Raw genomic sequence first — 57,228 nt, 5'->3', positions numbered from 1 at the left:
GTGGTGTTTGTTGCGCCGCGTGACGTGCGCGAACGCACCTGGCAGCTCGACACGTTGATGTTCACGGTGCGCCTGTTTGCTCCACAGGAAGGGATTGTGGGGGTGCGCATCGAGCACTTCCAGGGCGCGCTTAACAACGGCCCGCACTATCCGCTGAACGTTCTGAAAGACGTGAAGGTAGAGATTGAAAACAACGCCGATTTTGCTGAGCTGAAAAGCGGCAGCGTCAGCGTGCGCGTCACCAAAGGCGAGTTTTGGGCGCTGGATTTCCTGCGCAACGGCCAGCGCATTACCGGCAGCCAGCTGAAAAACAACGGCTACGTGCAGGACAGCAATACCCACCGCAATTACGTGTTCGAACGTCTGGATCTGGGCGTGGGGGAAACGGTCTACGGCCTGGGCGAGCGCTTTACCGCCCTGGTGCGCAACGGCCAGACGGTCGAGACCTGGAACCGCGACGGCGGCACCAGCACCGAGCAGTCCTATAAAAACATCCCGTTCTACCTGACCAACCGCGGCTACGGCGTGCTGGTGAATCACCCGGAAAACGTCTCGTTTGAAGTGGGCTCCGAGAAAGTCTCTAAGGTGCAGTTCAGCGTGGAAGGCGAATATCTTGAGTACTTCGTTATCGACGGCCCGACGCCGAAAGAAGTGCTGAACCGCTATACCCGCTTCACCGGGCGTCCGGCGCTGCCGCCTGCCTGGTCGTTCGGCCTGTGGCTCACCACCTCGTTCACCACCAACTACGACGAAGCCACGGTGAACAGCTTTATCGACGGTATGGCCGAGCGCGACCTGCCGCTGCACGTCTTCCACTTCGACTGCTTCTGGATGAAGGCCTTCCAGTGGTGCGACTTCGAGTGGGATCCGGTGACCTTCCCGGACCCTGAAGGGATGATCCGCCGCCTGAAGGAGAAAGGGCTGAAGGTCTGCGTGTGGATTAACCCGTATATCGGCCAGAAATCCCCGATCTTCCGGGAGCTGAAAGAGAGGGGCTATTTGCTCAAGCGTCCGGACGGCTCCCTGTGGCAGTGGGACAAATGGCAGCCGGGGCTGGCGATTTACGACTTCACCAACCCGGATGCGTGCCGGTGGTATGCCGACAAGCTGAAAGGGCTGGTGGATATCGGCGTTGACTGCTTCAAGACCGACTTCGGCGAGCGCATCCCGACCGACGTCCAGTGGTTCGACGGTTCCGATCCGCAGAAGATGCACAACCATTACGCCTACATCTACAACGAGCTGGTGTGGAACGTGCTGAAAGAGACGGTGGGTGAAGAAGAGGCGGTGCTGTTTGCCCGCTCGGCGTCCGTGGGTGCGCAACAGTTCCCGGTACACTGGGGCGGCGACTGCTACGCCAACTATGAGTCGATGGCCGAAAGCCTGCGCGGTGGGCTGTCGATTGGCCTGTCCGGCTTCGGGTTCTGGAGCCACGATATCGGCGGGTTCGAAAACACCGCCCCGGCGCACGTCTACAAGCGCTGGTGCGCGTTCGGGCTGTTTTCCAGCCACAGCCGCCTGCACGGCAGCAAATCCTACCGCGTGCCGTGGGCGTACGATGACGAGTCCTGCGACGTGGTGCGCCACTTCACCCAGCTGAAGTGTCAGCTGATGCCGTACTTGTACCGTCAGGCGGCGCTGGCCCGCGAGTTCGGCACGCCGATGCTGCGGGCGATGATGCTGGAGTTCCCGGACGATCCGGCCTGCGATTACCTTGACCGTCAGTACATGCTGGGGGATTCAATGATGGTGGCACCGGTATTCTCCGAGGCGGGTGACGTGCAGTTTTATCTGCCGGAAGGGCGCTGGACGCACCTGTGGCACAACGACGAAATTCAGGGCAGCCGCTGGCATAAGCAGCAGCACGATTTCATGAGCCTGCCGGTCTACGTGCGCGACAACACGCTGCTGGCGCTGGGCAACAATAACCAGAAGCCGAACTACGCGTGGCACGAGGGGACAGCCTTTCAGCTGTTTAACCTGGACGATGGCGCAACGGCGGTAAGCGAAGTGCCTGCGGCGAACGGCGCGGTGGCGTTTACGCTGAAGGCGTCACGTCGGGGCGACATCGTGACCTTTACCGGCGCGGGAGACGCGCAAAACTGGTCGGTGTGTTTGCGCAACGTGCAGAAAGTGCGCGGCGTGAAGGGCGGCTCGCACGCGGGCAGCGAGTGGGGCGTGGTGGTGAAAGCCGAAGGGAATGAGGTGGTGGTTCAGCTCTGAGGTGGAAAATGCCCGGTGGCGCTTCGCTTACCGGGCCTACGGTAATTATGCGGTCTGATGCCCTCTCCCACAGGGAGAGGTAACCAAAACCTCGTAGGCCGGGTAAGGCGAAGCCGCCAACCGGCTTTTTACTGTGCCGGCGCCATCGCCGACACCACGCCGCCCGTCATCGTCTGCTCTACCTGCTGCTTATCCATATTCACCGCGCTCAGCTTCCCATTCACCGTTGGCTTCAGCGGCGCACTGGCCTGCACGCTGCCGCTGGCGGTGAGCTGAATATTGCCGTCGCCCGTGATCGGCAAAGCAGGCCAGCCCCACTGCTGCAGCACGCTGAGCGGAACGCCGCGCCCGTTCAGGCTCACCGCGGTCTGCCGCTGCGGCAGCTGGGAAACGGTCGCCGTGGCTTCCAGAATACCTTTCTCGGTAAACGCGCTCAGGTCGGTAATGTTCACCGTCGCGGCGTTAGCATTCAGCGCCAGCGACGGACGGCGCACGTCCACGCGGTTAAAGGTCGCCGCCGCGCCGTTCAGGGTTGCGCTGCCGCCCCAGACGCCCCACTGGCGATCTTTCACCAGCTGCAGGTTTGCGCCATAGCCGTCCAGCGAGGTGATCTGCCACGGGAAGGCGGGATCGATGTCGATCACCAGGTTGCGGCTCAGGCCAAATTTTTGCAGCGTGACGCTGTTCAGCCATTCCGGCAGAGGCGCCATCCACAGCGTTTTCCAGTTCTGCGGCAGGGTATACTCCAGCCCGGCAATGGCGACATCGTCCAGCACCAGCGCTTTACCGTCGCGCAGCCAGTTACCGGACGTGCGCACCATGCCGCCTTCCCAGCGGGAGGTGAACTGGCGCAGCGCCATGCCCTGCGGGGAAAACTCCGCATTCAGGATCGGATCAAAAAGATGCAGCGAGCCGTAGATAAACTCGCTGGCGTTCATCGACAGGCGGCCTTCCTGGCTCTGCCAGTCACCTTTGCTCAGCGTCAGGTTGCGCAGGCTTAAATCGAGGTCGGTCACCGCCCAGTCCGGGCCCTGAAGCCGGGCGTCGGTCACGTCCAGACGACCAATCTGCAGAGAGGGGATAGTGGCGAGCGGTGCGAAGAACGCCGTCAGCGTTTTATCGCTCTGCAGGCGGATCTCGTTCAGGCGCATCGTGTCGATAATCCAGCTCCCGTCGGCGTTGCGCAGGGCCGAGCCGGTGAGCGAGCCCCGGGCCATATCGGCGCCAATCGTATTCAGCACCACTTCCTTGCCGTTAAGCTGGCCCTCGATCAGCACGTTGGTGGCCGGTACGCCGTTGAGGGTCAGCGAGCCTGCGCTCATCTGGATCTGCGCGTGATTACCCAGCACGTTGCCCGCTTCCGGCTGCCATGGGCTGACGCCGCCCGTCACCTTCTGCGCGCTCAGATCCCATTCGGTATTCGGGCTGTTAAAGGCCATATTGTTCAGCTGCAGGCGATCCGCCTGGAAGGGCAGCGGCGCGGTCTGCGGGGAGAGATTCAACGTGCCGTCGAACAGGGTGATGGTGTCCACGTGCAGCGGATCGGTTATCTGGCGGCTGCTGAGGCCGATATCCACTTTTTTGGCCACCAGCGTGGCGGGTTTACCGTCCCGGCCGAAGGTGACGTTTTCCAGAATGATGTGGGATGGTGACGAAAAGCGGTGATTCATCTTGTCGAAACTGAGCTCGTAGTCGGTATTCACCGTTACCCAGCTGCTGACCTGAGTCGCGCCCCAGCGGGTCTGGAGCAGAATATAGAGCGCCAGTATCACAATGAGCAGGGCTACCAGAAGATAGACGAGTAGCTTTCCAATAAATTTCATGGTCTTCCATCCCGCAAAACGCACATAAGGGAGTTATGCACGATTTATGCGCAATCCTCAAGGCGGGAATGGTGTAAATAGATGTCACGGCAGACATTGACTGCCTGCCGTGAAGGGGATCAGTTCTTTTCAGGCGGGAAAACGAGGTTCAGCACGATAGCGGTGATACCGCCCGCGGCAATGCCGGAAGAGAGCAGGTTTTTCACCCAGTCCGGGGCAAACTGCAGGATCAGCGGCTGCTGAGAAACGCCCAGACCGACGGCCAGCGACAGCGCAATAATCATGATTGCGCGGCGGTTCAGCGGCTCGCGGGAGACGATACGCACGCCGGAGGCCGCGATCGTCCCGAACATCACCAGCGTTGCACCGCCCAGCACCGGCTCAGGGATGTGCTGCACAAAGCCGCTCACCGCCGGGAACAGGCCGAGGACGATCAGCATCAGCGCCACCACGAAGCCGACATAGCGGCTGGCCACGCCGGTCAGCTGGATCACGCCGTTGTTCTGACCGAAGCAGGAGTTCGGGAAGGTATTGAAGACCGCAGAGACAAACGAATTCAGACCGTTCGCCAGCACGCCGCCTTTCAGGCGCTTCATGTACAGCGGGCCGGAAACGGGCTGCTCGGAGACGTCGGAGGTGGCGGTGATGTCGCCGATGGTCTCCAGAGAGGTGATCATAAAGACCAGCATCAGCGGCAGGAGCAGGCCCCAGTCAATGCCCAGACCGTAATACAGCGGCGTAGGGACAGTGATCAGCGCGCTGTTGGCTGGCGCGGTGTTCTCCGGCAGCATGCCCAGCGCCCACGCCAGCAGGTAGCCTGCCGCCATGGCGATCACCAGCGAGGCGACGCGCAGGTATGGGTTACGCTGGCGGTTAAGCAGAATAATGATGGCCAGCACCACGCCCGCCAGCAGCAGGTTTTTTGGCGCGCCGAAGGTGTGGTCGCTCATCGCGGCATAGCCGCCGCCGATGGAGGTGAGGCCCACCTGAATCAGCGACAGGCCGATAATCATCACGACGACGCCGGAAACCAGCGGGGTGATAACGCGGCGAGCCAGATGCAGAACGCGGGAGATCACCATCTCCGTACAGCTGGCCAGCATCAGCGTGCCGAACAGCGCCGCCATCATGGTCGGGACATCCGCACCGCCGGTTTTCAGGGCCGTACCGCCCATGATCAGCGGCGCCACAAAGTTAAAGCTGGTGCCCTGAATCGACAGTAAACCCGACCCCACCGGACCCCACGCTTTAATCTGGATAATCGAGGCCACGCCGGAGGCGAAGAGAGACATGCTGATAATGTGCTGCGTGTCCTGCGCCGGTAAACCGAGCGCCTGACAGATCAGCAGCGCCGGGGTGATCACCGCAACAAACATCGCCAGAAGATGCTGGCAGGCGGCGAAAAGCGTCTGCGGCAGCGGCGGGCGGTCTTCAAGGCGGTAAATCAGTTCGCTATTTTGCTTCTGCGCAATCGGTTGCGCATCAGGCGACTCTATGGTGTTAACGGACATCGGCGGCAATCCCACGGTGGAAAAGCGGGCATTTTATCTGACCACCTGGTAAAAGCAAACGATTGCCAGCAAAAAAAGACAAGAAAATCTGCCGCTGTGAGCAGGTTTTCTACATCCGATGAGGAAAAAAAATTACACTTTTTGCGCCGGAAGCTCATGAAGAGCGCTAACCGGCCCAGGATAACGCCGCGTGTGTATGGAACACGCGCAAAAAAGGAGCCTTCTATGATTCATCTCGATACGTTGTCGACCCTTGTTGCCGCAACGCTGGTGTTACTGCTTGGCCGTAAGCTGGTACATAGCGTTTCCCTTCTGAAAAAATACACCATTCCTGAACCTGTCGCTGGCGGCCTGCTGGTGGCACTGGCCCTGCTGGTGCTCAAAAAAAGCATGGGCTGGGAAATCGATTTTGACATGTCCCTGAAAGACCCGCTGATGCTGGCCTTCTTTGCCACCATCGGCCTGAACGCCAACCTGGCAAGCCTGCGGGCGGGCGGTAAGGTGCTCGGCGTATTTTTGATTGTGGTGGTGGGGCTGCTGCTGATGCAAAACGCGATTGGCATCGGCATGGCGACCTTGCTGGGGCTGGACCCGCTGATGGGGCTGCTGGCGGGGTCGATTACGCTGTCAGGCGGTCACGGTACCGGGGCGGCGTGGAGTAAATTGTTCGTTGAGCGCTACGGTTTTGAAAATGCAACGGAAGTGGCGATGGCCTGTGCCACCTTTGGCCTGGTGCTGGGTGGCCTGATTGGCGGCCCGGTGGCGCGCTATCTGGTGAAGCACTCCACCACGCCGGACGGCAGGCCGGACGACGAGCTGGTACCGACCGCCTTTGAAAAGCCTGACGTTGGGCGCAGTATTACCTCGCTGGTGCTGATTGAAACCATCGCGATGATCGCCATCTGCCTCACCGTGGGCAAAGTGGTTGCGCAATGGCTGGCGGGCTCCGCGTTTGAGCTGCCGACGTTTGTCTGCGTGCTGTTTATCGGGGTGATTCTGAGCAACGGCCTGGCGCTGATGGGCTTCTACCGCGTGTTTGAACGGGCGGTGTCGGTGCTTGGCAACGTCTGCCTGTCGCTGTTCCTGGCGATGGCGCTGATGAGCCTCAAGCTGTGGGAGCTGGCCTCCCTGGCGCTGCCGATGGTGGCGATTCTGGCGGTGCAGGCCCTGTTTATGGCGCTGTACGCCATGTTTGTCACCTGGCGCATGATGGGCAAAAACTACGATGCGGCGGTGCTGGCGGCGGGTCACTGCGGTTTTGGTCTGGGGGCAACCCCAACGGCTATCGCCAACATGCAGGCGATCACCGAACGGTTTGGGCCATCGCACATGGCGTTTCTGGTGGTGCCGATGGTCGGGGCGTTCTTTATTGATATCGTCAACGCGCTGGTGATTAAGCTGTACCTGATGCTGCCGATGTTCGCCTGAAATCAGGCGTTGGAATAGCGTTCGGTTTCCGGCATCCAGCGCTCAATTAACGCTGCCGCCTGCTCGGGGTAGCGTTCATGAATGTGGCGGGCGAGGCGCTGAACCTCGGGGATCATGGCCTGATCGCGCAGTAAATCCGCGACTTTGAATTCCGCATTCCCCGTCTGACGCGTGCCCAGCAGTTCACCGGGTCCGCGGATCTCCAGGTCTTTTTGCGCAATCACAAAACCGTCGTTGCTGTCGCGCAGCACCTGCAAACGCATCTGGGCGGTTTTCGAGAGCGGCGCTTTGTAGAGCAGGACGCAGTGGGACGCTACCGCGCCACGGCCGACGCGCCCGCGAAGCTGGTGGAGCTGGGCAAGGCCAAGGCGCTCCGGGTTTTCGATAATCATCAGGCTGGAGTTCGGCACATCCACGCCCACTTCGATGACCGTGGTCGCGACCAGCAAATGCAGCTCGCCCTGTTTGAACGACTGCATCACCGCCTGCTTTTCAGCGGGCTTCATGCGTCCGTGAACCAGACCCACGTTTAGCTCCGGCAGGGCGAGCTTTAACTCTTCCCACGTGGCTTCGGCAGCCTGCGCTTCCAGCAGTTCCGACTCTTCAATCAGGGTACAAACCCAGTAGGCCTGACGCCCTTCGTGGGTGCAGGCGTTGCGCACGCGGTCGATGATATCGCTGCGACGCGTGTCAGGAATGGCAACCGTCGTGACTGGCGTACGGCCCGGGGGGAGTTCGTCGATGGTGGAGGTATCCAGATCGGCGTAAGCCGTCATCGCGAGCGTGCGCGGGATCGGCGTGGCGGTCATGATCAGCTGATGCGGGTGGAAGCCCTGCTGCAGTCCCTTTTCCCACAGCGCCAGACGCTGATGCACGCCGAAGCGGTGCTGTTCATCGATAATCACCAGCGCAAGGCCGTTGAACTGCACCTGCTCCTGGAAGATAGCGTGCGTGCCGACAATCATCTGCACCTGCCCGCTGGCGATGGCTTCCTGCTGCGCAAGGCGCGCTTTGCCCTTTTGTTTTCCTGCCAGCCAGCCTACTTCAATCCCCAGCGGCGCGAACCAGGCGCGGAAATTGTTGGCGTGTTGTTCCGCCAGCAGCTCGGTCGGCGCCATTAACGCGACCTGTTTACCGTGGGCAATGGCGCGCAGGGCTGCAAGGGCGGCAACCAGCGTTTTACCGGAGCCTACATCGCCCTGTACCAGGCGCATCATCGGCACGTCGAGCGCCATATCGCGTTCAATCTCGGCGGTGACGCGCGCCTGCGCGCCGGTGGGTTTAAACGGCAGAGAGGCCAGCAGCTTATCTTTGAGTGCATCATTCTGGCTTAAAGGCTGAGCGTGGAAACGCTGCGCGCCCGCACGAAGCGCCAGCATGCTCAGGTTATGCGCCAGCAATTCCTCAAGGATAAGACGCTGTTGGGCGGGGTGTTTGCCGCTTTCTAAATCGCTGAGCTGCAGCGTGGGCGGCGGACGGTGCAGGGTTCGCAGCGCCTCGGGCAGGCTCATCATGCCCTGCGCCAGCTCGGGTGGCAGCAGCTCGGTAATGGCGCAGGTATCCAGCAGCTCCAGCGCCTGATCGGTGAGCTTACGCAGCGTCGCCTGCTTGATGCCTTCGGTCGTCGGGTAAACCGGGGTGAGCGTCTCCTGCAGTTCCGGCGTGCTGAGATCGCCCTGCACGCGGTACTCGGGGTGGATCATCTCTGCGCCGTACTTCCCGCGTTTGGCTTCGCCATAGGCCAGCACCCTGCGGCCTGTCGCCAGGCTGTTTTTCATCGCCGCGCTGAAGTTGAAGAAACGCATGGTGAGAATGCCGGTGCCGTCGCTGATCTGGCAGGTCATCATCCGGCGTCCGCCGAAGGTGATGTTGCAGTTCAGGACTTCGCCTTCAACGGTGGCGTAAATGGCAGGAAGGAGATCGCCAATCTTATAAAGCTGGGTGCGGTCTTCATAACGCAGGGGGAGGTGAAGCAGGAGATCCTGCACGGTGTGCAGGCCAATTTTGGCCAACTTACTGCTTTGCGCCGCGCCCACGCCCGTCAGGCTGTTGAGCGGGATAGCATCCAGCAGGCGGCCTTTCATCGCTTACCCGGCGTACTGCATGGTGGCCCACCACTCGGCATCGGCTTCAATTTCGCCCTGCGCGTTGACGTGGGGGTAAGGCAATTTTTTCTGCTTCGCAACGCGAGCCAGCACCGGATAACCACCTTCAAACAGCAGGCGCTGCTGTTCATCTTCCGGCAGCATGCTGTTGCTACGCTCGTACATGCCGGCGTTCTGACGCTGGCGCTGCGCTTCATACAGAATGAGCGCGGACGCCACGGAGACATTGAGAGACTGGACCATGCCGATCATCGGAATGATGATGTCCCGATCCGCCAGATCCAGCGCTTCCTGTGAGATCCCGGTTTTCTCCTGACCCATCAAAATGCAGGTCGGGCGAGTGTAGTCGATCTCGCGAAAATCCACGGCTTTAGCGGACAGGTTAGTGGCAAGGATTTGCATCCCGCGCCCTTTCAGGTGCGAAACGGCATCGCCAATTGTCTGGTGAGATTTGACGGAAACCCAGCTGTTACTGCCTGCCGCCGCCGAGACCATGGTGCGCATCCGGTGACCCGGCCAGACGGCGTGCACTTCATGCACACCGACGGCATCGGCGGTACGGACGATAGCAGAGACGTTATGCGGTTTATGGACCTGCTCCATGCAGACCGTCAGGTCAGGCTGACGCCTGGCTAGCATTTCGCATATCCGCGCGTAACGTTGTGAATTCATACCACTAGTTTCGGTTACGGGTGACTTTAATCACGTCCGGCATGACGCGGATCTTGCGCATGATATTCGCCAGATGCACGCGGTCGCGGGCGGTCAGACGAATAAAGGCGCTGTACACGCGGCCATCTTTTTCTTCCGTATTCAGGCTTTGAATATTGGAAGAGGCCGTGTTGATCGCTGCCGTCAGGTTCGCCAGGGCACCCTGGTGGTTGAACATATCCACCTTAATCTCGGTGATAAATTCCTGCGCCGTCTCTTTATCCCACTCGACCGCCATAAACTTCTCGGCTTCTTTCTGGTAGCCGCGAATGTTACGACAGGATTCGTGGTGGATAACCAGCCCTTTACCTGGGCTGACGTGCGCAATAATCGGGTCGCCTGGAATTGGACGGCAACATTTTGCGAAGGTGATCAGCACCCCGTCCGCGCCTTTGATTGGCAGATGAGCATGGCCGGATGCGCCTGGCGCAGAAGGTATTGCTTCGCCCTGCTGCAGGTTTTTCGCCACCACGACGCTCATGGCGTTGCCCAGACCAATTTCCGCCAGCAGATCGTCAAGAGACGTGAGCTTCATACGGTCGAGCTCGCGCTGGATATGCTCCGGTGGGATCTCAGCCAGCTTACGGCTGCCGCCCAACGCGTGGTTGAGCAGACGACGCCCCAGGCTGACGGAATCATCACGCTTGAGGTTTTTCAGCAGCTGGCGGATTTTAGCGCGCGCTTTGGAGCTCACGACAAAGTTCAGCCAGGCCGCGTTCGGACGTGCGCCCGGCGCGGTAATAATTTCCACCGTCTGGCCGCTGGCGAGCGGCTGAGACAGCGGGTAAGGTTGTCTGTCGACGCGCGCGCCCACGCAGGCATGGCCGATATCGGTATGCACGGCGTAAGCGAAGTCGACCGGCGTTGCACCCGCAGGGAGTTCGACAATGCGACCTTCGGGGGTGAAAACGTAAATCTCATCCGGGAAGAGATCGGATTTCACGCTCTCGATAAATTCAAACGAGCTGCCCGCACTCTGCTGAAGTTCCAGCAGGCTCTGCATCCAGCGCTGGGCGCGGATTTGTGCGGTCGTACTGCTTTCGCCACCGTGCTCTTTATAGGCCCAGTGCGCGGCAACACCCATCTCTGCCATCTGGTCCATGTCTTCGGTGCGAATTTGCACCTCAACAGGCACGCCGTGCGGCCCGATCATCGAGGTGTGCAAAGATTGATAGCCGTTCGCTTTTGGAATGGCGATGTAATCTTTCATCCGCCCCGGACGCGGTTTGTAGAGGCTGTGCATCTGCCCCAGCACGCGATAGCAGGTGTCCGAGTCATGGACAATGACGCGGAAGGCGTAGATATCCATGATCGAGTGAAAACGCTGCTCCTTGAGCACCATTTTGCAGTAGATGGAGTACAGGTGTTTCTCGCGACCGCTGACGCGGCACGGAATTCCCGCTTCCTGCAAGCGCCCTTCGATTTCAGAGAGGATCTTTTGAATCATCTCCTTACGGTTGCCGCGTGCGGCTTTCACCACCTCTTTAATCACGCGATAGCGGTTCGGGTACAACGCTTCAAAACCCAGCTCTTCCAGCTCGGTTTTAATGTGGTGAATACCTAAACGGTGCGCCAGCGGACTGTAGATTTCGAGGGTTTCACGGGCAATGCGGCGACGTTTATCCGGGCGAAGTGAGCCCAGCGTGCGCATGTTGTGGGTGCGGTCAGCGAGTTTGATGAGAATGACGCGGATATCCTGCACCATCGCCATAATCATCTTGCGGAAGTTTTCGGCTTGCGCCTCTTTCTTGTCGCGGAAATTCAGCTTATCAAGCTTAGAGACCCCTTCCACCAGTTCGGCAACGCTTTTGCCAAACAGCTGTTCCATGTCCTGGTAAGTGGCAGGGGTATCTTCAATCACGTCGTGCAGCAGCGCGGCCATCAGCGTTTCGTAGTCGAGTTTCATCTCGGCCAGAATACAGGCCACCGCTACCGGGTGCGTGATGTAGGGTTCACCGCTTGAACGTGTCTGGCCCTCGTGAGCGTCACGTGCAACGAGATACGCCTGCTGAAGACGCTTAATCTGGTCTTCAGGCAGGTAGATTTGAATCAGTTGATTCAGGCTTTCAAACAGATACAAGGGCGACCCGCAGGTTTAATTAACGACGACCTTCAGCAATAGCGGTTACGGCCTGCAGTTCTGCGGCTTCCTGCTCTTGCTGCTCCTGGCGCTCACGCACGTCGAGGATCTGGTTGTTGATCAGACCTTCTTCGATTTCGCGAAGTGCAATAACGGTGGTTTTATCGTTTTCTTCCGGTACCAGCGGATCTTTACCGCCTACCTGCATCTGACGAGCGCGACGCGCGGCGACCAGCACCAGGTCAAAACGGTTACCAATTTTCTCTACAGCGTCCTGAACAGTTACGCGTGCCATACTTAAAATGCTCCACAGGTGAAGAAATGACTGGGCATGATACTGAAAGTGGGTTCAGTCTGCCAACAGTTTGGTGATTAATGCGTCATGTCGCTGCTTCTGGCGGCTCATACGCAGACGTTCTGCACGAAGAATGGTTTTGAGATCGCTCAGTGCGGCATCAAAATCATCATTCACAATAAGGTAATCATATTCCGCGTAATGGCTCATTTCTGCAACAGCCTGTTCCATACGCTTTGCGATGACTTCTTCGCTGTCCTGACCGCGGCCACGCAGGCGGCGATCCAGCTCATCTTTCGATGGCGGTAAAATAAAGATACTGCGCGAGTCAGGCATTTTCTTGCGAATTTGCTGTGCACCCTGCCAGTCGATATCCAGGAACACATTCACGCCCGTGGCCAGAACCTGCTCAATGGTTTCACGCGAGGTACCGTAGTAATTACCGAATACTTCCGCGTGTTCAAGAAACGCGTCTCTGCCGATCATCGCTCTGAACTCGTCGTGATCCACAAAGAAATAGTGTTCGCCGTGCACTTCACCCGGACGCGGTTGACGCGTGGTGTGAGAAACAGAAACCTGTGTGTCGTACAACGGTTGGGTTTTTAACAGTGCCTGAATAAGGCTGGATTTACCCGCGCCACTAGGGGCAGAAACAATATAAAGCGTGCCTTGAGCCATGAGAGTCTTTTGTATGTGTTAACGAAGAAGTCCTACATACGGGCTTATTATACACGTCACTGCCGTGTGACGTAGCCTTTGTCACACTTTTTCCCCTGGATTATTGAATTTTGCGTGCCGTTTTCAGGTTTTATCTGGGGTTTTCAGCAATCCAAAGAAATACCGGATAGCGTCTCGCATTGTGAATCGTTGCCGTTAGCGTTTTTTCAGGCATCGGGATATACCTCCAGCAACACAAAGGAGGAGTAGCAATGTGGCGATGGATAAGCGGATTAATGCTCTTGTGGAGTGGCTATGGCGCGGCGGTGTGCCCGGTCTGGTCGCAGGCAAAAGCTGAGAAAGAGATGGCGTCGTTAAGCGCGCAAATCAAACGCTGGGATGACGCTTACTGGAAGCAGGGCGTGAGTGAGGTCAACGACGAAGTTTACGACCAGCTTAACGGGCGCTTAATGCAGTGGCAGCACTGTTTTGGCAGTGAGCCTTCAGAGGAGAAACTCCCTGCGCTGGTGGGAAGCGTAAAACATCCTGTTGCCCATACGGGCGTACATAAAGTGGCCAGCAAAGAGGAGTTGAGACAGTGGATGCGTGCGCGACAGCATCTGTGGATGCAGCCCAAAGTTGACGGTGTGGCGGTAACGCTGGTCTATCGTGACGGAACGTTAACCCAGGCCATCAGTCGTGGTGATGGCCTGAAAGGGGAAGACTGGACCGGGAAGGTGCGTTTGATCCCGACTATTCCGCAAAAGCTTACCGGCAAGCTCGCGAACAGCGTCTTACAGGGCGAGCTTTTCTGGCTAAGCGACAATCACATTCAGCGGCAGATGGGCGGGATGAACGCTCGCGCAAAGGTGGCGGGGGCGATGATGCGGCAAAAGGATAACTCAGTTTTGAGCAAGATCGGCGTGTTCATCTGGGCCTGGCCGGATGGGCCGAAAGATATGCAGACATCTTTAGCTGAACTGTCTCAGGCCGGTTTTACGCTGTCGGCACGGTATACGCTACCCGCCGATTCTGTTGATGCCGTTGAGAAACAGCGCGCCGCCTGGCACGTAACCGGATTACCCTTTGCCACGGATGGCATTGTGGTGCGTTCGGAGGATGCGCCCGCAGGGGAAGGCTGGTTACCGGGCGAAGGCAACTGGCTGGTTGCGTGGAAATATGCGCCTGCAGCCCAGGTGACCGAGGTGAGTGATATTCATTTTTCCGTGGGTCGAACGGGCAAAATGTCCGTTGTAGCCGCACTGGAACCTGTGCAATTGGACGATAAACAGGTACGGCGGGTGAGTCTGGGCTCGGTGGAGCGCTGGCAGAGGCTGGATATTGCCTCAGGGGATCAGATCCAGGTCAGCCTGGCCGGGCAGGGTATTCCCCGGTTTGATAAGGTGGTCTGGCGCGGGACGGACAGACATAAACCCGAGCCTCCAGCCTCGCGTTATCATGCGCTGAGCTGTTTCTATGCTTCTCCGGAATGTATGGAACAGTTCTTTGCCCGACTGACCTGGCTCAGCTCAAAGCAGGTGCTTGATATTGAAGGATTAGGCGAGTCAGGCTGGCGCACCCTCTGGCAGGCACATCATTTTGAACACCTCTTTTCGTGGCTGTTATTAACGCAGGCGCAAATGCAGGCTACGCCTGGGTTTTCCTCCGCGCGCGGGCTGGCGCTCTGGCATCGATTTAATCTGGTGCGCGAGAAGCCATTTATTCGCTGGCTCATGGCATTGGGTGTTCCGCTGACACAGGCTTCGCTGAAGGCGATGGGGAACGTAACGTGGCAAACGCTGAGTGGACATAACGTAAAGAACTGGCAAAGCCTGCCGGGAACGGGAGAGAGGAAGGCGCGACAAATTGTTGCATTCATCCATGACCCTGGCGTTGCCGGGCTGGCATCCTGGTTAGGCAAGCAGGGCCTGCCTGGATTTTAGAGCGAGCTTGCTTTAGCTTTGCGCCAGGGGGTATGTCTGTCTGGTGAACTGAAGGTTTCGCGGAGCTGATCGTAGTCATAGATGTGGCGGCCGCCATCAATTACCGGGATAAGTGTGGGAGCCTGATAGCACGCCGCAAGCACCGAGCTGCATTGATCAACACCCGTTGTGATTCCAAGCCACGTCAACATCAACTCATAATTGCTTGCTGTGGGCCACGCTTCATGCACCCACCCCACCGATCTTTTTTGAGCATTCAGGGCTTGCTGGCTATACCAGATAAACTGGGGGACCTGGTAAGCCTCTTTGCTTGGGTTGCGTGAGCCATGCATATAGATGGAGTTCAGCTGCGGGTTTTTTTCCAGCCCATGGTCTGAAAAATAGAGCAGAGAGGATGCGCTGCCCTGCAGACGTTTAGCTACTTCGCCAATGAAGTAGTCGGTAAACAGAATCGCATTATTGTAGCAATCTTCATACTTGTTGCCGGTATGCAGAATATTTGCGGATGGCGGATACCGATCGCAGGCCATCTCATGACTACCGTTGATATGCAGGAAAATTAACTTCCTGCCGGGTGCTTTAAGCGCCTCATCCAGGGCAGGTAAAAGTTCGGTGTCATAACGGGTGTCAATCCACTGGGCTTTATGGCTAATAGAAGCAATCGCCACAATATAGTTATTGCTCTTGCCTGTATTACCCTGGGCGCTAATCCATTCGGTATGATAGCCCGTTTTTTTAGCGACGCTAACGATATTGTCTGCAAGCTTATCGGTGGTGAAGTGGTCTGGATCAGCTTTACTTAATATCATCGGCACGGAAAGCACGGTGGCTGACGCAGGGGCAATAGCATTGCTAAAAATGAGGGAGTCCTTCGCCAGCAAGGATTCCACTGGCGTGGTATCCTGGTGAAAACCGTAGAGCTTCATATTGCTGCGACGTGCGGATTCACCCACGATAACAACATAGTTTTCGATGCCCGTTTCATGATACTGCAACGCAGGATAATTGACGCTGTGCTGGCTAATTTTCTCCGCCAGCGCGTTATCGCGATGGGCAATAATGAACTCTGCGCCGGTGTAAAATGGCGTATTGGTTAAAATCCGGGAGCTTAGCGGATAATAAACTTCAAGGTCATGGCGTTTTTTTAGCCAATTTGCCGTCGAATACCAGCCAAAATAAACGGCAAGCAGAACGAAGCCGATAGTTTTGACGCGGAAAGAAACATGCTCGCTAGCTGCTTTGATTGCGAACCAGGTGACAATAAAGTAAGCAAACGCGGCTGGTAAACAGTGTAGGTATAAACCTGACATGCTTTTCGCTTCGGCAACGTGAGTGCCGAGAATACTCATCGCGAATACCGTGTTAAATTCGCTCTGGTAGACGCTCCAGGTACTGTAAGCAATCGCAAAATTTAACGTGAGCAGGGCGGTTAAAAAAAATGCGAGGATCTTGCCGGGAAGCGAGCGAAAGATTGCTGCGGCGCAAACCAGTAAAAGCGCATTACAAATCGCAATGCGCACTGCGAATCGTGCAGGTTGCGTTAAAAATACTGGCCATAACTGAATCAGCACGGAAACGAGCAGCAAAATTAAAAAATGGCTGCTGAGTTTTTTATTAATAATCAGGGCTGACGTTTTGGCAAAGGACATTGTTTTAACGCAAGTTTATGGGGACAAAGATGCGACAGTTTATCGCGTTTGGCCCGGTTATATGAGATAACAAAAAGTGCTTTTTACTACTTTGTTGTGGTTTTGTTGAGAATTCAATGTGTGTCCTGCGTGTAATGAAAAACAGGCAATCCCAGTTTTAAGCGCAGTGCCAGCAAGCGAGCCGTAAAGCCAAATAATAACGTGGCAATGACCACAACATCATGGCTCGAAACATAATGTTGTAAAGCAATATACAGAACGGCAGACGCAAAGGATATTCCGGCGTAAAGCTCTTTCTGGAAAACCAGTGGAATACGCTTGCAGAACATATCGCGCAGCACACCGCCGAATACGCCCGTGACCACGGCGGCAATGGTAGCGATAACAGGTCCTTCCCCCATATCCAGCGCGATTTGCGCCCCGATAATCGAGAAAACCACCAGACCTAAAGCGTCAAGGACTAAAAACAGGCGGCGAAGATGGGGCATGACGGGCGCCACTATGGTTGTTAACACGGCAGCTGTCGCCACGATAATGACGTACTCAGGGTGTTTGACCCAGCCAAGCGGATAATGTCCCAGCAGAATATCGCGTACCGAGCCGCCGCCCAGCGCGGTTGCTGTAGCAATAATGATCACGCCGAAGGTGTCCATACGGCGACGTCCGGCAGCAAGTGCGCCGGTCATGGCTTCTGCGGTGATGCCAATGAGATAAAGGATGTGAAGCAGCATATTTCCTCCGGTTTGAACGCGGGGGAGGTTAGCGATTTGTGCGCAAGATCACGATTGAGTTTTTCTAAGGCGACTGCGTTTGCCCTATAAATTTTTATCAAATGATGTTGAATAAGCTTGATGAAAGGCGGTGAACTGCAAAATCAGGTGCCGGAATGGATTAGAAATAATAATGGGTGGTGCTGTCGACACCACCCGATAAGGCATTACTCAATATTCTGAATCTGCTCGCGCATTTGCTCAATCAGTACTTTCAACTCAATCGCTGAATTCGTCACTTCCGCATTGATCGACTTAGACGCAAGAGTGTTCGACTCGCGGTTGAACTCCTGCATCATAAAGTCCAGACGGCGGCCTACCGCTTCTTTTTTCTTAAGAATGTTGTAGGTCTCTTTAACGTGCGCTTCCAGACGGTCCAGCTCTTCAGCGACATCAATACGTTGCGCCATCAGCACCAGCTCTTGTTCCAGACGGGTGTTTTCCAGCTGAACTTCTGCCTCTTCCAGTTTGGCGACCAGGCGCTCGCGCTGCCACTGCAGCACTTCCGGCATATGGGTGCGAACCTTAGCCACTTCCGCACTCACGCCTTCAAGGCGCTGCTCAATCATCGCTTTAAGCGCCTGACCTTCGGTTTCGCGGGCAACGATAAAGTCATCCAGCGTGCCGTCGAGGGCGGCCAGAATTTCAGCAGCAATCGCGTCCAGATCCTGCTCGCCGGCGGCCATGACGCCAGGCCAGCGCAGAATATCAACCGGGTTGATTTCGCCTTCATCGCTCTGCATTTTGACCCAGTTCGCCGCATTCACGAGCTGTTTCGCCAGTTTTTCGTTGAGGATCAGCTCGCCCTGTGCGCTGGCATCAGGCTCAAAGCGCAGGTTACATTCCACTTTACCGCGCGTCAGACGCGTACGGATACGCTCGCGAACAACAGGCTCAAGGCTGCGGAACTGCTCCGGCATACGGAAATACGTTTCCAGGTAACGCTGGTTTACCGAGCGCATTTCCCATGTAGCGCTACCCCAGCTACCCTTGATTTCACGCCGGGCGTAGGCGGTCATACTGCGGATCATAGACATTCCCGTTTTTAAAGGAGAGATGGGGGGATTATAGCTTTCGGGGGCTTCTCAGGATAGGAATAAGCGTCCTTTATCCGTATAATGCGCAGCCACATTCGTTTCAAGCCGGAGAATCCATCATGCGTCCATCAGGTCGTAGCGCCAATCAGGTGCGTCCCGTCACCCTGACCCGTAACTATACAAAACACGCTGAAGGCTCCGTGCTGGTTGAGTTTGGTGACACCAAAGTGCTGTGTACCGCATCCATCGAAGAAGGCGTTCCGCGCTTCCTGAAAGGTCAGGGCCAGGGCTGGATCACCGCCGAGTACGGCATGCTGCCGCGCGCGACCCATACCCGTAACGCTCGTGAAGCGGCAAAGGGTAAGCAGGGCGGTCGTACCATGGAAATTCAGCGTCTGATCGCGCGTGCGCTGCGCGCCGCCGTTGATCTGAAAACCCTCGGCGAATTCACGATTACCCTGGATTGCGACGTGATTCAGGCCGATGGTGGCACGCGTACGGCCTCTATTACCGGCGCCTGTGTAGCGCTGGCCGATGCCCTGAACAAGCTGGTTGCAGCCGGTAAGCTGAAAACCAATCCAATGAAAGGCATGGTTGCGGCGGTCTCCGTAGGCATCGTTAACGGTGAAGCGCTTTGCGATCTGGAATACGTTGAAGATTCCGCTGCAGAGACAGACATGAACGTGGTGATGACCGAAGACGGTCGCATCATTGAGGTGCAGGGCACGGCAGAAGGCGAGCCGTTCACCCACGAAGAGCTTCTCTCCCTGCTGGCGTTGGCCCGAGGGGGAATCGAATCCATTGTCACGACGCAGAAAGCGGCGTTAGAAAATTGATTTTAAAGGCGACCAATGAGTCGCCTTTTTTTTGCCTGTAAGACAGAAAAACCAAAGGAGCTAATCCATGAAATCGTATCAGCGCCAGTTTATTGAGTTTGCGCTTAACAAGCAGGTACTTAAGTTTGGCGAATTTACGCTGAAATCCGGGCGTAAAAGTCCTTATTTCTTCAACGCCGGGCTGTTTAATACCGGGCGCGATCTGGCACTGTTAGGCCGTTTCTATGCCGAAGCGCTGGTGGATTCCGGGATTGATTTTGACCTGCTATTTGGCCCGGCCTATAAAGGCATTCCGATTGCGACCACTACCGCGGTGGCGTTGGCGGAACATCATGATCGCGACGTGCCGTACTGCTTTAACCGCAAAGAAGCCAAAACCCACGGTGAAGGCGGGAATCTGGTCGGCAGCGCGCTGCAGGGCCGCGTCATGCTGGTGGACGATGTGATCACCGCGGGCACGGCGATCCGCGAATCAATGGAGATTATCCAGGCCAACGGTGCAACGCTGGCTGGCGTGTTGATTTCGCTGGATCGTCAGGAGCGTGGTCGCGGAGAAATTTCCGCCATTCAGGAAGTGGAGCGGGATTACAGCTGCACTGTGACGTCAATAATCACCCTGAAAGATCTGATTGCGTATCTGGAAGAGAAGCCTGAGATGGCGGACCATCTGGCAGCGGTAAAAGCGTATCGCGAAGCGTTCGGGGTTTAAGTGCATTGCTCGGTGGCGTTGTGCTTACCGGGCCTACCCGTTCGTAGGCCGGATAAGGCGACGCCGCCATCCGGCGATGGCGTTACTGTAATTGTGCCGCCACTAACGGCCAGCGGGCGTCAAAATCGTCCGTTGGACGGTATTTAAACTCGCTGCGCACAAAGCGGGAAAGCATCCCTTCACAAAACGCCAGAATCTGGCTCGCCAGCAGCGTTTCATCAATGCTGTATCCTTCACCCTCACGCATTTTCTTCTCGCGCAGCACCTGGCGCAGCTGCGCTTCAATGCGTTCGAAAAGCTGGTTAATGCGGCCCTGGAGTCTGTCCTGCTCAAACATCAGCGCGTGGCCGGTCAGGATACGGGTTAAGCCCGGATTGCGTTCACCGAAGCCCAGGATTAACAGCACTATCAGACGCAGACGCGCGGTAGTGTCTTTTTCGTCTTTCAGAATCAGGTTGATGCGTGTGATCAGGCTGTCTTCAATAAACTCGATCAGACTGTCGAACATCCGGGTTTTGCTCGGAAAATGACGGTACAGCGCCGCCTCAGACACGCCTACGGAGGCGGCCAGTTTAGCGGTGGTGATGCGTTGACTGCCATCGCTGGATTCAAGCATCAGAGCCAGAGATTGAAGTATTTCTTCGCGACGATTCCTTTTCGCGGTTTGTTTTTCTGCCATGTTACAAAATACCCCTGAAAATAAGCACTTGCCAGGCTGGCATCCACACAGCGACCGCAAACGGACGTTTGCGGTTTGTTATTGCATTATGACGCTGTGAGATACGTGTTTGTCGGGCCGTTATTTGCGCCCGGAATGGCCGAAGCCGCCTTCGCCACGGTCGGTGGCGTCAAAGTCTGCCACCAGGTTAAATTCTGCCTGTACCACCGGTACAAAGACCATCTGTGCGATACGCTCGCCCGGTTCAATGGTGAAGCTGTCCTGACCACGGTTCCAGACGGAGACCATCAGTTGACCCTGATAGTCGGAGTCGATCAGGCCCACCAGGTTACCCAGCACAACGCCGTGCTTATGGCCCAGGCCAGAACGCGGCAGGATAACCGCTGCCAGCGACGGGTCAGCAATGTGAATCGCCAGGCCAGTCGGAACCAGGGTCGTGGCACCCGGAGCCAGTTCTACGGCGTCATCGAGACAGGCGCGCAGGTCAAGACCGGCAGAGCCGGAGGTGGCATAGGTTGGCAGCGGGAATTGCTCGCCAACACGCGGGTCCAGAATCTTAACGTCGATTTTTTTCATCATAACGGGTAACGATCTCGTCGAGTAAATGTTGGCCCAGGAGTTCCTTGCGCTCAAGCGGTAAGACTTTATCTCCATCCTGCCAGAAAAGGTGCAGTGCGTTGCTGTCGCTGTTAAATCCTTGTGTGGCCAGCGATACGTCGTTCGCGCAAATCAAATCGAGGTTTTTGCGGGTACGTTTTTGCCGGGCATATTCTTCCACATTATTCGTTTCTGCGGCAAACCCAACAACGTATGGCCGGTGGCTTTTTAGTGCGGCGACACCGGCAACAATGTCCGGGTTTTTCACCATTTTTAGTGTTAATTCATCGCCTTGCTTTTTAATTTTAGCCTCGGCGATCGTCTCAGCACGATAGTCTGCAACGGCCGCACAGCCAATAAAAATCTGCTGGCTTTGCGCATGTGCCTGCACGGCGGCTTCCATCTCCAGCGCGGTGGTAACGTCAATTCGCTTCACACACGCAGGGGTAGGCAGAGAGACCGGGCCGCTCACCAGCGTGACGTTCGCACCACGCTTCGCGGCGGCGGCGGCAATCGCAAAGCCCATTTTGCCGGAACTGTGGTTGGTGATGTAGCGCACCGGATCCAGCGGCTCGCGCGTGGGGCCCGCGGTAATCATGATGTTGAGATGTTGCAGATCGTTGACAGGCGAGAAGTGGGCTGCGGCCATATCAACAATCGTCAGCGGATCAAGCATGCGGCCCGGGCCAACATCGCCGCAGGCCTGGCTACCGCTGTCCGGACCCCAGATAAGCAGGCCGCGTGAGGCCAGGGTCTCAAGATTGTGCTGCGTAGCCGCGTTACGGTACATCTGCTGGTTCATGGCAGGCACGACGGCAACAGGCGCAGGTGTGGCCAGACAAATGGTGGAGACCAGGTCGTTTGCCATACCGGCCGCTACCCGGGCGATTAAATCAGCCGTGGCGGGGGCGAGGATAACCAGGTCTGCCCATTTCCCAAGCTCAATATGGCCCATCGCGGCTTCGGCGGCCGGATCGAGCAGGCTGTCAGATACCGGGTATCCTGAAACGGCCTGCAGGCTCAGAGGAGTGATAAAGGCTTTACCGCCTTCGGTTATCGCGACCCGTACATCTGCCCCGCGCTCGCGCAGACGACGCACCAGCTCCGGCGCTTTGTAGGCAGCAATACCGCCGCTCACGCCAAGAACGATTTTTTTACCGGCCAGGCTCATCATGATTCTTTCCTGTTGGGGTTCACCAGAGAGCGGGCATTTTATCACAATCCCCAAAACGGGGTGATTTTGTCCTTCGACCAGTTAGCGAGGCGCTACGCAAGAACGCAACGTGGTCGTCGAGTGCCTGACTGGCCTGTGGCAGCATGCGGTTAAAAAAGGGAGAAAGAGCATGGAAGAAGAGGATGAGCCGCTGCTGCCGCGTGAAAAACTGCTGCGCTATGACGTCACCCTGTTAAAAGATGATGAACTGCTGGCGCTCTTTTTACGTACCGGAACGCCCGGTAAAACGGTATTTACGCTGGCAAAAGAGCTGATCGTACATTTCGGTTCTCTGCACGGTTTGCTGACCGCCGAACTGGCGCAGTTTAAGCACGTAGAAGGGATCGGTGTGGCGAAATATGCCCAGTTGCGGGCCATTGCTGAACTTGCCCGCCGTTTTTACAATGTCCGCATGGAGAAGGACGATCCGATCCTGACGCCAGCGATGACGCGTGAATATCTGCAAAGCCAGTTAACCGATATCGAGCGCGAGATCTTTATGGTGATCTTTGTCGATAACAGAAACCGGGTACTGAAACATAGCTGCCTCTTTGCCGGCACGTTAAGCCACGTTGAGGTGCATCCGCGAGAAATTGTGCGGGAAGCGATAAAAGTGAATGCAGCGGGCGTGATCCTCGCGCATAATCACCCCTCAGGCTGTGCAGAACCGAGCAGAGCGGACAAAGAAATCACCGAGCGCATTATCAAATGCTGTCAATTCATGGACATTCGTGTGCTGGACCATCTGATAATTGGCCGCGGAGAGTACATTTCTTTTGCAGAACATGGCTGGATTTAGGCTATTTCTCGCGATCCATCGGGATCTTTGTCTGTTCGGGACTTGAGCACACCGCCGAGTCAGCGTATACTACGCCACCTTTGAGAATCTCGGGTTTGGCATTTGGGCCTGGCAATCGAGAGTTCACTTAGAACTATGCGATGACCGGGCTGTAAAGCCTGACGAGGCGCCGATACCCCATACGAAGCTCGAGCTAATTTGATTTTTGGAGAATAGACATGTCCCGAGTCTGCCAAGTTACTGGCAAGCGTCCGGTGACCGGTAACAACCGTTCCCACGCACTGAACGCGACTAAACGCCGTTTCCTGCCGAACCTGCACTCTCACCGTTTCTGGGTTGAGAGCGAGAAGCGTTTTGTCACCCTGCGCGTATCTGCTAAAGGTATGCGTGTAATCGATAAGAAAGGCATCGATACAGTTCTGTCTGAACTGCGTGCCCGTGGCGAAAAGTACTAAGTACTTAAAGAGGAAATAAATCATGGCTAAAGGTATTCGCGAGAAAATCAAGCTGGTTTCTTCTGCTGGTACAGGTCACTTCTACACCACCACGAAGAACAAACGTACTAAGCCGGAAAAACTGGAACTGAAAAAATTCGATCCAGTTGTACGCCAGCACGTACTGTACAAAGAAGCTAAAATCAAATAATTTTAGTCTCCTTGTATCGAAAAACCCCGCAACTGCGGGGTTTTTTGCATTCTGTATCTCAACGGAGGAACCATGCCTGAATTACCTGAGGTAGAAACCAGCCGTCGCGGCATTGAGCCCCATCTGGTCGGCGCGACGATTCTTCACGCGGTTGTCCGTAACGGGCGTCTGCGCTGGCCGGTGTCCGATGAGATCCATGCCCTGAGCGATAAACCCGTCCTTAGCGTGCGGCGCCGCGCGAAATACCTGCTGCTGGAGCTGCCCGACGGCTGGATCATTATCCACCTGGGGATGTCCGGGAGCCTGCGCGTTCTTACCGAAGAACTGCCTGCGGAAAAGCACGACCACGTGGATCTGGTGATGAGCAACGGCAAAGTGCTCCGTTACACCGATCCACGGCGCTTTGGCGCGTGGCTGTGGACGAAGGAGCTGGAAGGGCATAACGTGCTGGCGCATCTGGGCCCGGAGCCGCTATCAGACGCGTTTAACGCGGAATACCTCAAGGCGAAGTGCGCGAAGAAGAAAAGCCCGATTAAGCCCTGGCTGATGGATAACAAGCTGGTGGTCGGCGTGGGTAATATCTACGCCAGCGAATCGCTGTTTGCGGCCGGGATCCACCCCGATCGGCTGGCCTCGTCGCTGTCGGCGCAGGAGTGCGAGCTGCTGGTTCGGGTGATTAAAGCCGTATTGCTGCGCTCGATTGAGCAGGGGGGGACAACGCTGAAGGACTTCCTGCAAAGTGACGGCAAGCCGGGCTATTTTGCCCAGGAGCTGCAGGTGTATGGCCGTAAGGGCGAACCGTGCAGAGTCTGCGGCACACCCATTATTGCCACGAAGCACGCCCAGCGCGCCACGTTCTACTGCCGTCAGTGCCAGAAATAGGGCTACTTGAGCTTTTCCATCAACGCCTGGTGGACGTTAACCGGCAGGAAATGGGTAACGTCCCCGTGATGTCGCGCCACCTCTTTCACCAGCGTGGACGAGATAAACGACCACTCTTTGGAGGGCATCAGGAATACGCTCTCCAGCTCCGGCATCAGGTGGCGGTTCATGTGCGCCAGCTGCATCTCATATTCGAAGTCTGCCACCGCGCGTAAACCGCGGATCAGAATGTTCGCCTGCTGGGCCCGGGCGAAGTTCGCCATCAGGTCGCTGAATCCGACAACCTCAACATTCGGCAGGTGCGAAATGGCATCGGTGGCAAGCTGCACGCGCTCGTGGAGATCAAACATCGGCTTTTTGCTGGGGCTGGCGGCAATCGCCAGGATCACCTTGTCGAACATGCACGCCGCACGGGTGATGATATCAAGATGACCGTTGGTGATCGGATCGAAGGTACCCGGATAAATCGCTTTTGTGCTCATGGCTCACGTTTTCTCTGAGTAGCCGCGGCAGAGCGCCCACAGCTCGGTGTATTTGTTAAAAGTATACTGGGCATTGACTACCGCGAGTAACCAGCCCTGCTTACCGTCCAGCACGCCACCACGCAGCAGCAGCGTTTTCAGGAACGCGCCCAGCGTGTGGGTGAATATTCCGGTCAGCGAGGCCTTCTTGCCGCGCTGGTGACGCTCCTGCGCCCATGCGGTGGCATAGTTGAGCTGTTTGCGCTGGAAGCTTGCGAAATCGCGGCAGGTCAGGTGCAGCAAATCGCCCGTCAGGGGGATGATCTGGGCGTTGTCGCAGGCCAGAGATTCATGCACCAGATTGTCGTTGTACTGATACCGCTCGCGCTCGTAGAGGCGCGTCACGCGGTCAGGATACCAACCGCTGTGGCGCATAAAACGGCCAAGGAAGTAGTTGCGGCGGGCAATGCTGTATACAGCATCAGGTTGAGGTGAGGAAAGCACCGCCTGAATGGCCTGCTGAAGCTCCGGCGTGATGCGCTCGTCAGTATCGAGCATCAGGACATAATCTCCGGTGGCAAACCCCTGCGCGCGCTGGCGCTGGAGGCCATAGCCTTGCCAGTCAGTATTGATAAAGACTTTTGCGCCCGCTGCCCGGGCAACGTCCACCGTGTTGTCCGTACTTCCGGAATCAAGAATGACTATCTCGTCAGCCCAGGCTACCGACGCCAGGCAGTCCGGAAGCAGGTCGGCGGCGTTTTTGGCGATCATCACGACCGACAGACGCGTTGACATCAGTGGCTCCGCTGGGGCAGGTAAGGTTGCAGAAGTTGCAGCAGACGGGTCAGGGCACCCTGGTTCTGGTGCAGCACTTCGACCGCATGTCGCCCGTACCACAGGCGATAATCTTCGTCAGTCAGAAGGGTTGAGACCTCTTTAACTACGGAGTCCGCATCGGTCACGGTAATTAAACCATCGGCCTGCTGTAATTTCGCGCAGATATCTTTGAAGTTAAACGTATGTGGCCCCATCAGCACCGGAATCGCGTGGGCTGCCGGCTCGAGCGGGTTATGGCCGCCGCGCTCCACCAGGCTGCCGCCGACAAACGCGAGGTCAGCAATGCCGTAGAGCAGCATCAGTTCGCCCATCGTATCGCCAATCACCACCTGGGTGCTGCCAGACGGGATCTCCCCGCTGCTGCGCAGCGTGAAGCTGAAACCGCCTTTTTGCACCATTTCACGGGCATCTTTAAAACGTTCCGGATGGCGGGGCACGAGGATTAGCAGTAAATCAGGGAAGCTTTCCAGCAGCTTGCGGTGCGCCTGCAGGATGATCTCTTCTTCACCGTCATGGGTACTGGTCGCAATCCAGACCTGACGACGCGGGGCCCACTGGCGGCGAAGCGTGATGGCGCGGGCGGCGAGTTCAGGGGTAACCGAAATATCAAATTTCAGGCTACCCGTCACCGCAAGCTGGTTGCGTTTGAGGCCCAGAGAGATAAAGCGTGCCGCATCTTCTTCATTCTGCGCGGCAATCAGGGTGATTTTGCTCAGCAGGCGGCGCATAAATTTACCCAGCTTGCCGTAACCTTTCGCCGAGCGCTCTGACAGGCGCGCGTTGGCAATCACCAGCGGAATTTTACGGGCATGCAGGGCGGAAATCATGTTTGGCCACAGTTCGGTTTCCATCACAATCACCAGCTTCGGGCGAACGGTATTCAGGAAACGATTCATGGCGCAGGGGAGATCGTAAGGGAGATAGACGTGATGAACGTCTTTGCCGAAAGCGGATAACGCGCGCTCCGAGCCGGTTGGCGTCATCGTCGTGACGGTAATCGGCAGCGACGGGTAGCGGTGACGCAGGGCGCGAACCAGCGGGATCGCCGCCAGCGTTTCACCGACAGACACGGAATGCAGCAAAATACCGTCCGGCGCGACTTTATTGCGGCAGAAGCCATAGCGTTCAGCCCAGCGTTTACGATACGCAGGCGCTTTACGGCTACGAAGCAACAGTCTCAGCCACACCAGTGGCTGAATAATGTAGAGCAGGGCGGTATACAACAATTCCAAGCGATTATCCGTTTTTTTAGTTTCGGCGGGCAAATTCTAAGCATTTGAGCCGTCTAAAGCTATCTCTTTGGTGTTTTAAGATACCCATTTGCCTGCGTTACGCTCATTCGCCTGAAAAAAAACGGGCAATTTCTTGCCCGTTTCATGTCTAACCGTTTAGCGCTCCGCTTCGGGGAGGGCATTCAGATGGTAGGTTACGCGCTCCGAAAGCCCGCGAATATCACCGCCAGTGATAAAGAAGCTGTCATCTTTTTGATTCGGATTGCTGACGTCGTAGCCCAGCATCTTGTTGATGAGCGTTGCCACCTGATAATGGTTGAGAGGTATCTGCGGGCTGATCTCCTTCATGGCGTAAGCCGGATCGTTACTGAAGTAGAGGAACGGTACCTGAGCAATTGGCATTTCAACAACCGAGTGGCCAAACAGACCGTTATCGCCCACGCGTTCACCGTGATCGGAGGTGATAAACACCAGCACCGGCAGTTTGGATTTTGCCAGCGCGGTGCGAATCGCGGACGCGAGTTCTTTGTCATACAGGCGGACCGCATCGTCATACTCATTTTTCTTCTGCGCCACATCATCACTCAGACGCGGCGTAGAGAATTTCGCGAAGCCCTGCGGAATATTACGCTCGTACGGGATATGTGGCGCGCGGCTGTTGAGCACCATCAGGAACGGTTTGTTCCAGTCCAGGGTTGCTTTCTCAACGGATGGTGTCAGAACAACGTCTGCGCCGACATCTGGTGCCGGGCGGATCTGGGTATCTTCCCACAGATCGATATCATGGATGCCAATCCAGTTGCTCAGCCCTTCCAGCCCCTGGGCGGAGATAAAGGCGGTCTGATAACCCTGTTTCTTCGCGTTGGCGAAGATATTGGTGGATTTCGATTTATAGGCCCCGTAGTTATCCGGCTCGCGCAGATTATTCACCAGCATCGGGATGGCCACGCGGGTGGACACGGCGTTGGAGACAATCAGGCGGCCCGTACCTTGATACTGCTGGAGCAGCGCTTTCAGCTCAGGCGTGGTATCGCGTTCGTAGCCCAGAGCGCTGACGTGGTGCGGATTAAGGCTTTCACCTATCGCCAGAATAATCGAATATTTACCCGCGCGCGTATCCTTAACAGGTTTGACCTGGTAGGGATCGTAGTGGGTCAGATTCTGGTTTTCGCCTGACATCGCTTCCGGGATCAGGCGTATGGCGCTGAAGCTCATTGCAGACAGGCCGTTACGCAGCAGGGAGTGGCGCAGGTCCGGGTTGAACTTGTACATCTGCCCGTCGATCGCTTTGAAGAACTGACCGACAAACATCACGACAATCGCAAGCAGGCAAGGAAGCGCAATCCATTTGTGCCAAAGCGGCGCCAGACGACGCGCAAAGACCAGCGCAAACACGACCGCCACAATCATGATGGCGAAGTAGATGCCCAGTGAACCCAGGCTGTCGGTGATCCCACTGGCAATGTCTTTCGTTTCCACGAACGCCAGCCAGACTTCGCTCGGGCCATAGAACTGACCGTAGAACTGGTAGTACACCGCTTCCGAAATCTGAACGATAAACGTGACGGCCAGCAGCAGGCGAGTCAGGAAGAAACGCGCGCTGGCTGCGGCAAGCAGGGAAATGATCAGATACAGCGAGATATCACCGGACTTCGGCTGGTAGACGTGATCTTTCAGCAGAATGATGATTTCTGAAAGCGAGAACAGCAGCAGGAATGCCAGCGTCAACCCCAGGGTGCGCAACAGATTGCTGCGCGGGGTGAACGAAGAGTGTGTCGTTGTTTTGAACATGGAAGGACTCTATTCCGATCAGAACTTTTTAGTCAGCGGGCGAATGGCTTTACCAAAACCAAAGCGCAGTGCGCGAACTACCGTAGGACGATTGTGCAATCCTTTTCGCCAAATATCCTCAAACAGGGCATACCAGCGTGCAGCGACCGCTTCGCGGGAATAGACCTGTAGGCGTTTTTCACCCTGTTCGCGCATCTGACGATACAGTTCAGGGGAGTTTTTCAGACGCATGATGGCATTGAAGGCTTCATCAGGGTTTTTGGCGATCAGGTAGTCCAGCTCGCTTTCGCGGATCGCGCGATAAGACGGCTCGTCATCGCAGACCATCACCGTTTTCCCCAGCCAGTTGTTAATGAGCTTACTGGCAGGCTTACGCGCCAGTTTATGATCGTGTGATTTGCGGAAGCTGATGCACACGTCCACGTCCTGGTAGTTTGTCCAGTTATCGAACGAGATGCGGAGCTCAATACCTTGTTCGGCAAGACGTTGCTTAAAATTCCCTTCGCGGTATTCGTCCGGGAAACTGTCTACACGGCCGAAGAATGCGACGGTTTTGATTGTCTCGTCGGTGCGTTCGCGTGGTTTTACGCCCGGCTGTGGCCAGTAGGGGACGAAAATACGATTGCTATGGTTGTCTACTTCCGGATTCTGGTCGACGACAACATCGGCGCCAATCACGGGAGGGCGGTCCGCACGCGCGACCACGGTGAAGCCACGCCACGGCTTCACGCGGGAACCAAAGTCGTCGTTATGCATCAGGTTAATGGCATCTGGCCTGCATTCAGAGCCAAACGAACACTCGATTGCGTCACCATAATAGTGCTTTAGCGCCAGGGTAGTCTGGAACGTCCAGCCACCGCGGCCGCCACAATAAAATCGCTCCGGAATATCGTCAGGATTGACCTGGTTATCCAGGAGAGTCTGAAAATCTGCGTAGTTTTTAGCGATGAAATCCGCGCGGGAAACCGCGTGTAATTTTAGTTTGCTCATAATTTCCGTTAGCCAAGAATTTTTTTAAGACGGAAGTAGCGACGTCCCAGACGCCACCGTTGGCGGAAGCCGCGCGCATTTTGCCAAATCAGAGTCCAGATACCACGATCGAAAAGCTCACGGGTGATCTCGCGTTTTTTGGCCATATCTTCAATGTTATTAATGCTATGCAGGATCCCCAGACCCTCTTTGGCGATTTGCCAGCGGCAGGCGGGCACGCGTTTCACCTGTTCCGGATAGCGTTTGTTGATGGCGTCCAGCATCTCCAGAATCTTCATATAATGGCGCGAAGAGCGCATGCGCGTGTCGTCCGTGCCAGGCGTATGGGAAACGGAAGCGGAGTGGATCAGGTAGTCGTAATAGGTCTCATCAATATACTGCACGCGTCTGGCGGTGAGCAGCACTTCCGTAGTCCAGGGGATGTCCTGATGGCGCAGACCCTGTTCAAAGCTGAAGCCCTGCTCTTTGATAAAGGCATGGCGATAGATGTTCAGCCACGTCACGTGCAGGAACTTGCGCGATTCGAGCGCCATCTGCAGCCAGGTCGGGCCGTCCAGCACGTCGGTTGACGCAAGTTTATCTGAAGGGAAAATCTTCTTCGACGGGCGTCCGTCGTCATAAATGTAGGTACCGTTGCAGGTCGCGACGTCCAACTGCCCGGCGAGTGCAATCTCCAGCAGGCGCGGATACATGCCCGGATAGATGACATCATCAATATCCGGGAACGCGATGTAATCGCCCGTTGCTGCGGCCAGACCGGTATTACGGGCCGCAGAGACACCCCCATTAGGCTGGTCGATGACGTTAAAATGACTGAATTCACTGGCGTAGCGGGCGATGATATCTGCAGAGCCGTCAGTAGAGCCGTCATTAACAATAACAAGTTCCAGGCTGTGCAGATTCTGTTTCTTTATGCTGTCAAAAAAAGCGCTCAGGAAATTCTCGCCATTATAGACGGCGACAACGAGGCTTAATTGAGGCGTTCCAGACATGCTTACTCCGTAATTTAACGCGGTGAGATGCGGCTAACGAGCGATACAGCAACGTGCAATGGCTTTTCGACAGCCGGCAGGCAAAAGAGTTCTGACAGGTAACGTTGCGCCGATGCGTATTGTCAACGGCGCTATGTATACGCAATCAGGAGGTTGTTTCTGTTCGTTTAGCGGGCCGTAACGCGCACATTCCCACAAGCAACCCGGTTAACAGCATATATTGTTCCAGGTAGTGATCTTTCAGGTTGTGGTCAACCATGGTTCGGGAGAAGAAACCAACCGTAAACAGCAGCAGGAACATGCCCGCCATCATATTGCCATGGCGGAACTCGCGCCAGCCGATGTACCAGCAGCCTGCCAGCAGAATCAGCCAGCCTGCAATGCCCGCGATGCCGTTCTGGATACCAAACTCAATCAGGCCGTAGTGGCTGTGCGGAATATCAATGCGATTGTCCTGCGTGTCGCGACGCAGCACATAGCGGAAGGCCTCTTTGCGAGGCCCCATTCCCGCAGGATGTTCGCCCACCAGTTTCCAGCCCTGATGGAAGAAGCTGGCACGACAGCCGTTGGAGTGATCCATTGGACGACCGAGATCGTTAGTCGGTACAGTTCCGTCTGTTCTGTTATAGCAAAAACTGGTGAAAGGCGCGTTCCAGCCTGTTACCGCATCATCTTCCAGATTTTGCCAGCGCGGATCGGTTTTCCAGGAGGCATAGCCCAGAAGCGCAGAAGCGATAATAATGCCCAGAAGGATGCCACCGGTGAGCAGCACCCGGCTGCGACGCATACTGTGCAGGCTGAGCAGTAGGAAGGTGGAGAACAGGCTGCCGACCAGTCCAATCGTTCCCCAGCGGGTATCGACTAACGCCGTGCAGACAAGGTTACACAGCAGCATAAAGGCGAGGAACGGTGTCTTCAGGCGTAAGAAACGCTGATGAAGCAGGCCGCGCGTAAGCAGTTCGGCGAGCAGGAAACCGGTGATCATATTGACCTGGAAGCTCATGCGCGTGCGGTTATAAACAATCCGCGTTTCGCCCCAGTGGATCACGCCGTCTCGCCAGTAAAGCCAGACGGTATCAAGGAGGTGGATACAGACGACGCCCCAGAAAAAAAGGACGACGAGAGTAAAGAAACGGGCTGCCGATAAAGAGGGGAAGCGCTCCTGAATCACCGGTAATAACACCAGGCCCGCACAGAAAAGCAATACCGGACGTAACCACTGTCCATCCCAGGTCGACACCATTTCTTTAATATCTGGCGCGACAAAAAAGCCGTTAATCAGGATAAAGAAGGTTAATGCCCACAGCACAATAAGCACGAACTTAATTTTGTTTAAGTCCAGCGCTTTTCTCGCCACTGAAGAGCTAAAGAAAAGACCGAGCGCCACCACAATATTAGGATAAATCAGTCCATTACGATGAAAAGGTAGCTGATCGTTTGGGATTGGCCAGATAAAACATAAAGCCAGTACAGACAGAACTAAAAGACCTGTCAGGATGTTACGAGTATTTGTCATAATTTTGGTACTGGTAAAGGATCTCGGCGTTAATTCCGGTTAGTTAACAATGCCATATGCAGATTCCACTGATTTTGAGTGGAATAAAAGCCTGAGAAAATTACCACAGAAGCCATTACTACAGAAGGACAATGTTTGTAAGCAAGATTAATCCGCCTGTGCATTATCGTAATACCCACGTATATAATCGGCGGCCTGGACAGCGGTTTCAGCTAAACGACAGGAAATATATGCATATTGTTCACACTGAAGCAGACGGCGGCAAAGGCGGGCAGCCTCTGCGCATTATCAACGAATCGCTTGGGATGATTCAGCGTGGCCATCAGGTGACTCTCCTTTGTCCGGAAACTGCGCCGCTCCACGCGCTGGCACGCAATGCCGGTTTGACGGTAGTCACGATGCCGTTAAAGCGTAAGAACCTTAAAAACCTGCAGGTGCTGCGTCGCTGGATGAAGGATAACCGTCACTCGATTGACGTCATCAACAGCCATAACTCTGCCGATACCTGGCTGGTGGCGCTGGCGAATCTGACGCTGTCCAACCCTGTACCACTGGTGAGAACCCGTCATGCGTCCGGCGTACCGCGCAACAACTGGACGACCCGCTGGCTCTTCCGCACGGCCTGCGCGCATATCGTGACCACCGGCGAGGCGCTGCGCCATCAGGTGGCAGATATTGGCGTGCCGATGTCTCAGAGTACGTCGGTGCCAAGCGGTGTCGATACGCAGCGTTTCCATCCGGGAGATAAGCACCAGGCCCGGGTTCATTGTGGTTTGTCGCAGGACGATTTCTGGCTGGGCGTGGTATCGCATTTACGCCCGAACAAAGGCCATAGCGTACTGCTGCGCGCCCTGGCGAAAATTGACAATCCACACATCAAGCTGGCGATTGTCGGCGAAGGTCCGCACAAAGCGACGCTGGAACAGGAAATCACCGCCCTGGGGTTACAGCAGCGCGTGGTCATGGCGGGACATCAATCCGATCCGGAACGCTGGTTCCCGGCCTTTGATATTGCGCTCAGCCCTTCGCACGATATGGAAGGTGTTCCGCAGGGCGTGCTGCAATCGTTAGCCACCCGTATTGCCACCATTGCGACGGATGCGGGTGGAACGGGAGATGCGGTGATTAACGGGCAGACGGGAGTGCTGGTCGCGCAGCGCGACGAAAACGCGCTGCACGATGCCATAATGAAACTCTATGACGACTCAGCCCTTCGTGAGACGCTCGCGCAACAGGGATATGACTACCTGAGCACGCACTTTACCCGCGAATGTATGCTGGACGCGATGGAGAAAGTCTTCTCCGATGTCGCTCAGCGCAGCAAATCACGATAAAGCGCCTGTAGCTCTTTCGCCATTCTGTCCAGGGTGAAGGGCTCGGCGGTTGCACGCGCAGCGGCGGAGTAATCGACACCCTGTTCACGGCCTTTCAGCCACAGCGAGATGGCCTGCTGGTAGCCTTCGCTGTCCAGCGCGTCCCGCACCCAGCCGTTATGACCCTCGGTTATCCACTCCGCCGCGCCGCAGCCGTGGCTGGTAAGCAGCGGCAAACCACAGGCCAGCGCTTCCACGCAGACGTTCGGGAAGGGATCGTAGAGCGTCGGCAGGATAAGGGCATCCGCCGTGCCATAGACTTCACGCACGTTGGCAACGGGGCCCAGGAACTTCACTCGTGAGGAAATCCCCAGCGCCTGCGCCAGCTTTTCGAACTTCCGCGCATGTTTATCGCGGCCGGCAATCAGCAGCCAGACGTCAGGATGCGACACAATGGCGCGCAGCGCGGTGGCGACGCCTTTACGGCTGAAGCCTGACCCAACATACGCCAGCACCGGTGCGTCAGGAGGAATACCCAGGACATCACGCTGCGAAAGGGCGCGGACCTCAGGGCTAAACTGAACGGTGTCCACGCCGTTGTAGATCACCGTCAGCTTGTCGTCCGGCAGCCCGAAGCGCCGCGCGATATCATCGCGCACCATCTTCGAATTACAGATCACCTTGCGCAGCTGCGGATGGGTAAACATCTGCGCCTCGGCCTGCAGAATGTAGCGGTGATAGCGGCTCAGAGATTGCGCCCAGCGCGCCAGCGGCGACAGAATGCGGCCATATTGCTCAAGCCAGGTGGCGTGAACACCGTCGCCCGCCCGGAAGATGGTGGCTCCCGGTATGCGTTCGTGGCTTTGCACAATATCAAACTGCGCAAAATGCGCGGCGGCTTCGAGGGCAAAACCGGATTCACGCGCGATGCGATTACGAAACGGCGGATTGACCGTCAGCGTTTTCCAGCCTGCGGCATCCTCCCACTGGCGGGCAATCAGCGTGACATCAAGCGACGTATCCTGCGCCAGCACGTTCAGCGCACGTGAGACAAAACGCTCTGCGCCACCGTTGGGGTTGTAGGTCTGTCGGACAATAGCCAGCTTCATGCAGGTGTTTCCGTTTCCAGAAGCATCGTATCAATGGCGCTCAGCACCTGCTGTGGGGTGATGGCCGTGATGCAGTCAGAGACACCGCTGTCTCCGCAGCCCGCTTTGCCGCACGGCTGGCAGGTAAACCCGGCAACGATTACACGATAATTTACCCCCCACGGCGCCCATTTGATGGCGCCGGTAGGGCCAAAGATGGCGACGGTTGGCGTACCGACGGCGCTCGCAAGATGCATTGGCATGGAATCCACGCCGAAGTACACCCGGGCGTGCTTCATGAGCGCACCCAGCTCTTTCAGGTTCAGCTGACCGCTTAAATCAAAGACCGGCTGGGTGAGGGCTGCGCGCAGCGCATCCATATAGGCCTTCTCTTCTTTTGACGGCGCGGCGGAGAGGACGATCGGCAGGCCGCGCGCCGCCAGGTTATCAATGGTCGCTGCCAGCTTTTTGATATCCCAGGCCTTAAACATCCAGCGCGAGGTCGGGTGAACCAGAATGTAGGATTTACTCGTGAGCCCAAACCCGGCCAGTTTTTCGGCCACAGAGGCTTCTGCCGCGTCACCGGGCACAAAAAGCGTATGTTTGTCTTCATCGGACTGCGGATGAATGCCGATCCGGCGCAGGGCATCCAGATTAACCTCCACCATATGACGGCTGTTGTCCTGAATCGCCGGATAGAGCGTGGTGAACGATTTCACCCAACGGCGACGCGCCAGGCCCCCGCGCTTATCCGGCTTAAAGCCGACGGAGACGCGCGGTTTCAGGCGACGCGCCAGACGCGCGCCGTGCCAGTGTTCGGTCAGGTTAATCAGCACGTCATACTGACGGCCTTTCAGGGTGTTCAGCAGGGCGCGGTAGAGGCGGAATTGTTCAAACCAGCCCTTCTTGCGCCAGTTGCGCCCAATAGTGTGCACCTGGTCGATATGCGGGTGGCTGGTCAGCATCGCCTGGGTATCGTCATAAACCAGCGCATCGACTTCCACGTTCGGCCAGTTCTTTTTCAGCACGGTAAAAACCGGCGAGGTAAGCAAAACGTCACCGTGGTGACGAAGCTTAATAATCAGCACGCGCTTTGGCGGGCGCTCCGCTGAGAAAAAATCAGACATAGGCTCTCTCTGCTGCCAGCAAAGGCTCTAATTGCGCAAATACCGCAGCGGCGCTGAGATCGCTCAGCTGCGATGAGTGTTCCGGGCGGCAGATATATTGATTTTTTCCATAGCCGCCGATCAGGCCCGGGTCCGTTGGGCCGTAAAGCGTAATATTAGGACGGTCCAGCGCCGCCGTCAGGTGGCTGAGTCCCGTATCCACGGAGACCACAGCCGTAGCGCCTGCCAGCGCCTGAGCGACGCCATCCAGCTTCATGCGCGGCAGAACGTCCACATAATCAAACCCTGCCGCCAGGCGTTTGGCGCGCGCTTCTTCATGGGGAGCGCCCCACGGGAGTTTGATACGTAGCCCCGCGCTCCCCAGCAGGCCGATCAGTTCGCGCCAGTGCGCTTCCGGCCAGTGCTTGTCGTCGCGGGTCGTTGCATGAAGGAAAATCAGGTAGGGTGCGTCTGTTTGTTGCGAACCGTGCAAAAAATGCTGCGAAATGGCGTAATCGCCCTGCGTTTCCGGCTTTGCATAGCCAAGACTCTTTGCAAAAAGCTCGCGGGTACGTTCCACCGCGTGCTGCTGCTTCGCGATGTGATGGCGGCGGTTATAAAACAGGCTCGCCAGCGGTTCTCGGGCGCTGTGCCAGTCCATCCCGTGCTTTACGCCGTGTGCCAGACGCGTTACCAGTGCGGCGCTTTTGACCAGTCCCTGCGCGTCGATGATGGCATCATAACGCTGCACCTGTACCGCCTCGCGGAAGGCTTTGCGTTCGGCTTTAATCGGCGCGGAGAACCACGCTTTCCGCCAGCGGCGAATCGCCACCGGGATCACGCGGTCGACCGCTTCATGCCAGGTGGGAATCTGCGCGAAGCCCTCTTCCACCACCCAGTCAAAACGAATGCCTGGGATGGCCTGCATGGCATCCGTCAGTGACGGCAGCGTGTGCAGAACATCGCCCATCGACGAGGTTTTAACGATCAGTACCCGCATCCGTTATCCTTCTTCGCTCAACAGCAGTTCGTTAAGCTCTTCAAGAACGCGCTGCGGGGTAATGTCGATCAGACTCTGATGATAACCTTCAGCGGCATCGCCTTTGCGCACCTTGTGGTAGCCAGTGATCAGGCGAATAACGCGCGCTTTATGGGAAAGCGGAGGCGTAAAGTCCGGGCTGCTTGGCCCATAAAGCGCCACCAGCGGACGGTTGAGCGCAGCGGCGACGTGCATCAGGCCTGAATCGTTGGTAACCACAGCGTGGCAGGCAGCAATCAGGATAACCGCCTGCTCAAGCTGCGTTTCTCCCGCCAGGTTGCGGCACCAGGCCTGCTGTTCATTACTGAGCGTCGCGAGAATTTCGTTGCCCGCCTCGTGGTCTTTTGCCGAACCGAACAGGACAATCTGGTAGCCTTCGTCGATCAGCTGTTTCGCCAGCTCTGCATAGTGGTAGTGCGGCCAGCGTTTTGCCGGGCCGAACTCGGCGCCAGGGCAGAAGCCAATCATCGGACGTTCAGCCGAAAGGCCAAACGCGCTGCAGGTCTGGGATTTTTCACCGTCGTTAACCTGAAGCTGGGGCCAGAGCAGCGGCTGCGGCAGGTCTTTCGCGCTGCGCATCACGCCTTTGTCATAGGCCAGCGCCACGTAGCGCTCCACCATTAATGGCCAGGCCGCTTTATCCAGCACGCGCGCATCGTTCAGCAGGCCGTAGCGCATTTCGCCGCGCCAGCCGGTGCGATGCGGAATGCCCGCAAAGAAGGGCACCAGGGCAGATTTAAAGGAGTTGGGCAGAACATACGCGCGGTCATACCGCTTCTCGCGCAGGCTATGGCCGAGCTTGCGGCGTTCGCCAATTTCCAGCGCCCCGTGGCCGAGCGGCATCGGGATCGCTTCATTCACTTCCGGCATACGCGATAACAGCGGACGGCACCACGCGGGTGCCATCACGTCGATTATCGCCTGGGGATAGCGCGCCTTGAGCGTGCGATAGAGACTTTGCGACATCATCATGTCGCCCACCCATGACGGGCCGATCACCAGAATCTTCATACTTACGCGTCGCGGTTCAGCCAGGCCATATACTCCGTTACGCCTTCGGCAACGGTTTTGAACGGCTTGTCATAACCCGCTGCGCGCAGGTTAGTCAGGTCAGCCTGGGTGAACGCCTGATAGCGGCCTTTCAGCTTGTCCGGGAACGGAATGTACTCGATGCTGCCTTTTTTGTGGTACGCCAGCGTGGCGTCAGCCACCGCCTGGAAGGACTCTGCGCGGCCGGTACCCAGGTTGAAGATGCCGGACACGCCGTTTTCCCAGAACCACAGGTTTACGGCCGCCACGTCGCCCACGTAAACGAAGTCACGCTTAAAGCCGTCGCTGCCTTCGAACAGTTTTGGACTTTCACCGTTATTCAACTGGGTGTTCAGGTGGAACGCCACGCTTGCCATGCTGCCTTTGTGGCCTTCGCGCGGTCCGTAGACGTTGAAGTAGCGGAAGCCGACGATCTGCGAGTTCGCTTCTGGCAGTACCTGACGCACGTACTCGTCGAACAGGAATTTGGAGTAGCCGTAGACGTTCAGCGGCTGCTCATATTCGCGGGACTCGATGAAGTCCGAGGTGCGCCCGCCGTAGGTGGCAGCAGAAGAGGCATACAGGAACGGAATTTCACGCTCCAGGCAGTAGTGCAGGATCTCTTTGGAGTACTGATAGTTGTTGTCCATCATGTACTTGCCGTCCCACTCTGTGGTGGAAGAACACGCACCTTCGTGGAAGATGGCTTCGATCTCGCCGAACTCTTCACCCGCCATAATCTGGATAAGGAAGTCTTCTTTATCCATGTAGTCAGCGATGTTCAGATCCACCAGGTTAACGAACTTGGTGCCGTCTTTCAGGTTGTCAACCACCAGGATGTCGGTGATGCCTTTGTCATTGAGAGCCTTAACAATATTGCTGCCGATAAAGCCTGCGCCGCCGGTAACGATGATCATAACTGTAACCTTTGAAGTGTGGAGCCCGGGGACAATCCCGGACGCTAATGTTTCTATCATATCATTAGTATGGCTGCCCTTCAGCCATTCACCGACATAGCGCAAGGGTACACGTGATTTATGCTGCAAAAACGACAAGAGATGACGTGTCATCTCGTCATGAACTATAGGTTTGGGTAATATGTCCCGAAATTTGCCGAGTCTGGAGAATTGCAATGCGTGGTGATTTTTACAAACAGTTAAACAGCGACCTTGAGACCGCACGTGCGGAAGGGTTGTTCAAGGAAGAGCGTATTATCACGTCTGCACAGCAGGCGGACATCACCGTTGCCGACGGCAGCCATGTGATCAACTTTTGTGCGAACAACTACTTAGGTCTTGCGAATCACCCTGAGCTGATTGCCGCGGCAAAAAACGGCATGGATACCCACGGTTTTGGTATGGCCTCCGTACGCTTTATCTGCGGTACCCAGGACAGCCACAAGCAGCTTGAGCAAAAGCTGGCGAACTTCCTCGGAATGGAAGACGCCATTCTCTACTCCTCCTGCTTCGACGCCAACGGCGGCCTGTTCGAGACCCTGCTCGGCGCAGAAGATGCGATTATCTCCGACGCCCTGAACCACGCCTCCATCATCGACGGCGTGCGCTTGTGTAAAGCGAAGCGTTTTCGCTACGCCAACAACGATATGGTTGAGCTGGAAGCGCGCCTGAAAGAGGCCCGTGAAGCGGGCGCTCGCCATGTGCTGATCGCCACCGACGGCGTATTCTCCATGGACGGCGTGATCGCCAACCTGAAGGGCGTGTGTGACCTGGCGGATAAATACGACGCGCTGGTGATGGTCGATGACTCTCACGCGGTCGGTTTTGTCGGCGAAAATGGTCGCGGCTCCCACGAATACTGCGACGTAATGGGCCGCGTGGACATCATCACCGGCACGCTGGGCAAAGCGCTCGGCGGCGCATCCGGCGGCTATACCGCTGCGCGTAAAGAGGTAGTGGAGTGGCTGCGCCAGCGCTCGCGTCCGTATCTGTTCTCCAACTCCCTGGCACCGGCGATTGTTGCCGCCTCCATCAAAGTGCTGGAGATGGTGGAGTCCGGCGCTGAACTGCGCGACCGCCTGTGGTCCAACGCGCGTCTGTTCCGTGAAAAAATGAGCGCAGCAGGGTTCACCCTTGCCGGTGCTGACCACGCGATCATTCCGGTGATGCTGGGTGATGCGGTCGTGGCGCAGAACTTTGCCCGCGAACTGCAGAAAGAAGGGATTTACGTCACCGGGTTCTTCTTCCCGGTGGTGCCAAAAGGTCAGGCGCGTATCCGCACCCAGATGTCTGCGGCGCATACGCCTGAACAAATTGAACGTGCGGTGGAAGCCTTTACCCGCATCGGTAAACAGCTGGGCGTCATTGCCTGAGGACGTGTGATGAAAGCGTTATCCAAACTGAAAGCGGAAGAAGGGATTTGGATGACCGACGTGCCGGAACCGGAAGTCGGTCATAACGATCTGCTGATCAAAATTCGTAAAACGGCTATCTGCGGTACTGACGTTCACATCTACAACTGGGACCAGTGGTCGCAGAAGACCATTCCTGTACCGATGGTTGTCGGTCACGAATATGTCGGTGAAGTGGTGGGTATCGGCCAGGAAGTGAAAGGCTTCAAAATCGGCGACCGCGTCTCCGGTGAAGGTCACATTACCTGCGGCCACTGCCGTAACTGCCGCGGTGGGCGTACGCACCTGTGCCGCAATACCATCGGCGTGGGCGTGAACCGTCCGGGCTGCTTTGCGGAATATCTGGTGATCCCGGCCTTTAACGCCTTCAAAATCCCGGACAATATTTCTGACGATCTGGCCTCCATTTTCGATCCGTTCGGTAACGCCGTGCACACGGCGCTCTCCTTCGATCTGGTCGGCGAAGACGTGCTGGTCTCCGGCGCGGGCCCCATCGGCATTATGGCGGCAGCCGTGGCGAAGCATGTAGGTGCGCGCAACGTCGTGATCACCGACGTGAACGAATACCGCCTGTCGCTGGCGCGCAAAATGGGCGTCACCCGCGCGGTGGATGTCTCGAAAGAGAGCCTGACCGACGTGATGGATGAGCTGGGCATGACCGAGGGCTTTGACGTGGGTCTGGAGATGTCCGGTGCGCCACCGGCGTTCCGCACCATGCTCGACACCATGAACCACGGTGGCCGTATCGCGATGCTGGGTATCCCGCCGTCAGATATGTCCATCGACTGGAACAAAGTGATTTTCAAGGGGCTGTTCATCAAGGGTATCTATGGTCGTGAGATGTTTGAGACCTGGTACAAGATGGCGGCGTTGATTCAGTCCGGTCTGGATCTGTCCCCGATTATTACTCACCGTTTCTCCATCGATGAGTTCCAGCAGGGCTTTGACGCGATGCGTTCCGGCCAGTCAGGGAAAGTGATTCTGAGCTGGGATTAACCGCGAAAGCGCCTTCGGGCGCTTTTTTTACGGCCTCTTCACGTTTCTTACATCCGCAATCAGATTATTTCGATTTTTCCTTCGCTTTTTTACCCGCACACTTATAAAGTTTGTTGACGATCCGTTTACTTTACAGAGCCTATGTTCAAGCTTACCGTTTGTTTATTGACCTGTAATTCTGCGCGTTTGCTTCGCGAGGTGATTCCTCCGCTGCTGACGGTGGCAGATGAAATTGTCGTTCTGGATTCCGGCAGTACGGATGCCACCCTTTCTATTTGCCGCGAGTACGGCCTCTCCCTTCATCATCACCCCTATGCTATGCATGGCGTGCAGATGAACCATGCGATCGATCTGGCGAGCAATGACTGGGTGCTATGTATGGATAGCGACGAGATCCTGGACGCGGAAACGGTCGACTTTATTCTGACCCTGAAAGCCGGGGATGAACCTTCCGCCGATCGCGCCTGGCGTATCGCCCGCTACTGGCACGTGCTGGGCGAGGAGGTGCGTACAATCTATCCTGTTTCCTCGCCTGATTTCCCGGTGCGGCTGTTTAATCGTACCCAGGCTCGCTTCAACCAACGACCCGTAGATGACAAAGTTGAAGGTAAGATTGTCGCCGTGAAAATGCCGGGGCGGGTGCGTCACGACACGTTTTATAACCTGCATGAAGTGTTCAACAAGCTCAACAGCTACACCACCCGGCTGGTGAAGTACCAGCCGGCTCGGCCTTCGATCGGACGCGGCATCATCAGCGCCATCGGGGCGTTCTTCAAATGGTATCTGTTCAGCGGAGCCTGGCGTCAGGGCAAGGTTGGGGTCGTGACGGGTCTGTATGCCACAGCCTACAGCTTTTTGAAATATTTCAAATCCTGGTATCAGCATCAGGAGAAAAAAGAGCCCGTTGCGAATGAGCAGACGGACTCTCAGATTGCGAAATAAGCGTCAGGCTTTCTTACCCCATCCCTGCCACTGCTGCTGGACGTATTTCACCAGCGTACTGTTACTGATGCTGTCTCCGATGACGGAGAAGAAGCGGGTCGCGTAGACCGGTTCTAGCGGCTTCTTCGGTACGCAGCGCTTCACGCCGCGGAACGGATTACGCGGCGCCGTCGGGGTGGGCTGCGCAGAATTCGGCGTAGAGGTATCCACCTGCGGCTCATTCAGCAGATCGCTCGGGCGCACCAGCGTGATATCGGAAGGTAAGGTCGGCAGCATTTGCTGCAGGACGCGGACGGTAGACGGGTGGGGGTGACCGATGGCAATGGCCGAACCATTGCGGCGGGCCAGCTGTACCGCGCGATTAAACTGCACGCGAATATCGGCTTCGTTCTGGGTATCATCCAGGAACACCTTGCGCTTAATCACCTTTACGCCCGTTCCCTGAGCGGCGCGCATTGCCTGGCTGTTGCCGATGGTCATGCTGTCGAGGAAGTAGAGGTTATAGCGCTCCAGCGCCTGCATCACTTTGAGCATCCCGTACAGGCTCGACGTCATCGCGCTGCCCATATGGTTGTTCAGCCCTACGGCATACGGCACCTTGTTGTAGGCGTCGCGGATGATGCGCTCGATCTCCTCGCTGCTCATATCCGGGCGCAGGGTATCTTTTTCCAGCGGCTGCTTGCTGAGCGGGGCCATAGGCAGGTGGATGAGAACCTGATGCCCGCTGCTGTGGGCTTTGGTCGCCATCTCACGCGCGTGGGGGGCATTCGGCAGGACGGCAACGGAGATGGCCGACGGCATCGCCAGCACCTGGTTTTCATAATGTGGGCGATAACCGAAGTCATCAATCACGATAGCGAGCTTACCGGCGTATACCGGTGCAGCCAGCGCCAGCGCGCTGACGACGGAGAAAACGATTCGACGAAATTGAAGCAAAACTTATCTTCCCAACCACGGCTGTGGATTGACCGCCTGACCCTGACGACGAATTTCGAAATAGAGTGACGGGCGGCCCTGACCGCCACTGCTGCCCACAAGGGCGATGGGTTGGCCAGCGCGCACCTGCGTGCCGACGCTGACCAGCGCGCTCTGGTTGTAGCCGTAAAGACTCATGTCGCCTTTACCGTGCTCGACCACCACCACAAGCCCGTAACCCTGCAGCCAGTCGGCCAGAATCACGCGGCCATCGGCGATGGCTTTCACTTCGCTACCTTCAGACGCACCGATAACGATCCCTTTCCAACGTAGCTCACCCTGCAGCTGTTCGCCATAGCGATGCAGAATTGAACCGCGAACGGGCCAGAAAGCCTGACCGCGAGGAGAGCCGAGGCCGCCGGTACGCGACATCAGGGAACGTTCGCTTTCGCTTGGCTTGTAGGTGGTCCCTTTGCGGGAGGCTTCCTGCTGCTTGTCGCGAACGGCCTGCGCCTCGCGAGCCTCTTTTTCGGCGCGCGCTTTCGCCGCGGCTTCCGCACGGGCGATGCTGTTACGCAGTTTCGATTCGTTGGCGCGCATTTCGCTCAGCTGGCTCTGCCCTTCCTGAATCGAGGACTCGAGACCGGCCAGGGTTTTCTTGCGCTCGTTGCGCGCCTGCTCAAGCTTTGCCTGCTGGGCCTGCTGATCGTAGAGCAGCGTCTGCTGCTGGCTCTGCTTCTCTTCCAGCTCGGCTTTTTGCGTGGAAACCTCTTCGCGCGTCTGCTTCAGCTGCGCGATCGTCTCCTGACGCGCCTGGTTCAGATAGCCAAAGTAGGCCTGCAGGCGCTGGCCGCGCTGGCTCTCTTCGCCGCTGAGGATCAGCTGGAGTCCGGTATGTTCACCCTGGCGGAATGCGGCATCAAGCTGTGCGGCAAGGTTGCGCTCCTGCGCATCGCGCTGGCGCTCCAGTTTGGCAATCGACGCGTTCATCTCGTCGATCTGCTTATTCAACTGGGCAAGGGTGTTTTGCGTTTCACGGAGTTTACGCGTGGCAGCGGAGATGGCCTCTTCCTGCTGCTTAAGCTGGGCGAGCAGGGCGGCGCGCTGCTGCTGCTGTTGGCGTACCGCACGCTCTTTGGCGGCGATATCGGCCTGAATGGATTTCAGCTGGTCGCGGTCATCCGCGTGGGCGGATGCGGCGCACAGCAATACGCCAGCGCTGAGTGCGCTGGCGTAAAACAGAGGTCTGACTGATAACCTAAGCGGCTTCACGACCCATGTGATTGAAAAAATCGCCTTTCCCCTCATGGGGAGCGATTATTCCACGATGAACAGCGGCTTACCAGTCATCTCTTCAGGGATCGGCATACCCATCAGCGACAACATGGTTGGCGCGATGTCAGAAAGCTTGCCGCCTTCTACGGCCTGCACTGATTTATTACCCACATAAATCAGCGGAACCGGCAGGTTAGTGTGGGCGGTGTGCGCCTGTCCGGTCGCCGGGTCGCGCATCTGTTCAGCGTTACCGTGATCCGCGGTGATCAGCAGCTGGCCGCCAACGGATTCAACCGCTTTCGCCACCTGCTCAACGCAGTGGTCCAGCGCTTCAACCGCTTTCACTGCCGCTTCCATCACCCCGGTATGACCGACCATGTCGCCGTTCGGGTAGTTACAGATGATGGTGTCGTATTTGCCGCTCTCGATGGCCGCAACCAATTTTTCAGTCAATTCTGCGGAGCTCATTTCTGGCTGCAGATCGTAGGTGGCGACTTTCGGGGAGTTGATCAGAATACGTTCTTCGCCTTTGAACGGCTCTTCAACGCCACCGTTAAAGAAGAAGGTCACATGCGCGTATTTTTCCGTTTCGGAAATACGCAGCTGCGTTTTGTCGTTCTTCGCCATCCACTCACCGAAGGTGTTTGCCAGCGAGGCGGGTGGGTACGCACACGGCGCTTTGATGTCTGCGGCGTATTCGGTCAGCTGGATGAAGTCGATGTTTACCACTTTCTTACGGGCAAAACCGTCGAAGTCGCTGTTGACGAACGCACGGGTGATTTCGCGCGCGCGGTCAGCGCGGAAGTTCATGAAGATCAGCGCGTCGCCGTCTTCCATGGCGGCATCGGCCTGGCCTTCAGCGCGAATCACGGACGCTTTCACGAATTCGTCGTTTTCATCGCGTGCATAAGCCGCTTCCAGCGCTTTAACGGCGGTCGCGAACTGGAATTCCCCTTTTGCCAGGGTCAGCAGGTCATAGGCCTGTTCAACGCGATCCCAGCGGTTGTCGCGGTCCATGGCGTAGTAACGACCAATGATGGAGGCTACGCGGCCTTTGCCCAGCGCGGCGAATTTGTTCTCGAAGGCTTTCAGGGAGCCTTCCGCACTGCGTGGTGGCGTGTCGCGACCGTCCAGGAAGGCGTGCAGATAGATTTTTTCCGCACCGCGCTCAGCGGCCAGTTCAACCATTGCCATGATGTGATCTTCGTGGCTGTGAACGCCGCCAGCAGAGAGCAGACCCATGATGTGAACGGCCTTGCCAGCAGCAACGGCTTTATCAACCGCGCCACACAACGTTGGGTTGGAGAAGAAGGTGCGTTCTTTGATTTCAACGTCCAGACGCGTCAGGTCCTGATACACGATACGCCCGGCGCCCAGGTTAACGTGACCGACTTCGGAGTTGCCCATCTGGCGGTCCGGCAGGCCCACTTCCAGGCCAGACGCGTCAATCAGCGTATGCGGACGTTTTGCCCACAGGGCATCCATGACCGGGGTTTTGGCGTTGAAAATAGCGTTATCCTGGCTGTCTTCACGGTAGCCATAGCCATCCAGAATCACCAGTACCATAGGTTTTTTAGAAACCGACATTGCGACAACCTCATGCTCAAGAGTCAAAATTTGCGTAATTTTACTACAGCTGAATCGATCAAATAGCCGCAGAAGATCAAAGAAAGCGCAGGGGCAAGGGACTCGCCAGACCATTTTGAGGCATTTTTTTAGGTGGCATGCCGCAGAAAATGGATTAGGTTAGGGTCGCTGGCTGTATTTGCCAGAACGCACAGGTATACTCCTGTCCTGGTTTTTTTAATCACTAAGTCGGGAGTAGTTACCCTCCATGCAAGAAATTATGCAATTCGTTAGCCGCCATCCGGTTCTGAGCATCGCGTGGATTGGCCTGCTGGCTGCTGTGCTGTTCACCACATTTAAGAGCCTGACGTCTAAGATTAAGGTTATCACCCGTGGTGAAGCGACGCGTCTGATTAACAAAGAAGATGCTGTCGTGGTCGATCTGCGCCAGCGTGACGATTTCCGCAAAGGGCACATTGCAGGTGCGATTAACCTGCTGCCTGCTGAAATCAAAGCGAACAACGTGGGCGAGCTTGAGAAGCATAAAGCCCAGCCGATTATCGTTGTTGACGGTACCGGCATGCAGGCGCAGGAATCCGCGAGCCTGCTACATAAAGCAGGCTTCGAAAACGTATCTGTGCTGAAAGAAGGCATTTCCGGCTGGAGCGGGGAAAATCTTCCTTTGGTACGCGGTAAATAAGGAGTTCAGTCATGGCCCATATTGAGATCTACACCAAAGCGACGTGCCCGTTCTGCCACCGTGCGAAAGCGCTGCTGAACAGCAAAGGCGTCACGTTCCAGGAACTGCCGATTGACGGTGACGCGATTAAACGCGAAGAGATGATCCAACGTAGTGGTCGTACGACGGTTCCACAGATTTTTATTGATGCGCAGCACATTGGCGGCTGTGATGACTTGTATGCGCTCGATGCCCGTGGTGGACTCGATCCGCTGCTGAGCTAAGAGACTTTAGGACAATTAAAAAGGGTATTTCCATGTCAGAACAAAGCAATAATGAAATGATTTTCCAGATCCAGCGCATCTACACCAAAGATGTCTCTTTTGAAGCGCCAAATGCGCCGCACGTTTTCCAGAAAGACTGGCAGCCAGAGGTTAAACTTGATCTGGATACCGCATCAACCCAACTGGCTGATGACGTGTATGAAGTCGTACTGCGTGTGACCGTGACCGCTTCTCTGGGCGAAGAGACTGCTTTCCTGTGTGAAGTACAGCAGGGCGGTATCTTCTCCATCGGCGGTATCGAAGGCAACCAGATGGCGCATTGCCTGGGTGCGTACTGCCCGAACATTCTGTTCCCGTATGCACGTGAATGCATCACCAGCCTGGTTTCTCGCGGTACATTCCCGCAACTGAACCTTGCGCCAGTTAACTTTGATGCGCTGTTCATGAACTATCTGCAGCAGCAAGCTGGCGAAGGTGCTGAACAACATCAGGATGCCTGATGAGCACTGTTAATGCGTCAATGACTGTGATCGGTGCCGGCTCATACGGCACCGCTCTTGCCATCACGCTGGCAAGAAATGGTCACGATGTGGTCCTGTGGGGCCACGACCCAAAACATATCGCGACGCTACAGCGCGACCGCTGTAACGTGGCGTTTCTCCCGGACGTTCCGTTCCCTGACACCCTGCACCTTGAAAGCGACCTTGCGACCGCGCTGGCGGCCAGCCGCAACATTCTGATTGTGGTTCCGAGCCATGTCTTTGGCGATGTGCTGCGTCAGATTAAGCCGCTGATGCGCCCGGATGCGCGCGTTGTCTGGGCGACGAAAGGACTGGAAGCCGAAACCGGACGCCTGCTGCAGGACGTTGCCCGCGAAGCGCTGGGTGATGCGATCCCGCTGGCGGTCATCTCCGGCCCGACCTTTGCGAAAGAGCTGGCCGCTGGCCTGCCGACGGCGATTTCACTGGCCTCCACCGATCGGGCCTTCTCCGACGATCTCCAGCAGTTGCTGCACTGCGGCAAGAGCTTCCGCGTTTACAGCAACCCCGATTTTATCGGCGTGCAGCTGGGCGGCGCGGTGAAGAACGTGATTGCGATTGGCGCCGGGATGTCCGACGGCATTGGTTTTGGTGCCAACGCCCGTACGGCGCTGATCACCCGCGGTCTGACCGAGATGTCCCGCCTGGGCGAAGCGCTGGGTGCCGATCCGGCCACCTTTATGGGGATGGCTGGCCTGGGCGATCTGGTGCTGACCTGTACCGACAACCAGTCTCGTAACCGCCGTTTTGGCATGATGCTCGGACAGGGCAGCGATGTGAAAGACGCGCAGGAGAAGATTGGCCAGGTGGTTGAAGGCTACCGCAATACCAAAGAAGTCCGCGAGCTGGCGCACCGTTTCGGTGTCGAAATGCCAATAACCGAGGAAATTTATCAGGTATTGTATTGCGGAAAAAATGCGCGCGAGGCAGCATTGACCTTATTAGGTCGTGCGCGCAAGGACGAGCGCAGCAGTAACTAGTCGGAACCGTTGTCACCTGAATGACCCAGCCAGCGCAGAACTGGCTGGTCATTAACTATCGTCTGGAGTAAGCAATGCCGTGTGAAGAACTGGATATCGTCTGGAATAACATTAAAGCCGAAGCCCGGGCGCTGGCCGACTGTGAGCCTATGCTGGCCAGTTTCTACCACGCAACGCTACTCAAGCACGAAAACCTCGGCAGCGCGCTGAGCTATATGCTCGCCAACAAGCTGGCGTCCTCGATCATGCCCGCGATTGCGATTCGTGAGGTGGTGGAAGAGGCTTACGCCGCTGACCCGGAAATGATTGCGTCTGCCGCCTGTGATATCCAGGCCGTGCGCACCCGTGACCCGGCGGTCGATAAATATTCTACGCCGCTGCTGTACCTGAAAGGCTTTCACGCCCTGCAGGCGTACCGCATTGGCCACTGGCTATGGAATGAAGGCCGCCGCGCGCTGGCGATCTTCCTGCAAAACCAGGTTTCCGTGACGTTTCAGGTTGATATTCACCCGGCGGCGAAGATTGGCCGCGGGATCATGCTCGACCACGCCACCGGGATCGTTGTCGGGGAAACAGCGGTGATTGAAGACGACGTCTCGATCCTGCAGTCGGTTACCCTGGGCGGTACCGGGAAAACCAGCGGCGATCGCCATCCGAAAATTCGTGAAGGGGTGATGATTGGCGCGGGTGCCAAAATCCTCGGCAATATCGAAGTCGGACGCGGCGCGAAGATCGGCGCAGGCTCCGTGGTGCTCCAGCCGGTGCCGCCGCACACCACTGCCGCTGGCGTACCGGCGCGCATCGTCGGTAAGCCAGACAGCGATAAGCCGTCCATGGATATGGATCAGCACTTCAACGGCATTCACCATACCTTCGAGTATGGTGACGGCATTTAACTTCTGAGAATGGCGCCAGGATAACCCAGCTGGCGCCACGCTTCATACACCACCACCGACACCGCGTTCGACAGGTTCATGCTGCGGCTGTCCGGCATCATCGGAATACGGATTTTCTGCTCGGCGGGCAGGGCATCCAGAATCGTGGCCGGCAGGCCGCGGGTTTCCGGGCCAAACATCAGATAGTCACCTGCCTGATAGCTCACGGCGCTGTGCGCTGGCGTGCCTTTGGTGGTCAGGGCGAACATGCGCTGCGGCTGCTCTGCTTCCAGAAACGCGGCGTAATCGTGGTGGCGAATAACGGCGGTAAATTCATGGTAGTCCAGCCCCGCGCGACGCAGGCGTTTGTCGTCCCACGTAAAGCCCATCGGCTCAATGATGTGCAGACGAAAACCGGTGTTGGCGCACAGGCGGATGATATTGCCGGTGTTCGGCGGAATTTCTGGTTCGAATAAAACGATGTTAAGCATGCTGCCCCCTTAATTGCGGGGGCAGAATAGCAGAAAAGAGAGGAACTACGCGACGCCGGGTTCCTGCGAGCGGCTGTACAGCATTTTGTAGACGGTTGCCGCCGCGGCCACCAGGGCGGGCACGCTGAGGATCATTAAAATACTGTCCGCCTGCCACTGCATGGAAAGAAGCTGGGCGCTGGTCATGGTGCCCGCCACGCCGCCAAAGCGGCCGATGCCCTGCATCCAGGCGATGCCCGTCGCGCGGCACTCGGTAGGGTAAAAGGTGGCGGCCAGGGTCTGCATGCCCGACTGCGCACCGTTCATCGCGATCCCCATCAGGAAGATCAGCCCGCCAAACAGGGCGATATGGTTATGCTCAATGCCCAGTAACAGAATAAGGCCCATCGTCAGGACGAAACCACACGCAACCACCCTGTGCGCTTCCCAGCGGTCCATCATCCAGCCTGCGAGCAGGATCCCCGCGGTACCGCCGAAGGTGAACAGCGAAGTCAGCCATGCGGATTCCGCCAGGGCATAGCCCATGCCCTGCATCAGCGTCGGCATCCAGCTCAGCAGGACGTAATAAATCACCAGTCCCATAAAGTAGGTGATCCACAGCATCAGGGTGCCGGGTAGCCAGGGCATGGAAAACAGCTGCGACACGCTCCCTTTTTTCGACGCGACCTTCTCCTCCGCCAGGAAAAAGCCCGTGACGCCCTCCAGCGTGCTGCGCGAGAACCGGCTGGCGATACGGCGGATCAGCATGACATCTTTCCCGCGCTGCACCAGAAACTTCACCGACTCCGGTAAAAGCAGCGCCAGCAGCAGCGTTAAAACCAGCGGCGCAATTGCGCCGGTCAGCAGCACGCTTCGCCAGCCGTGGTGGGGAATCAGCCAGGACGAGATCGCGCCGCCGCCCGCCGCACCCAGCGGGAAGCCGCAGTACATGGTATTGATCGCCATCGCGCGACAGCGCTGGGGGGCAAACTCGGAGATCAGCGTAATGGCGTTCGGCATGGCGGCACCGAGCCCCAGGCCGGTCAGGAAGCGCCACAGCGTCAGGGTATTCAGGCTTTGCGCCCAGGCCGTCCCCAGGCTCGCAAGGCCGAAGAACAGGCACGAAAAGACCAGCACGCGCTTGCGGCCCATCCGGTCCGATACCGGACCGGCGATCAGCGCGCCCAACGACAGCCCCAGCAGCGCCGCGCTCAGCACCGGCCCCAGATCCTGCTTATGGATCCCCCATTCTGCCGACAGCGTGGGCGCGATGTAGCCCATTGCCGCCGTATCAAAGCCATCGATCGCCAGAACCAGAAAGCCCAGCACAATGAGCAGCCAGTGAAACCCTGAAAAGCGGCTGTCGTCGATCACCTGCTGAATATCCACCTTACCTGAATAGGTCATACGCTCCCCTCTGATGTGATGTTGTTTTTGTGTTCTTGTCTTTGCTTGTCTATACAATTGCGGGCGACAGGTAGATGTCAAATTTTCTTATCCAATATGTTATCTGGATGTTATTTTTGGCATAAAAAAGCGCCCGAGGGGGAGATCGGACGCATGAGAAGAGGTGTTAACGAGGGGTAATTCAGGCCGCGTTTCCCTGAGCAAGCGGAGCCAGCGCTGCCGGTAATTTGCTTAACTCCTGAACCAGAGAATCCCTGCTGATTTCGCTAATCGTTTTTGCACCGGTCAGCGTCATCGCCACCTTCATCTCTTTTTCGATCAGGTTAAGCAGATTCGCCACACCCGCCTGGCCCGCGGTCGCCAGGGCGTACAGATACGCGCGCCCCAGCAGCACGCTGTCGGCACCCAGTGCAATCATGCGCACCACGTCCAGCCCGTTGCGGATCCCGCTGTCGGCCAGGATGGCAATATCGCCTTTCACCGCATCGGCAATGGCCGGCAGGGCGCGGGCGGAGGAGAGCACCCCGTCGAGCTGGCGGCCGCCGTGGTTAGAAACCACAATCCCGTCTGCGCCAAAGCGTACCGCGTCGCGGGCATCTTCCGGGTCGAGGATCCCCTTGATCACCATCGGGCCATCCCAGAATTCGCGTATCCACTCCAGGTCTTTCCAGGAGATGGACGGATCGAAGTTGTTCGCCAGCCAGCCGATGTAATCCTCCAGCCCGGTGGGTTTACCCAGATACGCCGAGATATTCCCCAGATCGTGTGGACGACCGTTCAGGCCGACGTCCCACGCCCACTGTGGATGCGTTACCGCCTGCCAGTAGCGGCGGAGCGCCGCATTTGGGCCGCTCATGCCGGAGTGCGCATCGCGGTAGCGCGCGCCGGGGGTCGGCATATCAACGGTAAAGACCAGCGTGGAGCAGCCCGCCGCTTTGGCGCGCTCCAGCGCGTTACGCATAAAGCCGCGATCCCGCAGGACGTACAGCTGGAACCACATTGGCCGCTTGATGGTCGGGGCGACCTCTTCAATCGGGCAGACCGAGACGGTAGAGAGGGTAAACGGAATGCCTTTGGCATCTGCCGCGGCGGCGGCCTGCACTTCACCACGGCGGGCGTACATGCCGCATAAGCCCACAGGCGCGAGCGCGACCGGCATGGAGAGCGTTTCGTTGAACAGTTTCGTCTCAAGGCTGAGGTCAGACATATTCTTCAGCACGCGCTGGCGCAGCGCCACCTCCGACAGGTCTTCCACGTTGCGGCGCAGGGTGTATTCGGCATACGCCCCGCCGTCAATGTAGTGGAACAGGAACGGGGGCAAAATGCGCTGCGCCGCGGCGCGATAGTCACTGGCTGCTGAAATAATCATGCTTTGTTCTCCCTGGAAATATCACTGTCGCCAGGCAGACGGGTAATACGCGCCTGTCGGGCCTGGTCTTCATCGAATCGTTTAATCGTGGTATGCACGAAACCGAGATGCGCCATCATCGCTTTGCGTGCGGCCTCGGCATCACCGGCCAGAATGGCGTTGAGCACCGCCTCGTGTTGTTCGGTCAGCTGGGCAAACACCGGCGGAACCAGATACATCCGCTGGCGGCTCTGCTTCACGGAGGATTGCAGCAGGTCGAAGAACCCGCGCATGGTCTGGAGCAGCACGACGTTGTGCGACGCCTCGGCAATCGCCAGGTGAAAACGCACGTCCGCCTGGGAGGCGATGTCCGGGTCGCTGCTTTGCGTGGCCTCAAAGCAGGCGATGAGTTTCTCTTTGTCGGCGTCGGTTGCCCGCATGGCCGCGTGCCAGGCGGTACTGGTTTCGATGGCGTGACGCGCTTCAAGGATGTCGAAGCTGTAGTCCGGGTCGTTCTCCATCAGCGTTTTCAGCGGCTGAACGATGTTTTGCTCGGACCAGTCGTCATGCTGCCAGCGTACAAAGGTGCCGCCGCCGCGACGGCTTACCAGCACCCCTTCGCTGACCAGCGTTGCCAGCGCCTCGCGCAGTGAATTGCGCGACACGCCAAGCTGGGCGGCGAGCTGGCGTTCGGCGGGCAACTTCATGCCCGCTTCCAGCTGTTGTTCTTCAATCAGCGCCCGCACGCGAGAGGCAATCTCGTCGGACAGGCGTCTGGGCATCACTATCATGGGATCATCCAGGTTAAGACATAGGCCTGCAGGGTGGTGATCACCCCGACCATGCAGGTGAATATCAGGCTGTGTTTCACGGTAAAGCGGAACAGATCCGACTCTTTACCGACCAGTCCCACCGCCGCACAGGCAATGGCAATGGACTGCGGGGAGATCATTTTCCCGGTCACGCCGCCCGTCGTGTTTGCGGCCACCAGCAGCACGTCCGACACGCCAATCTGCTGGGCCGCCGTTGCCTGCAGTGCGGCAAACAGGGCGTTAGACGAGGTATCGGAACCGGTCAGGAACACCCCCAGCCAGCCGAGGAACGGCGAGAAGAAGGTGAAGGCGTGGCTGGTATGGGCCAGCGCCAGTGCCAGCGTCGACGACAGACCGGAGTAGTTCGAGATAAACGCGAACGCCAGCACCATGCCGATGGAGTAGATCGGCAGCATCAGCTCTTTTACGGTCGCCGCAAAGGTCTGTACCGCCGCCGCAGGCTTCATGCGCAGCCACACCACGGAAAGAATAGCGGCAAACAGGATGGCGGTCCCGGTGGCGGAGAACCAGTCGAATTTATAGACCGCGGCATACGGCGTGGCGGCGTGCACCACCGGCGGCATACGGGCGACCATCTTGTCGAGGAACGGCACCGAAACGTTAATGACCATGTCGTACAGCGCGCCGCCCGGGGCGAACAGGGCTTTAAACGGCGGGATGCTCCACAGCGTAACCGTGGCGGTCAGGAACAGGAACGGCGACCAGGCGCGGATTACCTGGCCTGCGGTGTAGCCGGTGCGGGCCAGCGTTTGATCGACCTGTGAGGCGCCCATGTCGGCGAAGCGGAAAATACGGACCGGCTGCCAGCGTTTCAGGAACAGCGTCAGGCAGACCAGCGACACCAGCGAAGAGATGATGTCCGGCAGCTCCGGGCCAAGGAAGTTCGAGCTGAGGTACTGGGCAATCGCGAACGAACCGCCCGCCACCATCACCGCAGGCCAGGTCTCCTTCACGCCGCGCCAGCCGTCCATAATCGCCATGATCCAGAAGAGGACGATAATGGTCAGGAACGGCAGCTGGCGGCCGACCATCTGACCAATCTCAAAGCTGTCCAGACCGGTCACCTGGCCCGCGACCAGAATCGGAATACCCATCGCGCCAAACGCCACCGGCGCGGTGTTCACAATCAGGCACAGGCCCGCGGCATACAGCGGGTTAAAGCCCAGCCCCACCAGCAGCGCGGCGGTGATCGCCACCGGTGCGCCAAAGCCTGCCGCGCCTTCCAGAAACGCCCCGAAGGAGAAGCCGACAATCAGCATCTGCAGGCGCTGGTCCGGCGTGATGGAGAGAATCGACGAGCGGATGATGTCGAACTGCCCGGTTTTCACCGAGATTTTATAGACGAAGACCGCCGCGATGATGATCCACGCAATCGGCCACAGGCCGTAGAAGAAACCGTAGACGACGGAGGCCAACGCGCGATCGACCGGCATCTTGTAGAAGAACAACGCCACCAGCAGGGCGATGGCGACGGTGTACGTCGCGGCAAGGTAGCCCTTCAGCTTGAGCTTAATCAGCGCAAAGAAGAAGAACAGGATCGGCAGCGATGCGATCAGGCTCGACAGCCAGATATTTCCGGCCGGGTCGTAGTTTTGTTGCCAGAGGCTCATGCAGGTCTCCTGGGGACCAGACAGCCTGCGCTGCGGGTGAGTCTCCGCTCATCTCAGCGTCACAGTCTGTGTAAAAGTGGTCCTGCCAATGTTGTGTTGTAGGGTTAATGACAATGAATGGTTAACCAGATGTTATGAGCTAGCAATGGTTTTGTGAGCGCAAATAATGGAATTGTGAACCGGGGAATAAAGAAAAGGGGGATTGGTTGGGCCAATTTGAAGCGGGGGCTCCACAGTATGATGGTGGGCCCCGCAGAAGAGTTAATCGAATTTCAGCAATTAGACAGCATTTTGAATAGAAGCGGTCTCCCCGATGACTATCAAACCATCTTGTTGCTTAAGACGGTTATCTTTAATCTCCAGCTCAATAACATCGGAGATCACTTTTCGAAGAACACTACTGGTTGATTTAAAACCAAGCATCCTTGAGACAGATGTAATGATTTCATCTTCAGTTGCTCCCAGGCTTGCGCTAACGATGTCAAATATACCCGAAGCGATTTCTATAGGTGCGATCAGTTCTGGTTTACGCAAGCCTGCAGACAAGACGTTCTGTCTGTTACGAAGTCGAATAGTTACTTCCTTGTGTATGAAAAATTCATGTTCCTTATAAATATTACCTTTCCTGCAGGCAATTTGAGCAGCATGACTAACAACGCTTTCTATCCGTGCACCAGCTCGTTGTAATCCCCATGCGGAGCGAAGACGAGTTATTACCTCGTTAATATGGATAGGAGATTCTGTGAAGACTATTTTTTCAACCATGTCAGCAAGTATGCCGGTTGGTGTTTCATGTAAAGCATATGAAAGATTGGCTTCGGGCTGTGCTTCTTCATAACTCACAGACTTGTCATTAGCGGAATCAGTTCTATCAAAACCAACCTCAATAACGTCTTCTCGTTCAACTGCCACGATATCAACAGGAACAGCTCGGGAACGCCCGTATGTATGTTCTGCTCTGCTATTCAGTTCTGCTTTTGCATTATCAATAGCATCAATAACTTTTTGCAATTGTTCCTCTGGTCTTTGGAACCAATCCGTACTCCAGATTCGGTGTATTATCCAACCATGATCTTCAAGTACGGCCTGACGTAAACGATCACGCTCTCGGGCAGACCGAGAGGAATGATAAGCACTGCCATCACATTCGATCCCGAGAAGATAACGTCCCGGTAATTCAGGATCGGCAATTGCTAGATCGATAAAGAAGCCAGCAATTCCTACTTGCGGGTGTACTTGATAGCCTCGGTTCTGAAGTGCTGAGGCGACTTGTTCTTCAAATACGCTATCCATCGGACGCCCGGAAGCTGTGGACATTGATAAGCGTCCTGTACGGGCATATTGAAGGAATAGTTTGAACGCTATTACGCCAACACCTTTCGCTCGCTCAAGATCAATATCTTCATCGGTGATCGATGCAAAAACCTCACATCGACGTTTTGCACGGCTAATCAGCACATTCAGCCGTCGCTCACCACCTTGCGAACCCAGAGGGCCAAATCGCATTGCCAGATAGCCTTGTTTATTACGCGCATACCCTACAGAGATCATGATGACATCACGTTCATCACCTTGGATATTTTCCAGGTTTTTAATGAAGAATGGCTCTCCTGGATGGGAATTAAAGAAATCCTCATATTGAGGATTTAAACGGCGAAGAACCTCTAATTCATCCTGAATAGCCTTACGTTGTGAAACCGAGAATGTTGCGACTCCCAGTGACAATTCGGGATTCTGCTGTACATGCTCAAGAATTGCGGTAGCAATTCTTTTTGCCTCAATAGGGTTGGCATTACCTGCACCTGATTCGAAAACACCGTTTTCAACATAATGGAATCGCAAGCCCATACCCGCCTCTTCAGTGTATGGGCTTGGTACTATAAACAATTTGTTTTCGTAGAACTGACTATTAGAAACCGCAATAAGCGACTGGTGTCGACTACGGTAATGCCAGCGGAGCATTCGCTGTGGCAAGCCTCTGGCAACAAACAATCCAAGTATGCTTTCGATATCTGCTACTTGCGTCGATGACCTGCCCCCACGATTAGATACAACACTCAGTTAGTAACGTCGGAATCTTCATTCTCAGAATGACCCTTTCTCCAGCCCGCTGCAAATTCAGACGGTGTCTGATAATTCAGCGTGGAGTGCGGGC

52 protein-coding genes (1 of these 52 only partly in view) are annotated in these 57,228 nt (G+C 56.6%); 18 read left to right on the top strand and 34 right to left on the bottom strand.

The window, feature by feature from the left end:
- Window positions 1-2,223 carry the 3' portion of an alpha-xylosidase gene (yicI, locus tag ACHH0Z_RS17490; protein ID WP_045406913.1) on the top strand. It extends 96 nt beyond the left edge of the window, so the window shows 2,223 of its 2,319 coding nt (coding positions 97-2,319); its start codon lies off the left edge, out of view; the stop codon is at window positions 2,221-2,223.
- Between the two features lie 128 nt (window positions 2,224-2,351).
- Here the strand turns inward: yicI and ACHH0Z_RS17485 are convergent, their stop codons facing one another.
- Together ACHH0Z_RS17485 and xanP are read right to left on the bottom strand one after the other, a co-directional pair.
- Window positions 2,352-4,046, bottom strand: a complete 1,695-nt coding sequence (locus ACHH0Z_RS17485) for an AsmA family protein (RefSeq protein ID WP_045406915.1) — start codon at window positions 4,044-4,046, stop codon at window positions 2,352-2,354.
- A gap of 119 nt (window positions 4,047-4,165) precedes the next feature.
- Entirely contained in the window at window positions 4,166-5,557 is a 1,392-nt protein-coding gene (gene xanP, locus ACHH0Z_RS17480; protein ID WP_008502668.1) for a xanthine/proton symporter XanP, read from the bottom strand.
- A 225-nt stretch (window positions 5,558-5,782) separates the two neighbouring features.
- Between xanP and gltS the strand changes: the two genes are divergently transcribed.
- Window positions 5,783-6,985: a sodium/glutamate symporter gene (gene gltS, locus ACHH0Z_RS17475; RefSeq protein WP_008502669.1), complete on the top strand. Its 1,203-nt coding sequence runs from the start codon at window positions 5,783-5,785 to the stop codon at window positions 6,983-6,985.
- Between the two features lie 2 nt (window positions 6,986-6,987).
- Here the strand turns inward: gltS and recG are convergent, their stop codons facing one another.
- From recG to gmk, 5 genes are read right to left on the bottom strand one after another with little or no spacing between them, the layout of a single operon-like run.
- Window positions 6,988-9,069 (bottom strand): ATP-dependent DNA helicase RecG, encoded by a 2,082-nt coding sequence (recG, locus tag ACHH0Z_RS17470; protein ID WP_045406916.1) that lies wholly within the window; start codon window positions 9,067-9,069, stop codon window positions 6,988-6,990.
- A gap of 3 nt (window positions 9,070-9,072) precedes the next feature.
- Window positions 9,073-9,762: a tRNA (guanosine(18)-2'-O)-methyltransferase TrmH gene (gene trmH, locus ACHH0Z_RS17465; RefSeq protein WP_021242410.1), complete on the bottom strand. Its 690-nt coding sequence runs from the start codon at window positions 9,760-9,762 to the stop codon at window positions 9,073-9,075.
- Between the two features lie 4 nt (window positions 9,763-9,766).
- The gene (gene spoT, locus ACHH0Z_RS17460) at window positions 9,767-11,881 is read right to left on the bottom strand and encodes a bifunctional GTP diphosphokinase/guanosine-3',5'-bis pyrophosphate 3'-pyrophosphohydrolase (RefSeq protein WP_008502673.1); all 2,115 of its coding nucleotides are present in this window, start codon (window positions 11,879-11,881) and stop codon (window positions 9,767-9,769) included.
- Between the two features lie 19 nt (window positions 11,882-11,900).
- Window positions 11,901-12,176 carry a DNA-directed RNA polymerase subunit omega gene (gene rpoZ, locus ACHH0Z_RS17455; RefSeq protein ID WP_000135058.1) on the bottom strand — a complete coding sequence of 92 codons (276 nt, stop codon included), beginning with the start codon at window positions 12,174-12,176 and terminating at the stop codon, window positions 11,901-11,903.
- Window positions 12,177-12,230: 54 nt separating this feature from the next.
- Complete coding sequence (gene gmk, locus ACHH0Z_RS17450) at window positions 12,231-12,854, bottom strand: guanylate kinase (protein ID WP_008502674.1); 624 nt, start codon at window positions 12,852-12,854, stop codon at window positions 12,231-12,233.
- A gap of 251 nt (window positions 12,855-13,105) precedes the next feature.
- On the opposite strand from gmk, the gene ligB reads away from it, so the two are divergent.
- The gene (ligB, locus tag ACHH0Z_RS17445; protein ID WP_045406918.1) at window positions 13,106-14,776 is read left to right on the top strand and encodes an NAD-dependent DNA ligase LigB; all 1,671 of its coding nucleotides are present in this window, start codon (window positions 13,106-13,108) and stop codon (window positions 14,774-14,776) included.
- Here the strand turns inward: ligB and ACHH0Z_RS17440 are convergent.
- The 3 genes from ACHH0Z_RS17440 to ACHH0Z_RS17430 all read right to left on the bottom strand — a co-directional run bounded on the left by ACHH0Z_RS17440 (window position 14,773) and on the right by ACHH0Z_RS17430 (window position 18,226).
- The gene (locus ACHH0Z_RS17440; RefSeq protein ID WP_039267072.1) at window positions 14,773-16,425 is read right to left on the bottom strand and encodes a phosphoethanolamine transferase; all 1,653 of its coding nucleotides are present in this window, start codon (window positions 16,423-16,425) and stop codon (window positions 14,773-14,775) included. The two genes, ligB and ACHH0Z_RS17440, sit on opposite strands and share 4 nt — an antisense overlap.
- A gap of 113 nt (window positions 16,426-16,538) precedes the next feature.
- On the bottom strand, window positions 16,539-17,156 hold the full coding sequence (locus ACHH0Z_RS17435; protein ID WP_008502677.1) for a trimeric intracellular cation channel family protein: 618 nt from the start codon (window positions 17,154-17,156) through the stop codon (window positions 16,539-16,541).
- Window positions 17,157-17,362: 206 nt separating this feature from the next.
- The gene (locus tag ACHH0Z_RS17430) at window positions 17,363-18,226 is read right to left on the bottom strand and encodes a YicC/YloC family endoribonuclease (protein ID WP_008502687.1); all 864 of its coding nucleotides are present in this window, start codon (window positions 18,224-18,226) and stop codon (window positions 17,363-17,365) included.
- Between the two features lie 125 nt (window positions 18,227-18,351).
- Here ACHH0Z_RS17430 and rph point away from each other — a divergent pair, with 125 nt between their 5' ends.
- Both rph and pyrE read left to right on the top strand, forming a co-directional pair.
- Window positions 18,352-19,068, top strand: a complete 717-nt coding sequence (gene rph, locus ACHH0Z_RS17425; RefSeq protein WP_006812424.1) for a ribonuclease PH — start codon at window positions 18,352-18,354, stop codon at window positions 19,066-19,068.
- Between the two features lie 67 nt (window positions 19,069-19,135).
- Window positions 19,136-19,777: an orotate phosphoribosyltransferase gene (gene pyrE / locus ACHH0Z_RS17420; RefSeq protein WP_045406921.1), complete on the top strand. Its 642-nt coding sequence runs from the start codon at window positions 19,136-19,138 to the stop codon at window positions 19,775-19,777.
- Between the two features lie 82 nt (window positions 19,778-19,859).
- On the opposite strand, the gene slmA is transcribed toward pyrE, so the two are convergent.
- From slmA to coaBC, 3 genes are all read right to left on the bottom strand, one after another.
- Window positions 19,860-20,456, bottom strand: coding sequence for a nucleoid occlusion factor SlmA (gene slmA / locus ACHH0Z_RS17415; protein ID WP_008502690.1), 597 nt, complete (start codon window positions 20,454-20,456; stop codon window positions 19,860-19,862).
- Between the two features lie 120 nt (window positions 20,457-20,576).
- Window positions 20,577-21,035 carry a dUTP diphosphatase gene (gene dut / locus ACHH0Z_RS17410; protein ID WP_008502691.1) on the bottom strand — a complete coding sequence of 153 codons (459 nt, stop codon included), beginning with the start codon at window positions 21,033-21,035 and terminating at the stop codon, window positions 20,577-20,579.
- Window positions 21,013-22,224: a bifunctional phosphopantothenoylcysteine decarboxylase/phosphopantothenate--cysteine ligase CoaBC gene (gene coaBC / locus ACHH0Z_RS17405; protein WP_025910617.1), complete on the bottom strand. Its 1,212-nt coding sequence runs from the start codon at window positions 22,222-22,224 to the stop codon at window positions 21,013-21,015. Before coaBC ends, dut begins: the two co-directional genes overlap by 23 nt.
- A gap of 172 nt (window positions 22,225-22,396) precedes the next feature.
- Here coaBC and radC point away from each other — a divergent pair, with 172 nt between their 5' ends.
- The 4 genes from radC to mutM all read left to right on the top strand — a co-directional run bounded on the left by radC (window position 22,397) and on the right by mutM (window position 24,592).
- Window positions 22,397-23,065 (top strand): DNA repair protein RadC, encoded by a 669-nt coding sequence (gene radC / locus ACHH0Z_RS17400; protein WP_008502693.1) that lies wholly within the window; start codon window positions 22,397-22,399, stop codon window positions 23,063-23,065.
- Between the two features lie 218 nt (window positions 23,066-23,283).
- Window positions 23,284-23,520 (top strand): 50S ribosomal protein L28, encoded by a 237-nt coding sequence (gene rpmB, locus ACHH0Z_RS17395; protein WP_002436699.1) that lies wholly within the window; start codon window positions 23,284-23,286, stop codon window positions 23,518-23,520.
- Window positions 23,521-23,542: 22 nt separating this feature from the next.
- On the top strand, window positions 23,543-23,710 hold the full coding sequence (gene rpmG / locus ACHH0Z_RS17390; protein ID WP_003024094.1) for a 50S ribosomal protein L33: 168 nt from the start codon (window positions 23,543-23,545) through the stop codon (window positions 23,708-23,710).
- Between the two features lie 72 nt (window positions 23,711-23,782).
- On the top strand, window positions 23,783-24,592 hold the full coding sequence (mutM, locus tag ACHH0Z_RS17385) for a bifunctional DNA-formamidopyrimidine glycosylase/DNA-(apurinic or apyrimidinic site) lyase (protein ID WP_021242414.1): 810 nt from the start codon (window positions 23,783-23,785) through the stop codon (window positions 24,590-24,592).
- Window positions 24,593-24,594: 2 nt separating this feature from the next.
- Here mutM and coaD read toward each other — a convergent pair whose 3' ends face one another.
- The 7 genes from coaD to ACHH0Z_RS17350 form a co-directional block, all read right to left on the bottom strand.
- Window positions 24,595-25,074, bottom strand: coding sequence for a pantetheine-phosphate adenylyltransferase (gene coaD / locus ACHH0Z_RS17380; protein ID WP_008502695.1), 480 nt, complete (start codon window positions 25,072-25,074; stop codon window positions 24,595-24,597).
- 3 nt (window positions 25,075-25,077) lie between these two features.
- The gene (locus ACHH0Z_RS17375; RefSeq protein WP_045406923.1) at window positions 25,078-25,848 is read right to left on the bottom strand and encodes a glycosyltransferase family 2 protein; all 771 of its coding nucleotides are present in this window, start codon (window positions 25,846-25,848) and stop codon (window positions 25,078-25,080) included.
- Complete coding sequence (gene waaA, locus ACHH0Z_RS17370; protein ID WP_025910600.1) at window positions 25,848-27,122, bottom strand: lipid IV(A) 3-deoxy-D-manno-octulosonic acid transferase; 1,275 nt, start codon at window positions 27,120-27,122, stop codon at window positions 25,848-25,850. The genes ACHH0Z_RS17375 and waaA overlap by 1 nt, the downstream gene beginning before the upstream one ends.
- Before the next feature lie 156 nt (window positions 27,123-27,278).
- Entirely contained in the window at window positions 27,279-28,913 is a 1,635-nt protein-coding gene (locus tag ACHH0Z_RS17365; RefSeq protein WP_045406925.1) for a sulfatase-like hydrolase/transferase, read from the bottom strand.
- Window positions 28,914-28,931: 18 nt separating this feature from the next.
- Window positions 28,932-29,903 (bottom strand): hypothetical protein, encoded by a 972-nt coding sequence (locus ACHH0Z_RS17360; protein ID WP_023294800.1) that lies wholly within the window; start codon window positions 29,901-29,903, stop codon window positions 28,932-28,934.
- An 8-nt stretch (window positions 29,904-29,911) separates the two neighbouring features.
- On the bottom strand, window positions 29,912-30,895 hold the full coding sequence (locus tag ACHH0Z_RS17355) for a glycosyltransferase (RefSeq protein ID WP_023294801.1): 984 nt from the start codon (window positions 30,893-30,895) through the stop codon (window positions 29,912-29,914).
- 145 nt (window positions 30,896-31,040) lie between these two features.
- Complete coding sequence (locus ACHH0Z_RS17350; protein WP_045406929.1) at window positions 31,041-32,411, bottom strand: O-antigen ligase; 1,371 nt, start codon at window positions 32,409-32,411, stop codon at window positions 31,041-31,043.
- 230 nt (window positions 32,412-32,641) lie between these two features.
- Between ACHH0Z_RS17350 and ACHH0Z_RS17345 the strand changes: the two genes are divergently transcribed.
- On the top strand, window positions 32,642-33,745 hold the full coding sequence (locus tag ACHH0Z_RS17345; protein ID WP_045406931.1) for a glycosyltransferase family 4 protein: 1,104 nt from the start codon (window positions 32,642-32,644) through the stop codon (window positions 33,743-33,745).
- Here ACHH0Z_RS17345 and ACHH0Z_RS17340 read toward each other — a convergent pair.
- From ACHH0Z_RS17340 to rfaD, 5 genes are read right to left on the bottom strand one after another with little or no spacing between them, the layout of a single operon-like run.
- Window positions 33,724-34,833: a glycosyltransferase family 4 protein gene (locus ACHH0Z_RS17340; RefSeq protein ID WP_025910594.1), complete on the bottom strand. Its 1,110-nt coding sequence runs from the start codon at window positions 34,831-34,833 to the stop codon at window positions 33,724-33,726. The two genes, ACHH0Z_RS17345 and ACHH0Z_RS17340, sit on opposite strands and share 22 nt — an antisense overlap.
- A complete protein-coding gene (gene rfaQ, locus ACHH0Z_RS17335; protein ID WP_023294805.1) occupies window positions 34,830-35,939 on the bottom strand; it encodes a putative lipopolysaccharide heptosyltransferase III in 1,110 nt (369 codons plus the stop codon). The genes ACHH0Z_RS17340 and rfaQ overlap by 4 nt, the downstream gene beginning before the upstream one ends.
- Complete coding sequence (gene rfaC / locus ACHH0Z_RS17330) at window positions 35,932-36,918, bottom strand: lipopolysaccharide heptosyltransferase RfaC (protein ID WP_045406932.1); 987 nt, start codon at window positions 36,916-36,918, stop codon at window positions 35,932-35,934. The genes rfaQ and rfaC overlap by 8 nt, the downstream gene beginning before the upstream one ends.
- Before the next feature lie 3 nt (window positions 36,919-36,921).
- Window positions 36,922-37,968, bottom strand: a complete 1,047-nt coding sequence (gene rfaF, locus ACHH0Z_RS17325) for an ADP-heptose--LPS heptosyltransferase RfaF (protein ID WP_008502706.1) — start codon at window positions 37,966-37,968, stop codon at window positions 36,922-36,924.
- Window positions 37,969-37,970: 2 nt separating this feature from the next.
- Window positions 37,971-38,903, bottom strand: a complete 933-nt coding sequence (rfaD, locus tag ACHH0Z_RS17320; RefSeq protein WP_008502707.1) for an ADP-glyceromanno-heptose 6-epimerase — start codon at window positions 38,901-38,903, stop codon at window positions 37,971-37,973.
- Window positions 38,904-39,118: 215 nt separating this feature from the next.
- On the opposite strand from rfaD, the gene kbl reads away from it, so the two are divergent.
- From kbl to ACHH0Z_RS17305, 3 genes are all read left to right on the top strand, one after another.
- Window positions 39,119-40,315 (top strand): glycine C-acetyltransferase, encoded by a 1,197-nt coding sequence (kbl, locus tag ACHH0Z_RS17315; RefSeq protein ID WP_023294809.1) that lies wholly within the window; start codon window positions 39,119-39,121, stop codon window positions 40,313-40,315.
- Window positions 40,316-40,324: 9 nt separating this feature from the next.
- A complete protein-coding gene (gene tdh / locus ACHH0Z_RS17310; protein WP_045406933.1) occupies window positions 40,325-41,350 on the top strand; it encodes an L-threonine 3-dehydrogenase in 1,026 nt (341 codons plus the stop codon).
- Window positions 41,351-41,491: 141 nt separating this feature from the next.
- Entirely contained in the window at window positions 41,492-42,292 is an 801-nt protein-coding gene (locus ACHH0Z_RS17305; protein WP_008502710.1) for a glycosyltransferase family 2 protein, read from the top strand.
- Between the two features lie 3 nt (window positions 42,293-42,295).
- Here the strand turns inward: ACHH0Z_RS17305 and ACHH0Z_RS17300 are convergent, their stop codons facing one another.
- From ACHH0Z_RS17300 to gpmM, 3 genes are read right to left on the bottom strand one after another with little or no spacing between them, the layout of a single operon-like run.
- Window positions 42,296-43,228 carry a divergent polysaccharide deacetylase family protein gene (locus ACHH0Z_RS17300; protein ID WP_045406934.1) on the bottom strand — a complete coding sequence of 311 codons (933 nt, stop codon included), beginning with the start codon at window positions 43,226-43,228 and terminating at the stop codon, window positions 42,296-42,298.
- 3 nt (window positions 43,229-43,231) lie between these two features.
- On the bottom strand, window positions 43,232-44,491 hold the full coding sequence (gene envC, locus ACHH0Z_RS17295) for a murein hydrolase activator EnvC (protein WP_025910576.1): 1,260 nt from the start codon (window positions 44,489-44,491) through the stop codon (window positions 43,232-43,234).
- A 33-nt stretch (window positions 44,492-44,524) separates the two neighbouring features.
- The gene (gpmM, locus tag ACHH0Z_RS17290) at window positions 44,525-46,069 is read right to left on the bottom strand and encodes a 2,3-bisphosphoglycerate-independent phosphoglycerate mutase (protein ID WP_045406936.1); all 1,545 of its coding nucleotides are present in this window, start codon (window positions 46,067-46,069) and stop codon (window positions 44,525-44,527) included.
- A gap of 247 nt (window positions 46,070-46,316) precedes the next feature.
- On the opposite strand from gpmM, the gene ACHH0Z_RS17285 reads away from it, so the two are divergent.
- The 5 genes from ACHH0Z_RS17285 to cysE all read left to right on the top strand — a co-directional run bounded on the left by ACHH0Z_RS17285 (window position 46,317) and on the right by cysE (window position 49,426).
- Window positions 46,317-46,748: a rhodanese-like domain-containing protein gene (locus ACHH0Z_RS17285; RefSeq protein ID WP_008502714.1), complete on the top strand. Its 432-nt coding sequence runs from the start codon at window positions 46,317-46,319 to the stop codon at window positions 46,746-46,748.
- Between the two features lie 11 nt (window positions 46,749-46,759).
- On the top strand, window positions 46,760-47,011 hold the full coding sequence (gene grxC, locus ACHH0Z_RS17280) for a glutaredoxin 3 (RefSeq protein WP_008502715.1): 252 nt from the start codon (window positions 46,760-46,762) through the stop codon (window positions 47,009-47,011).
- 32 nt (window positions 47,012-47,043) lie between these two features.
- Window positions 47,044-47,511 (top strand): protein-export chaperone SecB, encoded by a 468-nt coding sequence (gene secB / locus ACHH0Z_RS17275; RefSeq protein WP_008502716.1) that lies wholly within the window; start codon window positions 47,044-47,046, stop codon window positions 47,509-47,511.
- Complete coding sequence (gene gpsA / locus ACHH0Z_RS17270; protein ID WP_008502717.1) at window positions 47,511-48,530, top strand: NAD(P)H-dependent glycerol-3-phosphate dehydrogenase; 1,020 nt, start codon at window positions 47,511-47,513, stop codon at window positions 48,528-48,530. Before secB ends, gpsA begins: the two co-directional genes overlap by 1 nt.
- 74 nt (window positions 48,531-48,604) lie before the next feature.
- Window positions 48,605-49,426, top strand: a complete 822-nt coding sequence (gene cysE, locus ACHH0Z_RS17265; protein ID WP_008502718.1) for a serine O-acetyltransferase — start codon at window positions 48,605-48,607, stop codon at window positions 49,424-49,426.
- On the opposite strand, the gene trmL is transcribed toward cysE, so the two are convergent.
- The 6 genes from trmL to ACHH0Z_RS17235 all read right to left on the bottom strand — a co-directional run bounded on the left by trmL (window position 49,423) and on the right by ACHH0Z_RS17235 (window position 57,035).
- Window positions 49,423-49,896: a tRNA (uridine(34)/cytosine(34)/5-carboxymethylaminomethyluridine(34)-2'-O)-methyltransferase TrmL gene (gene trmL / locus ACHH0Z_RS17260; protein ID WP_021242431.1), complete on the bottom strand. Its 474-nt coding sequence runs from the start codon at window positions 49,894-49,896 to the stop codon at window positions 49,423-49,425. The genes cysE and trmL overlap by 4 nt on opposite strands.
- 45 nt (window positions 49,897-49,941) lie before the next feature.
- Window positions 49,942-51,282 carry an aromatic acid/H+ symport family MFS transporter gene (locus tag ACHH0Z_RS17255; RefSeq protein WP_045406939.1) on the bottom strand — a complete coding sequence of 447 codons (1,341 nt, stop codon included), beginning with the start codon at window positions 51,280-51,282 and terminating at the stop codon, window positions 49,942-49,944.
- A 181-nt stretch (window positions 51,283-51,463) separates the two neighbouring features.
- Window positions 51,464-52,651, bottom strand: coding sequence for a quinone-dependent L-lactate dehydrogenase (lldD, locus tag ACHH0Z_RS17250; RefSeq protein WP_008502721.1), 1,188 nt, complete (start codon window positions 52,649-52,651; stop codon window positions 51,464-51,466).
- Window positions 52,648-53,421, bottom strand: coding sequence for a transcriptional regulator LldR (gene lldR, locus ACHH0Z_RS17245; protein ID WP_023294814.1), 774 nt, complete (start codon window positions 53,419-53,421; stop codon window positions 52,648-52,650). Before lldR ends, lldD begins: the two co-directional genes overlap by 4 nt.
- A complete protein-coding gene (gene lldP, locus ACHH0Z_RS17240; RefSeq protein WP_039267048.1) occupies window positions 53,418-55,073 on the bottom strand; it encodes an L-lactate permease in 1,656 nt (551 codons plus the stop codon). Before lldP ends, lldR begins: the two co-directional genes overlap by 4 nt.
- Window positions 55,074-55,352: 279 nt before the next feature.
- Window positions 55,353-57,035 (bottom strand): DUF3320 domain-containing protein, encoded by a 1,683-nt coding sequence (locus ACHH0Z_RS17235; RefSeq protein ID WP_241772291.1) that lies wholly within the window; start codon window positions 57,033-57,035, stop codon window positions 55,353-55,355.
- Window positions 57,036-57,228 lie beyond the last annotated feature (193 nt).

It is taken from the genome of Enterobacter cloacae complex sp. 2024EL-00227 (assembly GCF_043945315.1).
In the GTDB taxonomy this organism is placed as follows: Bacteria; Pseudomonadota; Gammaproteobacteria; order Enterobacterales; family Enterobacteriaceae; genus Enterobacter; species Enterobacter roggenkampii.
This window is presented reverse-complemented; position numbering and strand designations above follow the sequence as displayed.

Coding starts and splice junctions, on each gene's coding strand:
- lldP (WP_039267048.1), bottom strand. CDS start 55,073: ATGAGCCTCTGGCAACAAAACTACGACCCGGCCGGAAATATCTGGCTG.
- gltS (WP_008502669.1), top strand. CDS start 5,783: ATGATTCATCTCGATACGTTGTCGACCCTTGTTGCCGCAACGCTGGTG.
- radC (WP_008502693.1), top strand. CDS start 22,397: ATGGAAGAAGAGGATGAGCCGCTGCTGCCGCGTGAAAAACTGCTGCGC.
- ACHH0Z_RS17235 (WP_241772291.1), bottom strand. CDS start 57,035: ATGCTCCGCTGGCATTACCGTAGTCGACACCAGTCGCTTATTGCGGTT.
- gpsA (WP_008502717.1), top strand. CDS start 47,511: ATGAGCACTGTTAATGCGTCAATGACTGTGATCGGTGCCGGCTCATAC.
- cysE (WP_008502718.1), top strand. CDS start 48,605: ATGCCGTGTGAAGAACTGGATATCGTCTGGAATAACATTAAAGCCGAA.
- ACHH0Z_RS17285 (WP_008502714.1), top strand. CDS start 46,317: ATGCAAGAAATTATGCAATTCGTTAGCCGCCATCCGGTTCTGAGCATC.
- rfaQ (WP_023294805.1), bottom strand. CDS start 35,939: ATGTCTGATTTTTTCTCAGCGGAGCGCCCGCCAAAGCGCGTGCTGATT.
- grxC (WP_008502715.1), top strand. CDS start 46,760: ATGGCCCATATTGAGATCTACACCAAAGCGACGTGCCCGTTCTGCCAC.
- gmk (WP_008502674.1), bottom strand. CDS start 12,854: ATGGCTCAAGGCACGCTTTATATTGTTTCTGCCCCTAGTGGCGCGGGT.
- ACHH0Z_RS17360 (WP_023294800.1), bottom strand. CDS start 29,903: ATGAGCAAACTAAAATTACACGCGGTTTCCCGCGCGGATTTCATCGCT.
- ACHH0Z_RS17440 (WP_039267072.1), bottom strand. CDS start 16,425: ATGTCCTTTGCCAAAACGTCAGCCCTGATTATTAATAAAAAACTCAGC.
- mutM (WP_021242414.1), top strand. CDS start 23,783: ATGCCTGAATTACCTGAGGTAGAAACCAGCCGTCGCGGCATTGAGCCC.
- xanP (WP_008502668.1), bottom strand. CDS start 5,557: ATGTCCGTTAACACCATAGAGTCGCCTGATGCGCAACCGATTGCGCAG.
- ligB (WP_045406918.1), top strand. CDS start 13,106: ATGTGGCGATGGATAAGCGGATTAATGCTCTTGTGGAGTGGCTATGGC.
- lldR (WP_023294814.1), bottom strand. CDS start 53,421: ATGATAGTGATGCCCAGACGCCTGTCCGACGAGATTGCCTCTCGCGTG.
- ACHH0Z_RS17355 (WP_023294801.1), bottom strand. CDS start 30,895: ATGTCTGGAACGCCTCAATTAAGCCTCGTTGTCGCCGTCTATAATGGC.
- kbl (WP_023294809.1), top strand. CDS start 39,119: ATGCGTGGTGATTTTTACAAACAGTTAAACAGCGACCTTGAGACCGCA.
- recG (WP_045406916.1), bottom strand. CDS start 9,069: ATGAAAGGCCGCCTGCTGGATGCTATCCCGCTCAACAGCCTGACGGGC.
- secB (WP_008502716.1), top strand. CDS start 47,044: ATGTCAGAACAAAGCAATAATGAAATGATTTTCCAGATCCAGCGCATC.
- rpmG (WP_003024094.1), top strand. CDS start 23,543: ATGGCTAAAGGTATTCGCGAGAAAATCAAGCTGGTTTCTTCTGCTGGT.
- ACHH0Z_RS17340 (WP_025910594.1), bottom strand. CDS start 34,833: ATGAAGCTGGCTATTGTCCGACAGACCTACAACCCCAACGGTGGCGCA.
- rfaF (WP_008502706.1), bottom strand. CDS start 37,968: ATGAAGATTCTGGTGATCGGCCCGTCATGGGTGGGCGACATGATGATG.
- ACHH0Z_RS17375 (WP_045406923.1), bottom strand. CDS start 25,848: ATGTCAACGCGTCTGTCGGTCGTGATGATCGCCAAAAACGCCGCCGAC.
- pyrE (WP_045406921.1), top strand. CDS start 19,136: ATGAAATCGTATCAGCGCCAGTTTATTGAGTTTGCGCTTAACAAGCAG.
- rfaD (WP_008502707.1), bottom strand. CDS start 38,903: ATGATCATCGTTACCGGCGGCGCAGGCTTTATCGGCAGCAATATTGTT.
- rph (WP_006812424.1), top strand. CDS start 18,352: ATGCGTCCATCAGGTCGTAGCGCCAATCAGGTGCGTCCCGTCACCCTG.
- ACHH0Z_RS17365 (WP_045406925.1), bottom strand. CDS start 28,913: ATGTTCAAAACAACGACACACTCTTCGTTCACCCCGCGCAGCAATCTG.
- ACHH0Z_RS17435 (WP_008502677.1), bottom strand. CDS start 17,156: ATGCTGCTTCACATCCTTTATCTCATTGGCATCACCGCAGAAGCCATG.
- coaD (WP_008502695.1), bottom strand. CDS start 25,074: ATGAGCACAAAAGCGATTTATCCGGGTACCTTCGATCCGATCACCAAC.
- ACHH0Z_RS17345 (WP_045406931.1), top strand. CDS start 32,642: ATGCATATTGTTCACACTGAAGCAGACGGCGGCAAAGGCGGGCAGCCT.
- coaBC (WP_025910617.1), bottom strand. CDS start 22,224: ATGAGCCTGGCCGGTAAAAAAATCGTTCTTGGCGTGAGCGGCGGTATT.
- trmL (WP_021242431.1), bottom strand. CDS start 49,896: ATGCTTAACATCGTTTTATTCGAACCAGAAATTCCGCCGAACACCGGC.
- gpmM (WP_045406936.1), bottom strand. CDS start 46,069: ATGTCGGTTTCTAAAAAACCTATGGTACTGGTGATTCTGGATGGCTAT.
- ACHH0Z_RS17350 (WP_045406929.1), bottom strand. CDS start 32,411: ATGACAAATACTCGTAACATCCTGACAGGTCTTTTAGTTCTGTCTGTA.
- trmH (WP_021242410.1), bottom strand. CDS start 9,762: ATGAATTCACAACGTTACGCGCGGATATGCGAAATGCTAGCCAGGCGT.
- rpmB (WP_002436699.1), top strand. CDS start 23,284: ATGTCCCGAGTCTGCCAAGTTACTGGCAAGCGTCCGGTGACCGGTAAC.
- rpoZ (WP_000135058.1), bottom strand. CDS start 12,176: ATGGCACGCGTAACTGTTCAGGACGCTGTAGAGAAAATTGGTAACCGT.
- ACHH0Z_RS17430 (WP_008502687.1), bottom strand. CDS start 18,226: ATGATCCGCAGTATGACCGCCTACGCCCGGCGTGAAATCAAGGGTAGC.
- tdh (WP_045406933.1), top strand. CDS start 40,325: ATGAAAGCGTTATCCAAACTGAAAGCGGAAGAAGGGATTTGGATGACC.
- lldD (WP_008502721.1), bottom strand. CDS start 52,651: ATGATTATTTCAGCAGCCAGTGACTATCGCGCCGCGGCGCAGCGCATT.
- ACHH0Z_RS17305 (WP_008502710.1), top strand. CDS start 41,492: ATGTTCAAGCTTACCGTTTGTTTATTGACCTGTAATTCTGCGCGTTTG.
- slmA (WP_008502690.1), bottom strand. CDS start 20,456: ATGGCAGAAAAACAAACCGCGAAAAGGAATCGTCGCGAAGAAATACTT.
- dut (WP_008502691.1), bottom strand. CDS start 21,035: ATGATGAAAAAAATCGACGTTAAGATTCTGGACCCGCGTGTTGGCGAG.
- ACHH0Z_RS17255 (WP_045406939.1), bottom strand. CDS start 51,282: ATGACCTATTCAGGTAAGGTGGATATTCAGCAGGTGATCGACGACAGC.
- ACHH0Z_RS17485 (WP_045406915.1), bottom strand. CDS start 4,046: ATGAAATTTATTGGAAAGCTACTCGTCTATCTTCTGGTAGCCCTGCTC.
- rfaC (WP_045406932.1), bottom strand. CDS start 36,918: ATGCGGGTACTGATCGTTAAAACCTCGTCGATGGGCGATGTTCTGCAC.